Raw genomic sequence first — 55,672 nt, 5'->3', positions numbered from 1 at the left:
GCCGTACTCGAGCATCAGATCCCAGCCGATGATCCACGCGACGAGCTCGCCGAGCGTCGCGTACGAATACGTGTAGATCGAGCCGGCGACGGGGATCGTCGAGGCGAACTCCGCGTACGACAGCGCGGCGAGGCCGCACGCGATCGCGGCGATCACGAACGACAGCATCAGCGCCGGGCCGGCCTGGACGGCGCCGGTGCCGGTCAGCACGAAGATGCCGGTGCCGATGATCGCGCCGATGCCGAGGAAGGTGAGGTCGATCGCGCCGAGCGCTTTCTTGAGCCCGGCGGCTTGCGCGCCGGCGATCATGCGATCGACGTTTTTCTTGCGGAAGAGGGACATTGCGGATGAATCGCCGGCACGCGCGGGCACGGCGCGCCAACTAAGTGAAAACCCATAATTTTAGCCGATTTGGCGTGCCAGCCCCGCGGCGGCGCAGCGGCGCGCGGCGCAATCGTCCGATAAAACAAGCGTTTGTGCGCGAAACGGGCGCGGCTGGGTGCGGCGCGGCGTGCGCTGCTACGCCGGATCGGACGAATTCGGGTTGGCTGGGGATCAGGCGCCGGCCGCGGGCGCCATGTCGACGAGCCGGTTGCTCATCACGTAGAACGTGAGTTCCGCGTTGTTCGACAGCCGCATCTTCTCGAGCAGCCGCGACCGGTACACGCTCACCGTCTTCACCGACAGCGACAGCGTGTTCGCGATATCGGTGAGCCGCTTGCCCGACGCGAGCATGCAGAGCGTCTGGTATTCGCGGTCCGACAGCTTCTCGTGCGGCAGCGGTTCGTTCTCGAACGACACGTATTCGGCGAGCGCCTCGGCCATCGCGGGGCTCACGTACTTGCGGCCGGCCGCGACCTGCTGGATCGCGCCGATCATCTGCGCGGCGTTGACCGTCTTCGACAGGTAGCCGGCCGCGCCGGCCTTCAGCGCGCGCACCGCGTACTGGTCCTCGCGGTACATCGAGAACATCAGCACGGGCGCGCGCGTCGGCTTGCGCTTGAGGCGCTTGAGCACCTCGATGCCGTTCGTGTCGGGCAGCGAGATGTCGAGCAGGATCACGTCGAATTCCTGCTTGTCGACGGCGGCCATCGCGTCGCCGCCGCACTCGGCCTCGGTCACGTCGCGCGCGACGCCGCGGTCGATCAGCAACTGGCGGATCCCTTGCCGGACGATCGCATGATCGTCCACGAGCAGGATGTTCAGGCTCATCGCGACCTCACGAAAGCGACGTGCGGCGTGCCGCGCCGGGCACCGCGAGCAGCGAAGCCCATGCGAAGCGCGCGGTGACGCGCGTGCCGCGGCCGGTTGCCGGCGTGGCCGTCTCGAAGCTGCCGCCGAACGCCTCGCAGCGGGCGCGCATGCCGGCCAGGCCGTAGCCGCTGCGGCGGCGCCGGGCGAAACCGGTCCCATCGTCGGCGACACTCAGCGACAGATATGTGCCGTCGGTGATGATCCGGACGTCGACCGACGTCGCGCGCGCATGTTTCGCGACGTTCGACAGCGCTTCCTGCGCGACGCGGAACACAGCGAGCGCGCTGGTGCCGGCGAGCTGGGTCAGGCGGGCGTCGGCCGCGCACACGAAGCTCGTGCGCAGGCCCGTGCGCGCCGCATGGGTGTCGATCCACGACGACAGCGCGCCGACCATGCCGCCATCGAGTGCCGGCGTGTCGCGCTCGTCGATGAGCCGGCGATTCGCGTCGGTCGCGGCGTCGAGCGCCTGCTGCGCCAGCGTCAGCGCGCGCAGGCAGGCTTCCGGCGCATCGGCCGGCAGCCACGTTTGAACGTTTGCGAGTGCGAAGCGGGCGGCGGTCAATTCGGCGCCGAGCCCGTCGTGCAGCTCGCCGGCCAAATGGCGGCGGGCCGCTTCGTCGGCGGCGAGAAGCTGGGCGGAAAGTGCCGCGATCCGGGCGGCGGACGCGTCGCGCTTCGACGCTTCGTCGGCCATGGGCGGAGTAGCAGCGCGGCCGGGCATGCGCTGCCGTGACGGGAACGGGGCGTGGGCGCCCAAGGGCGCGTTAAGCGACGTATCCATGACTCTCCCTGCTGTCAGAAAGCGGTTCAGACACCGGCTGGCTGCGTGGGCTGGCTGCCGTTTCGATGACGGTCGCCGCCAGAGAATCGTTCCATGCCGAAGTAACAAAAGTTACGTCTTGTAACACTTGCATCCGACCCTTCCATACTCATCGGAACGACGACCACGCGGGCCGAATAATATCTCAAAATTTCCGAAAAGGTCATGTCGGGCGGTCATTTAAGGGTAACTGTGAATAATCGGAATGAAGGTGTTGTAGGAAAAACACTGACACCCGAACACCCGGCGATGACGTATCAAAATGTAACTATTTGAGATGGAATGGTCCCAGTTTGTTACGAATTCGCCAAGTAGGGACGAAAAAAAACCGGAGCTTTTGCTCCGGTTCTTGATGATGCGCAAATTGGGGGATCGATCAGTCCACGAATGCGCGCTCGATCACGTAGTGGCCCGGCGCGCTGTTCTTGCCTTCGACGAGGCCGGCCTGCTTCAGCAGCTCGGTCGTGTCCTTCAGCATCGCGGTGCTGCCGCACAGCATCACGCGGTCGTTTTCCGGCGAGAACGCCGGCACGCCGAGATCCGTGAACAGCTTGCCCGTCGCGATCAGGTCGGTGATCCGGCCTTCGTTGTCGAACGCTTCGCGCGTGACCGTCGGGTAGTAGACGAGCTTTTCCTTGATGATGTCGCCCAGGTACTCGTGGCCCGGCAGGTCGTGCTTGATGTAGTCCATGTACGCGAGCTCGCCCTTCAGGCGGCACGTGTGGGTCAGGATCACCTTGTCGAAGCGGTCGTAGATGTCCGGATCGCGGATGATCGACATGAACGGCGCGAGGCCCGTGCCCGTCGACAGCATCCACAGCGTCTTGCCCGGCAGCAGGTTGTCGGCCACCAGCGTGCCCGTCGGCTTCTTGCCGATCAGCACCGTGTCGCCCACCTTCAGGTGTTGCAGGCGCGACGTCAGCGGGCCGTTCTGCACCTTGATGCTGAAGAATTCGAGATGCTCTTCGTAGTTCGGGCTGACGATCGAATAGGCACGCGCGAGCGGCTTGCCGTCGACTTCGAGGCCGACCATCGTGAATTCGCCGTTGTTGAAGCGCAGGCTCGCCTCACGGGTGCAGGTGAAGCTGAAAAGCGTGTCGGTCCAGTGATGGACGGATTGAACGGTGGCGGTGTCGTATTTGCTCATGGCTTTGAAAACGGACGCGCGTGGCGAACGCGTGTAACGGGCCCAAAAACGGGCAAAAAAACCGAGTGCGACGGCCCGATCGCGGATCGGCCGGCCGGCGCGTCGGACACGCGCCTTCTCGATGACAGACGTTTGAGGAACTCGTTATTTTACCCTGTTGACGCGGATCGCGGGCTTGACCCCCGCGGCTGCGCGGATTTGGCGCAACATATCCTTGCAACGGGCTTTCGGCGATGGGCCGCCCGTTTCGCGCCGAGGCCCGGACGCTCCGACGGCGCCGTGACTGAGAGGGCGCGGCCGTCCGGCGGGTTACTGCGGATCGAGGCGCAGGCGCGCGATGTACGGCAGGTGGTCCGACAGCCACGCGGCTTCGCCGGACGGCGCGCGCCATTCGAGCGGCGTCAGGCCGCGCACGAACATCTTGTCGAGCGCGAGCGCCGGCGAGAACGCGGGGAACGTGCGGCCCGATTCGCCGAGCAGCGTCGCGACCTCGGACAGCCCGATCTCGCCGAACAGCGCGACCGAATCGTTGCGCCAGTCGTTGAAGTCGCCGGCGAGCATCAGCGGGCCGTCGCCCGCGTTGCGCTCGATCCAGTGCGCGATCCAGTGCATCTGGCGCAGCCGCGCGGCGCGCGTGAGCGCGAGGTGCGCGCACAGCAGCGTGACCGGGCGTGCGCCCGCCAGCGTCGCGCGCGCGACCAGCAGCCCGCGGCGCTCGAAGCGGTGCGCGGAGATGTCCCAGCGGCCGCCGAGGTCGAGCGGATGCGGCGACAGGATCGCGTTGCCGTGCCGCCACGACGGCTTGAACACGTTCGGCCCGAGCGCGATCTGCCAGTCGAGCGCCTGCGCGATCTCGGTGGCCTGGCAATGCCACACGTCGTCGACCGTGTCGTCCATCGGCGCGCCGAAACCCGGTGCGAGCATCGGGCGCGGCATGCGGCGCGCCATCGCTTCCTGCAGGAAATACACGTCGGCGTGCATCGACTGCATCCAGTTGCGCATCGCGTTCCACGCGGTGAAGCCGAGCGGCGAGCGGCCCTTGTGCAGGTTCCAGCTGACGGCGGTGATTTCGTCGGGCGCGGCGTGCGGTTCGGCGAACGGCAGGGAGAGGGCATCGGCGGACATGAGGTTCAGTCCTTCGAGACGTGCGCGCGCACGCGGTAGACGAGATGCGGATGCTGCTCGACGAGCGTCCAGTCGGTCCAGGCGTCGCCGCCGACCGACAGGCCGGGGTGGCTCGCGACGATTTGCCGCGGCGACGCGGGCAAGCACGGATCGCCGCGCGTCGCGTTTTCGTCGTCGAGCGTTTCCTGCACGTCGAGCCCGAGCGACACGGTGTTCGCGTTGGCGTCGACGGCGAGCGGGGCGACCGTCACCGAGCGTGAGCGCTCGGTCGGCACGACGCGCGCGGCATTGCCGCAGCCCACCGGCACGGCGGCCGGATAGCGATGGGTATCGGTGCGGGACTGGCCCACGGTGGTGTTTTGCTGGAACGTGTCGATCGTCTGACCGTCGCGCACCACCTGGATTTCCCATGCGACGACGGCCGGCGCGGGGCTCTGCGCATGGGCGGCGAGCACGACGCTCGCAAGCAGGACGGCCAGGCCGTGTTTCAGCATGAAACGTCTCCGGAAACGCGGGATAGCGGGGAACGGACGCACATCTTACGCCCGATCGATTTCGGTCGTGATGTGACGGGACGTGCCGCGACAGGTTCGCAGCACGATGCGGTCCTGCTCGGCAGGTAAGGCCGCGTCATGCGTTTTCAAGCGAAAAAGCGCGTGAACTCGGCGACCCTCGCGCGCTCGGTGACGAGACGGTTCTCGATCGCGTCGGGGTCGGCATGGCCGAGCGCCATCCCGCAGACGAACTGTTCGTTCGGCGGAATGCCGAGGTGTTCGGCGACGATCCGGTGAAACGGCACGAACGCGGCCTGCGGGCAGGTATCGAGGCCGCGGGCGCGCGCGGCCGTCATCACGCCTTGCAGGAACATCCCGCAATCGAGCCACGCGCCACGTGTCATGACCCGGTCCAGCGTGAAGAACAGCGCGACCGGCGCATCGAAGAAACGGAAATTGCGCCTGTGCTGCGCGTGCATGCGCGCCTTCTCGTCGCGGCGGATGTTCAACAGGCCGTACAGATCCCAGCCGACCTTGCGGCGCCGGTCGATATACGGCGACACCCATTCGCGCGGGTAGTAGTCGTATTCGGCGACGTATTTCTCGTCGCGCGCCGGATCGTCGTAGGCCGCGGTGAGCGCGGCGGCGAGTGCGTCGCGCGTGGCGCCCGTCGCGACGTACACGCGCCATGGCTGGATGTTGGTGCCCGACGGCGCACGGCTCGCGGCTTCGAGGATCGCCTCGATCGTGTCGCGCGGCACGGGCGTCGGCAGGAACGCCCGGACCGAACGACGCGACTTGAGCGCGGCGTCGACGGCATCGACGGAACGGATCGCGTCGGAGTCGACGCGCGGAGAAGCAGCGGGGACGGACATCGGCAACCCTTCGGGCGAGGCGTCAGGCGAGGTGCGCGGCCGCATGCGCGCGGCGCGCGGGCGCCATCGGCGAGCCCGGCGCGAGCCTTGTGAACTTTCGATCATACGCCGCGACGCACGAGCGTGCAGCGGGCGCGCGCTGTTAGCAGCAGACGCGCCTGGCTGCTTGCTTGCATGGCGATGCGGGATCGCTACACTGAATTCGTAAGGGTCTGATGAGTGTGTGACGGCAAGTGCAGCGAGGCAGGTATGACGACGGCGATGGTGAAACAGGAACTGGCGGTGGCGTCCTTCAGCACGGTGTACGACCTCGAGCAGGTCGAGACGGCGCTGAGCGACCTGAACGAGAGCGCGAGCGACGCCCTGCGCTCGACCTACGAGAGGATGCTCAAGACGGGGAATCTGCGCTTCTGCGTGAAGCCGAACCGGATGCCGTCGTTCGACGCGCTCGGCGAAGCGTTGCCGAATTTCGGCGAGCCGCTCGATGACGTACGCAAGCAGATCGCGCTGTGTCTCGAAACGGACGACCGGCTCGAACTGATGCCGATCCTGCTGCTCGGGCCGCCCGGGATCGGCAAGACGCATTTCGCGAAGGCGCTCGCGCACCTGCTCGGCACCGCGTACCACTACGTGCCGATGAGTTCGCTGACGGCCGGCTGGATCCTGTCGGGCGCGTCGTCGCAATGGAAGAACGCGAAGCCCGGCAAGGTGTTCGACGCGCTCGTGAACGGCAGCTATGCGAACCCGGTGATCGCGGTCGACGAGATCGACAAGGCCGGCAGCGATGCGCAATACGATCCGCTCGGTGCGCTGTATGCGTTGCTCGAGCACGACACGGCGCGCGCCTTCGTCGACGAATTCGCGGAAGTGCCGATCAACGCGGGCAACGTGATCTGGATCGCGACCGCGAACGATGCGCACGCGATTCCCGAGCCGCTGCTCAACCGGATGAACGTGTACGAGATCGCGCCGCCCGATGCGGCCGGCGCGCGCCGGATCGCGCAGACGATCTACGACGAGATCCGCACGTCGCATGCGTGGGGGCGGCGCTTTCCCGATACGCTCGGCGACGATGCGCTCGACGTGCTGGCCGCGACGCCGCCGCGCACGATGCGCCGCGCGCTGCTGCACGCGTTCGGCGCCGCGCGGCTCGACGGCCGCGACGCGATCGCGCCGGCCGACATCCGCGCCGACGAAGGCGCGGCGAAGCGCCGGCCGATCGGCTTCTGACGCGGCCACGCGCGCACGGCAGCGCGTGCGCGCGTGGCGTTCGTTGCGCGGTGGGCCGTATCGCACGCGACGCGATGCGCATGCGTTCGGCAAGCGGGCGAACCGGGACGTACAATTCTTCTCTCCCCCTTCGACGCGCGAGCAGCGCGAAAAGCCATGGAGCAGACGGATTGTGTCGTGATCGGCGCGGGTGTCGTCGGTCTGGCGATTGCGCGCGAGCTCGCCGCGCGCGGGCGTGAAACGATCGTGCTCGAGGCGGCCGACGCGATCGGCACGGGCACGAGTTCGCGCAACAGCGAGGTGATTCACGCGGGGCTCTACTATCCGCGCGGGTCGCTGAAGGCGGTGTCGTGCGTGCGCGGGCGCGACCTGCTGTACGAATTCTGCGACACGCATCACGTGCCGCACCGGCGCACGGGCAAGCTGCTCGTCGCGACGAGCGCCGCGCAGGTGAAGCAGTTGAAGGCGATCGCCGCGCGCGCGGCCGAAAACGGCGTGCTCGACCTGCTGCCGCTCACGCGTGCGGAAGCGCAGACGCTCGAGCCCGCGCTCGAATGCGTGGAGGCGCTGTTCTCGCCGTCGACGGGCATCGTCGACAGCCACCAGTTGATGCTCGCGCTGCTCGGCGATGCGGAACGCGACGGCGCCGTGTGCGCGCTGCAATCCCCGGTCGAAGCGATCGACGTACTGCGCGGCGGGCGCTTCATCGTGCGCACCGGCGGCGCCGCGCCGGCCGAGATCGACGCCACCTGCGTGATCAACAGCGCGGGCCTCGGTGCGCAGGCGCTCGCGCGCCGCACGCGCGGCCTCGATCCACGCTGGGTGCCGCCGCTCTATCTCGCGCGCGGCAATTATTTCAGCCTGTCGCGCCGTGCGCCCTTCTCGCACCTGATCTATCCGATGCCCGATCGAGCGGGGCTCGGCGTACACCTGACGCTCGATCTCGGCGGGCAGGCGCGCTTCGGCCCGGACGTCGAATGGTGCAATTCGCTACGCTACGAAGTCGATCCGGCGCGCGCGGCCGCGTTCTACGCGTCGATCCGCGCATTCTGGCCGGGCCTGCCCGACGATGCGCTGCAGCCGGCGTACGCGGGCATCCGGCCGAAGGTCGCGGGGCCCGGCGAGCCGCCGGCCGACTTCATCGTGCAGGGCGCCGCGCAGCACGGCGTGCGCGGGCTCGTGAACCTGTTCGGCATCGAGTCGCCGGGGCTCACCGCCGCACTTGCGCTCGCGCAGCGCGTCGGCGACATGGTGTCGCGCGCGTGACGCACGGGCCGGCGCCGTGCGGGCCGGCCGAAACCCGTGTGAAATCCCTTATCTCCGGCATTTCGGCGCGCACATTTGTCCGCTTGGGCGTTATTCTGTCGAACGCCGTCGCGAGAACGGCTTTCAAACCGATAACGTTGGAGCGAGTCCCCCATGAAAACATCCCGTCGGAGTTTCCTGATCACGAGCATTGGTGCCGTGTCCGCGCTGGCGCTGTCGCGCGAAGCGCTGGCCGATGCGCCGATGCTGTCGGAAACCGATCCGACCGCGGCGGCACTCGGCTACAAGGCCGATGCCACAAAGGTCGACAAGACGAAGTATCCGAAATACGCAGCGGGCCAGGATTGTGCGGCCTGCATGCTGTACCAGGGCAAGAAGGGCTCGGCTTCGGGCCCGTGCGGCGCGTTCCCCGGCAAGCAGGTGTCGGCGAAGGGCTGGTGCAGCGCTTTCTCGAAGATGGGTTGAGGCCCGTGCGGCGTCGTGCGATGCCGCATTGTGGCGAAAACCGCAACACGCTCGCTGTCGTTCGATGGCGGGCGTTTTTTATTGCTTGAAAACGGTTCCGTCGCTTTCTACACTCGCTGCACACCAGCGCGCCGCGGCACCCCGCGCGCCGAACTGCCCGACACGGCGAATCCACGAGGACGAGGCACGCATGGCGACGATTGCGAATTCAACGAAAACGGCCCGGCCCGAGCGTGCGCTGAACCGGCGCGCGGTGGTGGCCGCCGTGATCGGCAATGCGCTCGAGTGGTACGACTTCACGGTGTTCGGCTTCATGACGGTCGTGATCGCCGAGCTGTTCTTTCCCACCTCCAGCGAATACTCGTCGCTGCTGCTCACCACCGCGACGTTCGGCGTCGCGTTCTTCATGCGCCCGATCGGCGGCATCGTGTTCGGGCTGTACGCGGACCGCGCGGGCCGCAAGGCCGCGCTGTCGCTCGTCATCCTGCTGATGACGGCCGGCATCTTCCTGCTCGCGATCGCGCCGCCCTACGCGGCGATCGGCATCGGCGGCCCGATCCTGATCGTGCTCGGCCGGCTGCTGCAGGGCTTCTCCGCGGGCGGCGAATTCGGCAGCGCGACGGCGCTGCTGATCGAAGCGGCGCCGTTCTCGAAACGCGGCTTCTACGGCAGCTGGCAAATGGCGAGCCAGGCGGGCGCGCTGCTGATCGGCGCGCTGGTCGGCGCGGCCGTCACGCGCGGGCTGTCGCCCGATGCGCTGCGCAGCTGGGGCTGGCGCGTGCCGTTCATCCTCGGGCTCGTGATCGGTCCGATCGGTTTCTACATCCGCCGCAATCTCGACGATTCCGAAGCGTTCCTGCATGCGCAGCAGAGCGCGCGCCGAGCGACCCTCGGCGAAGTGTTCACGCGCCACCCGCGCGAGGTGCTGTGCGGGTTCGGCTCGGTGATCGCACTGACCGTGACGATCTACGCGCTGATCATCTATCTGCCGACCTTCGCGGTGAAGCAGCTGCATCTGCCGTACGCCGAATCGTTCTACGCGGGAATCGTCGGCAATCTGCTGCTCGTGGTGCTGTCGCCGGTCGCGGGCGCGTGGTCGGACCGCATCGGCCGCAAGGGGCTGTCGTTGTGGTCGCTCGTGCTGACGCTCGCGCTGATGTATCCGCTGTTCGCGTGGCTCGACGCGGCGCCGAGCATCGGGCGGCTGATCGCGGTACAGGCCGTGCTGTCGGTGACGCTCGCGGGCTACTACGGGCCGTTCGGCGCGATGATCGCCGAGCTGTTCCCGGCCAACGTGCGCTCGACCGGGCTGTCGATCGCGTACAACGTCGCGGTGATGCTGTTCGGCGGCTTCGGCCAGTTCATCGTCACGTGGCTGATCAAGGTCACGGGCACGCCGCTCGCGCCGACCTATTACGTGATGGCGGGGCTCGCGTTGTCGATCGTCGCGGTCGCGTTCGTGCCCGCGCGCAGCGCCGATCTCGACGCGCCGGCGTGAGCGCATGACGGCTCGAATGCCGTCATCGCATCGTTTCGCGAAATGCAACGATGGCCGGCCAACGATGAAAATCGCATGCCGAACCTTCGTGTTCGCGTCTGAATTGTTTAGTCGTCGAACGAAACATGCGCGAGATGAGCGGAACGGACGCTCGCGCGCGTCTTCGCATCTTTCATTCGCGGCAGACATCGGCAAAAACCCGTGCGCACGCGTCTAGAAGAGTTTTTTCTCCAGCTTGTTGCAAAATCGCTAGCTCAAGTAATATCCGCGTACGCCGGCTCCCTGGCGGGGCCGGTTCCGATCTGGAGACCTGGAGGAAACATGGAATACAACCGTCTGTTGCACACCCTGCGTGTTACCGCCATTGCAGGCGTGGCAGCGGCATCGCTCGGCGTCGCGGGCTCTGCATTCGCACAGATCCCGAACAAAACGCTCGTCTACTGCTCAGAAGGCAGCCCGGCGGGTTTCGATTCCGCGCAATTTACGACCGGCGTCGATTTCACCGCCGCCACGTTCACCGTCTACAACCGCCTCGTCGAATTCGAGCGCGGCGGCACGAAGGTCGAACCCGGCCTCGCCGAGAAGTGGGACGTGTCGTCCGACGGCAAGGTGTACACGTTCCACCTGCGCCACGGCGTGAAGTTCCACACGACCGACTTCTTCAAGCCGACGCGCGAGTTCAATGCGGACGACGTCGTGTTCTCGTTCGAGCGCATGCTCGATCCGAACAACGCGTTTCGCAAGGCGTACCCGGTGTCGTTCCCGTACTTCACCGACATGGGTCTCGACAAGCTGATCACGAAGATCGAGAAGGTCGATCCGTACACCGTGAAGTTCACGCTGGCCGAGCCGAACGCGCCGTTCATCCAGAACATGGCGATGGAATTCGCGTCGATCCTGTCGGCCGAATACGGCGACCAGCTGATGAAGGCCGGCAAGGCCGCCGACATCAACCAGAAGCCGATCGGCACGGGCCCGTTCATCTTCCGCAGCTACACGAAGGACGCGACGATCCGCTTCGACGGCAATCCTGATTACTGGAAGAAGGGTGCGGTGAAGCTGTCGAAGCTGATCTTCTCGATCACGCCGGATCCGGGCGTGCGCGTGCAGAAGATCAAGCGCAACGAATGCCAGGTGATGAGCTATCCGCGCCCGGCCGACATCGCGACGCTGAAGGCCGATTCGAACGTCGACATGCCGTCGCAGGCCGGCTTCAACCTCGGCTATCTCGCGTACAACGTCGAGCACAAGCCGGTCGACAAGCTCGAAGTGCGTCAGGCGCTCGACATGGCGATCAACAAGAAGGCGATCCTCGAGTCCGTCTACCAGGGCGCCGGCCAGGCCGCGACCGCGCCGATGCCGCCGACCCAATGGTCGTACGACAAGAACCTGAAGATGGCTGCCTACGACACCGCGAAGGCGAAGGCGCTGCTCGCGAAGGCAGGCTTCCCGAACGGTTTCGAGATCACGCTGTGGGCGATGCCCGTGCAGCGCGCGTACAACCCGAACGCCCGCCTGATGGCCGAGATGATCCAGGCCGACTGGGCGAAGATCGGCGTGAAGGCGAAGATCGTCACGTACGAGTGGGGCGAGTACATCAAGCGCGCGCACGCGGGCGAGCAGGACACGATGCTGATCGGCTGGACGGGCGACAACGGCGATCCGGACAACTGGCTCGGCACGCTGCTCGGCTGCGACGCGATCAAGGGCAACAACTTCTCGCACTGGTGCTACAAGCCGTTCGACGAGCTGGTCCAGAAGGGCCGCACGACGACGGGCCAGGACGCGCGCACGAAGCTCTACACGCAGGCGCAGCAGATCTTCGCGCAACAGCTGCCGTTCTCGCCGATCGCGAACTCGACGGTCTATCAACCGGTGCGCAAGAACGTGGTCGACATGCGTATCGAACCGCTCGGCTATGCCCGCTTCGACGGGGTTAGCGTGAAGTAACACGCCTGTCGTAAGCTGTCGCGAAGACCGGCTAACTCATCCGGCGGCGGGAGGCCAAAAGCTTCCCGTCGCCGGTCGCACATTTCCCACAAGAAAATACGAGACGCATCATGTTCACATTCGTGTTGCGCCGCGTGGGGATGGTGATCCCGACCTTCATCGGCATCACCATCCTGGCGTTTGCGCTGATTCACCTGATACCGGGCGACCCCATCGAAGTGATGATGGGCGAGCGCGGCGTCGATCCCGCGATGCACGCGGAGGCGATGAAACGCCTCGGGCTCGACGAGCCGCTGCCGCTGCAGTATCTCCACTACATCGGCCGGGCGCTGCACGGCGACCTCGGCACGTCGATCATCACCAACACGAGCGTCGCGGGCGAATTCTTCGCGCGCTTCCCGGCGACCGTCGAGCTGTCGCTGTGCGCGCTCGTGTTCGCGCTCGCGGTCGGGCTGCCGGCCGGCGTGATCGCCGCGCTGCGGCGCGGCTCGGTCGTCGATCACGGCGTGATGGGCACCGCGCTCACCGGCTACTCGATGCCGATCTTCTGGTGGGGGCTGATCCTCATCATGGTGTTCTCGTCGTACCTCGGCTGGACGCCCGTGTCGGGGCGCATCGCGGTCGAATACGACTTCCCGCATCCGACCGGCTTCATGCTGATCGACGCGCTGCTCGCGCCCGACGAAGGCTCGTTCAAGTCGGCGGTGAGCCACCTGATCCTGCCCGCGATCGTGCTCGGCACGATCCCGCTCGCGGTGATCGCGCGGATGACGCGCTCGTCGATGCTCGAGGTGCTGCGCGAGGACTACATCCGCACCGCCCGCGCGAAAGGGCTGTCGCCCGTGCGCGTGGTCGTCGTGCATGCGCTGCGCAATGCGCTGATCCCGGTCGTCACCGTGATCGGCCTGCAGATCGGCACGCTGCTTGCTGGCGCCGTGCTGACCGAGACGCTCTTTTCGTGGCCCGGCGTCGGCAAGTGGCTGATCGATGCGATCGGCCGCCGCGACTATCCGGTCGTCCAGGGCGGCATCCTGCTGATCGCGACGCTCGTGATCGTCGTGAACCTGGTCGTCGACCTGCTGTACGGCGTGCTGAATCCGCGCATCCGCCACACGAGGTAATCCCATGAGCAATCTGCAAAATACCCTGCCGAGCGAATCCGCGCCGGCCGGCGGCCGTGCGCTCGCGCTGCGCGAGTTCTGGGCCAACTTCTCGCGCAACCGCGGCGCCGTCGGCGCGGGCATCGTCGTGATCGTGCTGATCGTCGTCGCGCTGCTCGCGCCGCTGATCGCGCCGCACAGCCCGGTCGAGCAATACCGCGACTACGTGAAGATTCCGCCCGCGTGGCTCGCCGGCGGCAACTGGCAATTCGTCCTCGGCACCGACGAAGCGGGCCGCGACATTCTTTCGCGGCTGATGTTCGGCGCGCGGATGTCGTTCTGGATCGGCTTCGTGTCGGTCGTGCTCGCGCTGATTCCCGGCATCGTGCTCGGGCTCGTCGCCGCGTTCTTCCAGAAGTGGGCCGACACGCCGGTGATGCGCATCATGGACGTGCTGCTCGCGCTGCCGTCGCTGCTGCTCGCGGTCGCGGTCGTCGCGATCATCGGCCCCGGCCTCACCAACACGATGTTCGCGATCGCGATCGTCGCGCTGCCGGCCTACGTGCGCCTCACGCGCGCGTCGGCGCTCGGCGAGCTGCAGAAGGAATACGTGACCGCGTCGCGCGTGGCCGGCGCCGGCACGCTGCGCCTGATGTTCTCGCAGGTGCTGCCGAACTGCACGGCGCCGCTGATCGTGCAGGCGACGCTCGGCTTCTCGTCGGCGATCCTCGACGCGGCCGCGCTCGGCTTCCTCGGCCTCGGCGTGCAACCGCCGACCGCCGAGTGGGGCGCGATGCTCGCGTCCGCGCGCGACTACATCGACAACGCATGGTGGATCGTGACGATGCCCGGCCTGTCGATCCTGATTTCGGTGCTCGCGATCAACCTGCTCGGCGACGGGCTGCGCGACGCGCTCGATCCCAAACTGAAGCGGATGGCGTGATATGAAACGACCCCCACACTCTCTTCGTTCGTTGCCCCCCAAGGGGGCGGTCATCCTCCTTGGAGCGGCCCGGCGGAGGATGACATGAGCCAAGATCTACTGACTATCCGCAATCTCGCGGTGAACTTCAACGGCCTGCCCGCGGTCGACCGGATCCATCTGTCGGTCGCGCCGGGCGAGGTCGTGGGCGTCGTCGGCGAATCGGGCTCGGGCAAGAGCGTGACGATGATGGCGCTGATGGGCCTGATCGACGCGCCCGGCAAGGTGACGGCCGACGAGGTGACGTTCAACGGCGTCGATCTGCTGAAGGCGTCGCCGAAGGCGCGCCGCAAGATCGTCGGCAAGGACATCGCGATGGTGTTCCAGGACGCGCTGACGAGCCTGAACCCGAGCTACACGGTCGGCTACCAGATCAAGGAGGTGCTGAAGCTGCACGAAGGCCTGCGCGGCGACGCGCTGCACCGGCGCGCGCTCGAACTGCTCGACCAGGTCGGCATTCCCGATGCGAAGAACCGCATCGCGTCGTTCCCGCACCAGATGTCGGGCGGGATGAACCAGCGCGTGATGATCGCGATGGCGGTGGCGTGCAACCCGAAGCTCCTGATCGCCGACGAGCCGACCACCGCGCTCGACGTGACGATCCAGGCGCAGATCATGGATCTGCTCGTGAAGCTGCAGAAGGAACGCGGGATGGCGCTCGTGCTGATCTCGCACGATCTGGCCGTGGTGTCCGAGGTCGCGCATCGCGTCGCGGTGATGTACGCGGGCGAGATCATCGAGACCAACCGCGTGCCCGACATCTTCCGCGCGCCGCATCATCCGTACACCGAAGCGCTGCTCGCGGCGATTCCCGAGCACAATCAGGGGGCGCGTCGCCTTGCCGCATTGCCCGGCATGGTGCCGGGCCGCGATGATCGCCCGTCCGGGTGCCTGTTCGCGCCGCGCTGCAAGTACGTCGTCGACGATTGCCGCAAGGCGCGGCCGGCGCTCGACACGCTGGTGTCGGGCAACGATGCGATGCGTGCGCGCTGCATCAAGCCGCTCAATGTTTCCAATCTCGACCTGACGCGAGGCGCACGATGAATGCTGTCAATGAAACGCCTCGCGCATCGCACGACGAGGAAGCTGTGCTGGTGGCCGATGGCCTCGCGAAACACTATTCGGTGAAGCGCGGGATGTTCGGCCAGGGCACGGTCAAGGCGCTGAACGGCGTGTCGTTCTCGCTGAAGCGCGGCAAGACGCTCGCCGTCGTCGGCGAATCGGGCTGCGGGAAGTCGACGCTCGCGCGCCAGCTCACGATGATCGAGACGCCCACGGCGGGCAGCCTGACGATCGACGGCAAGAACGTGGCCGGCGCGAGCCGCGACACGGTCGCCGACCTGCGCCGCCGCGTGCAGATGGTGTTCCAGAACCCGTTCGCGTCGCTGAACCCGCGCAAGACCGTCGAGCAGACGCTCTCCGAGCCGCTCGAGATCAACGCGAACCTGACGGCCGCCGAGCGCGCCGCGCGCATCGCGCAGATCATGCGCACGGTCGGCCTGCGGCCCGAGCACGCGAAGCGCTATCCGCACATGTTCTCGGGCGGCCAGCGCCAGCGGGTCGCGATCGCGCGCGCGATGATCCTCGATCCGCGTATCGTCGTCGCCGACGAGCCGGTGTCCGCGCTCGACGTGTCGATCCAGGCGCAGATCCTGAACCTGTTCATGGATCTGCAGGAGCAGTTCAAGACGAGCTACGTGTTCATCTCGCACAACCTGTCGGTGGTCGAGCACGTCGCGGACGACGTGATGGTGATGTACTTCGGCAGCGTCGCCGAGCTCGGCGACAAGGCGACGATCTACGCACGGCCGCGCCATCCGTACACGCGGGCGCTGATGTCGGCGACGCCGGCGATCTTCGAGGAAGACCGCCGCGTGCAGATCAAGCTGCAGGGCGAGCTGCCGTCGCCGCTCAATCCGCCGTCGGGCTGCGCGTTCCACCAGCGCTGCCCGTACGCGGTCGAGCGGTGCCGCGTCGAGGAGCCGCAATTGCGCGAAGTGGACGGCCGGCGCGTGGCCTGCCATCGCGCCGAGGAGGTCGGGGAGGCGAATGCCTGAAGCGTTGGCGGCGCGCGTGTCCGGTGTGCGCCGTGCGGGAACAGGCGGCGCGCGCGCGATGCGCGCGTACCGCTACGCGCGGCGCTGGAGCGTGCGTACCGTCACGGGCGCGGCGCTGGCCGGCGCGTGCGTGGCGGCCAGCGTCGTGGTGCCCGTCGAACCGGCGCGCGCCGAAGGGCGTGCGCCGGCGACTTCGCCGATTCATCCGGCGCAGGTTCCGCCGCCGGGCATGAGCCTGCCGGGCTTCCATGCGCCGTCCGTGTCGGACGGCACGGTGTCGAGCGGCGCCGTGCGCGTGCAGCCGGCGCGCATGCCGTTCTACGTCGCGACCAAGGGCAAGGTCACGCTCTACGTGCTCGGCACGCTGCATACGGGCGACCCGTCCGATTATCCGAGCATGCAGCCGTTCCGGCCGCGGATCCTCGCGGCGCTCGCCGCGTCGCCGACGCTCGCGCTCGAGCTGTCGCCCGACGATCTGCTCGAATCGCAGGACGACGTGTCGAAGTACGGCGTGTGCCGCTACCCGTGCCTGCAGCGCCTGCTGCCCGAGCCGCTGTGGCAGCGGCTCGCGGCGCGCCTGCGCGGCAACCCGGCCGCGCTCGCCGAGATCCGCAAGATGCGGCCGTGGCTCGCGGCGCTCGTCGTCGAGACCTACGATTCGCTGTCGGCGGGCCTGCAGACCGAATACGGCACCGAGGCGCAACTGCAGAACGTGTTCCTGAAGAAGAAGGGCGGCCGCGTGATCGGGCTCGAGACGCTCGCCGAACAGATGCGCGCGTTCACCGGGCTGACGCTCGCCGAGCAGCGCGAGATGCTCGCGCAGGACATGGTGCAGACGCCCGCGCAGAACGCCGACGACATCAAGGCGCTGCACCGACTGTGGCGAATTGGCGACGCCGATGCGATCTCCGCATGGGCCGTCGCGAAGAGCGAGCGGCTCGCGCGTTCGAAGGCGTTGTCGGCGTCGCTCGACAACAAGATCGTGTACGAGCGCAACCGGCGCTTCGTTGCACGGATGACGGCAATCGCGGCGCCGAACCGGCCGCTGTTCGTCGCGATCGGCGCGCTGCATCTGGGCGGCCCGCGCGGCGTGCTCGAATTGTTGCGCCAGCAAGGATACCGGGTCGACGCGAACTGATCGCGCGCGGCTCCGATGCACCGATCTCCCCCTGTTTGATCGACGCCGTGCGCACGCGGCGAGGCGCCTGCATGGCGGCGGCAATCGATAAGGAAAACCCTTGAATCGTCGGAAAATAGCGTTTAAAACGATTGACATCCCGTTCGGCCAATATCTATTCTTCACCCCACAAGTTGAAAAAATGAAAAGAATAGATAAGTTCTACGGGGTAGCAGAAATAAAGCGCGGGGTGAGCGTCGCCGGCACGTGAAGCGCGTGCCGGCCGCGGAGAGTCTGCATGCACGGCGGGGCCAATCATCGTCGAACAACACATGCATGCAGGCCGACTTGCACATAAGCGACGTTCCGTCGTCTGACCGGGGAAGGCAGTGATCGGGCGGCGGCGGACGTTTTTTAATCCGGAATATTTTTCCGGTCACCGTCGAAAGACGGTTTCGGGGGGTGAATCGACAGACGGCGAAGCCGCAGCGATTGCGCCAACGGAAAAGCGCCACGAGGGCGCTTTTTTCTTTGGTGCGACGAAAACGTGCAACGCGCGGGCGACGCACCGAATGCTTCGTTACGCGCCTTCGTCCGCCTGCAATGCCCCCGGCGCCACCACATCGACACCCGCGGCCTCGAGCGCCGCGCGGATCCGCTTCGCGAACGCCAGCGCGTGCGGCCCGTCGCCATGCAGGCAGACGGTCTGCGCATTGAGCGGCACCCATTCGCCGCTCAGCGCGCGCACCTGCCGGTTGCGCACCATGTCGAGCGTGCGCGCGAGCACCGCGTCTTCATCGTCGATCAGCGCGCCGGGCAGGCTGCGCGGCACGAGCGAGCCGTCCGCGCGGTAGCCGCGATCGGCGAACACTTCCTCCACCGCCGAGAGCCCCGCATGCCGCGCTGCCGCGACGAACACGCTGTTCGCGAGCCCGAACACCGCGAGTGACGGATCGAAGTCGTGGATCGCGGACACCACCGCGTCGGCGATCATCGGATCGCGCGCGGCCTGGTTGTACAGCGCGCCGTGCGGTTTCACGTGCGCGATGCGGCCGCCCTCGGCCTGCGCGATCGCCGACAGCGCGCCGAGCTGGTACAGCACGCCCGCATAGATGTCGCCGGCCGGCAGCTGCATTTCCTTGCGGCCGAAATTCTCCGGATCGTGAAAACTCGGATGCGCGCCGATCGACACGCCTTTCTGCACGGCCCAGCGCACGCAGTCGCGCATCGCATTCGCGCCGCCTGCATGCCATCCGCATGCGATGTTCGCCGACGTGACGAGGTCGAGCAGCGCCTCGTCCGATCCGCATCCTTCGCCGAGATCGGCATTCAGATCGATTTCCATGATGTTCCTCGTCCACTGATTGCGTGGCGCGTCCTCCGTGCTGCTTCCATCATTGTCACGCCGCGCGCGATTGGGCACGGCGGCGCGCTTCCTCGCGCATCTCGATCGCGACGTCGATCTGCCGCAGGTACGCCCGTTCCGCGACGAGGGCGGCGCGCGCGGCGTCGAGGGTCGTGCGTACGAAGCGGATCGGCAGGTTGAGCCGCGCCTGCGCGAGCTTCCACAGGTCGGCGCGGATCACCGTGCCGATCTTCGGGTAGCCGCCGGTGGTCTGCGCGTCGTGCATCAGCACGATCGGCTGGCCATTCGGCGGCACCTGGATCGTGCCGGGCAACACCGCGTGCGACAACAGCTCGACCGGCCGCTCGCGCACGAGCTCGGCGCCGGCGAGCCGATAGCCCATCCGGTTGCTGTTCGCGGTGACGAGCCATTCCTCGTCCCACAACGCCTGCTGCGAATCGGCCGCGAACGACGCGTAGTCGGGGCCCGGCAGCACGCGCACGGGCATCGCCCACGGCGCATGCGCGGGGCGGTGACGGCGCGGCGGTTCGTCGACGCGCACGAACGCGCACCAGGCCGGCGCCTTCACGCCGAATTCGGGCGCATCGGCCGCGAGGCAGCTCGCGCCGGCCGGCGGCACGCCGACCGGGAGGCGGTCGCCGTCGCGCAGCGTGCGGCCGCCGAGGCCGCCGAAGCGCGACGCGAGATCGGTGCTGCGCGAGCCGAGCATCGGCAGCACGTCGATGCCGCCCGCGATGCACAGGTAGCCGCGCATCCCGCGTTTCGCGGCCGGCAGCACGAGCGTCTGCCCGGCGTCGACCGGCAGGCTCCACCACGAATGCACGCGCCGGCCGTCGAGCGTCGCGCCGAACTCGGTACCGGTGATCGCGATGCGCGTGGCGCGCGTGAAGCGGAACGTGGCGGGGCCGATCGTGATTTCGACGGCCGCCGCGTCGGGGCGGTTGCCGACGAGCCGGTTGCCGACTTCGAGCGCGAGGCCGTCGAGCGCGCCGCCCTGCGCGACGCCGAGATGGCGCGTGCCGCGGCGCCCGAGATCCTGCACGGTCGACAGCGGGCCGGCCCGCACGACCTCGATGGTGCCCGGTGCGTTGCTCTGGGTCATCGTGCGTCGACTCCCGCAATGGTGAAGCGTACGCGGTCGCCGGGCAGCAGCAGCGTCGGCTGCGGCCGCGCCGGGTCGAACAGCAGCTGCGACGTGCGACCGATCAGTTGCCAGCCGCCGGGCGACGTGGCCGGGTAGATGCCCGTCTGCGCGCCGCCGATGCCGACCGAGCCGGCCGGCACCTCGAGGCGCGGCGCCGCGCGGCGCGGCGTGTGCAGTGACGCGTCGAGGCCGCCGAGATACGCGAAGCCCGGCTGAAATCCGACGAAGAACACGACGTAGGCGCCGGCCGCGTGGCGCGCGACGACCTCGTCGGCCGACAGCCCCGTGTGGGCGGCGACGGCCGCCAGGTCGGGGCCGGCGGCACCGCCGTACTCGACCGGGATCTCGACCTCGCGGCCGTCCGCGTGCTCGACGTCGGCCGTCTCCCACGCGTCGCGCAGCGCGGGCGTGAGCGAGTCGGCCGTCGCGGCGAGCGAGTCGAACACGATGGTCAGGTTGTTCATGCCGGGGACGACGTCGATCACGTCGGGCCACGCGCGCGCGGCCGCGGCCACGGCCCAGACGCGGCGCTGACAATCGAGCGTGGCGGGCGGCGGCGCCTCGCAGACGAGGGCGGCATCGCCGAGCGGATAAATGCGGGGTTGCGTCATCGGACTGGCACGGTTCGGACGGCAATGTTAGCGCACATTGTCGATAAAATATCGACAACTTCTCAATAAGCGTTTTCGCCTAGCTCGTATGTCGGGGCTTCTGGCGTACACTCGGGCACATCCTGTCATCCGGCTTGCGCCGCCTTTCCATGAAGCGTCCTGCGACCAAGATCGTGTCATCCGAACACCTCGTTTCCGATTCGAGCGCGGAGCTGTCGGAGCTCGAATACGGGCTCATCATGGCCGGCAACGCGTTCAACCGCTGGATGGTGCGCTGCATGTCGGCGGCGGGCGCGAAGGACATGACGGCGGTCGAGGTCTCGCTGCTGCATCACGTCAGCCATCGCGAACGCAAGAAGAAGCTCGCCGACATCTGCTTCGTGCTCAATATCGAGGATACGCACGTCGCGACCTATGCGCTGAAAAAACTGATCGCCCGTGGCTATGTGAAGAGCGAGAAGAGCGGCAAGGAAGTGTTCTTCTTCGCGACCGACGCGGGCCGCGACCTGTGCCTGAAGTACCGCGAGGTGCGCGAGCACTGCCTGATCGAGACGCTGAAGGACAGCGGCCTCACCAACGAGCAGATCGGCGACGCGGCGCAGTTGCTGCGCCACGCATCGGGCCTCTACGACACGGCCGCGCGCGCGGCGGCATCGCTGTAAACGACGGCGGAAACGGTCGGGCGCGGCGACGCGCTCGCGGGCCGGCGGCGCCGATCGCGGCGCCGCGCGCGGCATCATCCGGCGGCCGGGTAAAGCGCACCGTCGGTGACGATCCAGCGCAGTGCGAGGTCGTGCGCTTCGGCCGGCAGCGCATCGACGCGGCACGCTTCGTATGCGATGCCGACCGTCACGGGCAGCGCGTCGCCCGGCCACGCGGCGAGCGTGCGGTCGTAGTAGCCGCCGCCGTAGCCGAGCCGGTAGCGCTGCGGATCGAATCCCACGCAGGGAATCAGCAAAAGATCGGGCACGACGACGATTCCCGACGCCGGTTCGGGAATCCGGTGATGACCTTCGCGCATCGGCGTGTGCGCGTCCCACGCATGGAACGCGAGCGGCGTGTGACGCTCGCCGATCACCGGCAACGCGGCGCACCGGCCGGCACCCGCCGCGCACCACGCGAGCACCGCGTCGCGCGCATCGAATTCGCCGGGCAGCGGCCAGTAGAACCCGACCGTGCGCGGCGCCAGGCGCTCGAGCAGCGTGCGCAGCCGCGCGTCGAGCGCGGCGTTCGCGGCGGGCTGCGACGCGGCGTCGCGACGGGCGCCGGACAGCATTTTGCGCAGCGCAACCTTCGGGTTCGGCACAGGGTTGCGTGCTATGCTTTCGCTCACTTCGTGCTCCATTCAAAACGATGTCGAACAGCCTTTTCCGAGTATATCGCGCGGTCGCGCTCGCACTTTCCGCCGCCGCGCTCGTCGCGGGCACGGCCGCGTGCGCCGCACCGAACGACGACACGCTCCCCGGGGATGACCAGATCTTCGTGCAGCTTCGCGAAGCCGCACGCCGCAACGACGCCGCGAAGGCCGCGCAGCTCGCGTCGATGATCCCGAACTATCCGGTTCCGTCCTACGTCGAGTATTTCCAGATCAAGCCGCAGTTGTTCGATTCGACGGGCCGCGCGCGCGTCGATGCGCCGGACGCGCCCGTGCAGTCGTTCCTGCAGCGCTACGATGGCCAGGCGATCGCCGATCGCCTGCGCAACGACTACCTGCTCGTACTCGGCGCGCGCCACGACTGGCGCAATTTCGACGACCAGTACAAGCGCTTCGTGCTCGACGACGACACGCAGGTCAAGTGCTATGCGCTCGAATCGCGCGCGGCGCGCAACGAGAACGTCGCCGAGGCGGCGCGCGCGCTGCTGGTCGAGCCGAAGAACTACGGCGATGCGTGCGTCGACCTGATCACCGCGCTCGCCGTCAACCAGCAGTTCACGAGCGACGACGTGTGGCAGCAGGCGCGCCTCGCGTACGAGCAGAACTACACGACGCTCGGCGGCAAGATCGTCGATGCGCTCGGCCCGCGCCCGGCCGGTTTCGACCAGGCGACGAGCGCGCCGCCGCTGTACCTCGCGCGCGGCGTCGGCCCCGATGCCGCGTCGCATCAGCTCGCGCTGATCGCGCTCAGCCGGATGGCGCGCAACGATCCGGACGCCGCCGCCGGGATGCTGACGACGGTCGCGCCTTCGCTCACCAAGCAGGAACAGGCGATCGCGTGGGGCGCGATCGGCTACCAGGGTGCGATCAAGCGCTCGCCGATGGCATCGGTCTGGTACGCGAAATCGGCGAACGCGCCGCTGTCGAACGCGGGCTATGAGTGGCGCACGCGCGCCGCGCTGCTCGCCGGCAACTGGCCGATGGTGCGCTGGTCGATCGATCAGATGCCGCCGTCGCTGCGTAACGATCCGGCGTGGATCTACTGGCATGCGCGCGCGCTCAAGCAGAGCGGCGACACGCTGCAGGCGAACCAGGAATTCGAGCAGGTCGCCGGCCAGTTCAACTTCTACGGGCAGTTGGCCGGCGAGGAGCTCGGCCAGCGCACGACGATCCCGCCGCGCACGAAGGTGAGCGACGCCGAGATCGATGCGATGGGCAAGATCCCGGGCTTCGCGCTCGCGCAGCGTTTTTACGCGCTGAATCTGCGCCTCGAAGGCAATCGCGAATGGAACTGGCCGCTGCGCGGGATGACCGATCGCCAGCTGCTCGCGGCCGCCGAATACGGCAAGCGCGTCGAGCTGCTCGACCGCACGGTCAACACGGCCGACCGCACGAAGGCCGAGCACGACTTCACGCTGCGCTACCCGTCGCCGTACCGCACCACCGTCGAGCGCTATGCGCAGTCGACGGGCCTCGACATCGAGTGGGCGTACGGGCTGATCCGCCAGGAATCGCGCTTCATCATCAGCGCGCGTTCGTCGGTCGGCGCGGGCGGCCTGATGCAACTGATGCCGGCGACGGCGCAGATGGTCGCGAAGAAGCTCGGCATGGGGTCGATCTCGCGTGCGCAGATGCACGACATCGACACCAACATCCAGCTCGGTACCTGGTATCTGGCGGACATCTACAACAACTTCGACAGCTCGCCGGTGCTCGCCACCGCCGGTTACAACGCGGGCCCGGGCCGGCCGCGCCAGTGGCGCCAGGTGTTGACGCAGCCGGTCGAAGGCGCGATCTTCGCGGAGACGATTCCGTTCAACGAGACGCGCGACTACGTGAAGAACGTGCTGTCGAACACCGTCTACTACGCGGCGCTCTTCGAGGGCAAACCGCAGTCGTTGAAGAAACGTCTAGGCATGATCTCGCCCTGATATACGAACTGCCGCGCGAGACGCGGCAGTGTTTAAGGGGCTGTTCACGCTAATAACGGGCCAGCCCCATTCATGATTTTTCCAAGTCAGGGGAACGAGCCTGGCCGGCCGCATCGCGGCGTCGCGCGTCGCTTGTTTGGCTCGGCCAAACGGCGCTCCTTGCTTCTTGCACTGCAACCGGCCAGGCTCGTTCGCAAGCCCGTTATTAGCGTGAACAGCCCCTCGGAGGCTCCGAACATGGATCGCCAGACCGTCGCGCTGCTGGGCGGCACCGGCTTCATCGGCACCCGGCTCGTCAATGCGCTGATCGACGCGGGCAAGCAGGTGCGGATCGGCACGCGCCGGCGCGACCACGCGCGCCACCTGCAGATGCTGCCGGTCGACATCGTCGAACTCGACGCGCTCGATACGCGCACGCTCGCGCGCTTCGTCGCCGGCGCGCAGGCGGCGATCAACCTGATCGGCGTGCTGCACGGCGGCCGCGGCACGCCGTACGGGCCGGGCTTCGCGCGCGCGCACGTCGCGCTGCCGGCCGCGCTGGCCGCCGCGTGCGTGGAGGCCGGCGTGCGGCGCGTACTGCACATGAGCGCGCTCGGCGCCGATTCGCACGGCGCGAGCATGTACCAGCGCTCGAAGGGTGACGGCGAAGCCGCGCTGCATGCGGTCGCGGCCACCGATTCGCTCGCGCTGACGATCTTCCGTCCGTCGGTCGTGTTCGGCCCGGGCGATGCATTCCTCAACACGTTCGCGAACCTGCAGCGCACGGTGCCCGTGCTCCCGCTCGCGATGCCCGATGCGCGCTTCCAGCCGGTGTTCGTCGGCGATGTCGTGCGCGCGTTCGTCAACACGCTCGATCTCGCGGCCGCGCACGGCAAGACCTACGAAATCGGCGGCCCGACCGTCTACACGCTCGAGCAACTGGTGCGCTATTGCGGCACGCTGGTCGGCCGGCAGGCACGCATCGTGCGGCTGCCCGACGCGCTTGCGCGGCTGCAGGCGAGCGTGTTCGAATGCCTGCCCGGCGAGCCGATGCTCACGCGCGACAATCTCGCGACGATGTCGGTGCCCAACGTGCTGTCGGGGCCGCTCGCGCCGGAACTCGGGATCTCGCCCGCGAGTCTCGAAAGCATTGCGCCCGCGTATCTCGGCGAAGCGACCGGGCGCTCGCGGTTCGACTGGTTCCGCTCGCGTCGCTAGCGCCCGCGTGGGGCGCCGCGGGTCGGCCCTTTTCTTTTCCTTTTTCGCGTTTTCCGGAACCCCGTCATGAAACTCGTCATTGGAGACAAGAACTACTCGTCGTGGTCGATGCGCCCGTGGGTGCTGCTCACGCATTTCGGCATCCCGTTCGACGAGATCGCGATCGAACTGCGCCGCGACGACACGGCCGCGCGCATCCTCGCGTATTCGCCGTCCGGCAAGGTGCCATGCCTGGTCGACGATCACGGCTTGGCGATCTGGGATTCGCTCGCGATCGCCGAGACGCTCGCCGAGCGCTATCCGCACTTGCCGATGTGGCCGGCCGACCCGCTCGCGCGTGCGCATGCGCGCTGCGTATCCGCCGAGATGCATTCGGGCTTCGCGGCGCTGCGCACGCAGATGGGCATGAACATCCGTCAGTCGATGCCGGGGCGCGGCGCGACGCCCGATGCGCTCGCCGATGTCGCGCGCATCGACGCGCTGTGGAGCGAATGCATCGAGGCATCGGGCGGGCCGTTCCTGTTCGGCGAATTCGGGATCGCCGATGCGATGTATGCGCCCGTCGTGATGCGCTTCAACACGTATGCGCCGGCGCTGTCGTCGGAGGCGGCCGGCTATGCGGCGCGCGTGACGGCGCTGCCGGCGGTGCAGCGGTGGATCGATGCCGCGCGCCGTGAAACCAACGTGATCGCCGAATACGAACCTCAGCCATGAACATCTACGCAGTAGGCGGAGCGATCCGCGACGAATTGCTCGGCGTGCCGGTGCAGGACCGCGATTACGTGGTGGTCGGCGCGACGCCCGAGCAGATGACCGCGCAGGGCTTCCGGCCGGTCGGCAAGGATTTCCCGGTGTTCCTGCATCCGCAGACGCAGGAGGAATACGCGCTGGCGCGTACCGAGCGCAAGACGGCGGCCGGCTATCACGGCTTCCAGTTCCATTACGCGCCGGACGTGACGCTCGACGAGGATCTCGCGCGGCGCGACCTGACGATCAACGCGATGGCGCGCGAGGTGAGCCCGGAGGGCGCGCTGGTCGGTCCGGTGATCGATCCGTTCGACGGGCAGGCCGACCTGCGCGCGCGTGTGTTCCGGCACGTGAGCGACGCGTTCGTCGAGGATCCGGTGCGGATCCTGCGCATCGCGCGCTTCGCCGCGCGGTTCGCGGATTTCACGGTCGCCGACGAAACGCTCGCGCTGATGCGGCGGATGGTCGACGCGGGCGAGGTCGACGCGCTCGTGCCCGAACGCGTGTGGCAGGAAATCGCGCGCGGGCTGATGGAGGCGAAGCCGTCGCGGATGTTCGCGGTGCTGCGCGAATGCGGCGCGCTCGCGCGCATCCTGCCCGAGGTGAACGCGTTGTGGGGCGTGCCGCAGCGCGCCGACTACCACCCGGAAGTCGATACCGGCGTGCACGTGATGATGGTCGTCGACTACGCGGCGAAGCAGGGCTATTCGCTGGCGGTGCGCTTCGCGGCGCTCACGCACGATCTCGGCAAGGGGACGACGCCCGCGGACGTGCTGCCGCGCCACGTCGGCCACGAAAGCCGCAGCGTCGAGCTGCTCAAGCCGTTGTGCGAACGGCTGCGCGTGCCGAACGAATGCCGCGATCTCGCGCTGGTGGTCGCGCGCGAGCATGGCAACCTGCATCGCGTGATGGAGATGGGCGCGGCCGCGCTGGTGCGGCTCTTCGAGCGCAGCGACGCGCTGCGCAAGCCGGCGCGCTTCGCCGAATTGCTGCAGGCGTGCGAATCGGATGCGCGCGGCCGGCTCGGGCTCGATGCGCAGCCGTATCCGCAGGCCGAGCGGCTGCGCGTCGCGCTCGTGGCGGCGCGCAGCGTCGATGCCGGCGCGATCGCGCGCGGCATCGGCACCGACACGGAGAAGATCAAGGACGCCGTGCATCGCGCGCGGATCCAGGCCGTCGCGCAGGCGCTCGCGATCGGCGAGTAGGCGCGGAATGGCGCGCACGGCGTGCGCGCCCGCCAACCGTCACGGTTTCTTCGTGCGCTTCGACGTGGCGGCCGCCGGGCGTTTGCCGGCGGCGGCGCGCGGCTTCGCCGACACCTTCTTTTCGGCCGCGCCAAGCGTGGACGGCCGCGCCGCGGCGGCGTCGCGGTCATCCCGTTCGGGCGCCGGCGCGCGGCGGCTCGCGCGCGGCTCGCCGGGCTTCGACTGCCCGATTGCCGTCGTCGTCGACACGAATTCCGCACAACTGTCGTCGAACAGCGGCAGCGTGCTGACTGCGATCAGCTCGGCCGGCCCGTCGCCGACGTTGGCCACGCGATGCCGCTTGCGCGCGTCGAAGTGCAGCGAGTCGCCGGGCGTCAGCGGGTAATCCTTCTTGCCGACCGTGTAGCAGATGCGGCCGGTCAGCACGTACACGAATTCGTCGCCGCCGTGCGCGACCCATTCCGACCGGTAGCCTTCCATCATCTGCACCTTGAGCGCGTTGATCTGGCTGCCGTCGAACGTGGTGGACAGCCGCTCGTACCACTGCGACGCGGCGTCGAGCGCATACGGCTTGCGGCTGCCCTCGTGCGAATCGGGCTGCGCCTGGCGCGGCTGGTCGATCAGCGCGCCGAGCGGCACGCCCAGCGCCTTCGCGACGTTGACGAGCGACGACAGCGAGATGCCCGTCAGATGGCGTTCGACCTGCGACAGGAATCCGACCGACAGCTTCGCCTCGGTCGCGACTTCCAGCAGCGTCTTCTTCGCTTCCCGGCGCAGGCGGCGAATGCGCTGGCCGATACGCATGAGGTCTGAATCCATGAATCTCTTTCGTGGCAACGAGCCGGGGCGCGGGCGCAGCGGCGGTGCGGTCGCCGGGGCGGCGAGGCCGGCGCATTGTACCGCGCGGTGTCGCCGCGCGAATTGGCGCTGTGCCGGGATCCGCAGGCAGCACGCCGATTTTAGTCCTACGAAAATTTTGGCTTGACCTCAATTTCCCCGTGCTCTAGATTCTGTCGCGCATCAAACAAAGTTAAGTGAGACGAAAATTCCCCCCGAGGGCTGCCGCCGGAACGGCGTCGCGCCATGCGCGACCGGCGCCGCGGCGACCTGTCGTGTCAGGCAGGCACGACGCCGCGACACGCCGCCGGCCGCCGCCGACAATGAATAACGGGCATCCGATGATCGATCGACTGAAATACAGCTTCTCCGGCCTTCCCCCGTACGACGCGTCCGTCGCCGACACGCAGGCGGCCCTGTCGCGCCTGCTCGATGCCGCGCGACTCGACGCGGTGCTGATCACGTCGCAGGACGAATACGTGACCGAGTATCTGCCGCGCAGCAACAACCCGCGCTATGCGGTGTCCGGCTTCGACGGCTCGGCCGGCTGCGGGATCTTCCTGAGCGCGGCGACCGCGCAGGCGCTCGGCGTGCCGCCGTTCGTGCTGTTCGTCGACGGCCGCTATCACTTCCAGGCCGACGAGCAGTGCGATCCGGCGCGGGTGCGCATCGAGAAGCTCGGCATGAACGTGACGATCTGGCAGGCGATGGCCGAGTGGCTGGTCGCGCACGCGAGCCGGCTCGCGCGGGTCGGCTACGACGCGCGGCGGATCAGCGTTGCCCAGCGCGACCGGCTGTTCGAGCAGACGCAGGCCGCGTCGCTCGACTGGTCGAGCCTCGCCGACCGCGAGATCGACCGCGCGATCGCGCTGCCGGGCTGGAACGTCGAGCGACCGATCTTCGAGATCCCGGCCGCGATGACCGGCCTGAGCGTCGCGCAAAACCTCGACGCGCTGAACCGCCGGCTCGCCGCGCATACCGGCGCGGCCGACGGCAGGACGGCGTTCTTCACCTGCGCATCGGACGATCTCGCATATCTGCTGAACAGCCGCGGCTATCACATCCCGAACGCGTCGTCGCACCTCGGCTTCCTGTTCGCGATCGGCGGCCAGGTGGCGCTGTTTTTACCGGAAGGCTGCGACGGCTGCGAGGTCGCGCTCGATTCGTATCCGGCGCTGCACGTGATCCGCCGCGACGTCGCGGCGCTCGAGCGCTTTCTCGCGCCGTTCGCGGTCGAGCACGTGTGCTACGGCTTCGAATCGGTGAACTGCGCGCTCGTCGACACGGTGAAGCGCGTGTGGCCGCACGCGCGGCATGCCGATTTCAACCCGGTCGAGGCGATGCGGGCGAGCAAGACGCCGGCGGTGCTCGAGCGCTTTCGCGACGCGTTCGCGCGCAGCTCCGCGGCCATCGCCGAGACGATGCGCTGGGCGAAGACCGGCGAGCCGGGCGTGCGCCACACCGAGTACGACCTCGCACGCACGATCAACGACGCGTACGGCGCGCGCTCGGCGCTCGCGCTGTCGTTTCCGTCGATCGCGGCGAACGGCGCGAACAGCGCCTTCGCGCATTACACGGCGGCGAGCGCCGAGGTCGAACTGACCGAAGGCGAACTCGTGCTGCTCGACAGCGGCGCGTACTACGAAGCCGGCTTCGCGACGGACTGCACGCGCGTCGTGCTGCGCCGCACGCGGGCGGACACGGTCGCGCAGCCGTGGCAGCGCGAGATTTACACGGTCGCGCTGAAGGCCTGCATCAAGGGGCTCGTCACGCGCTTTCCGGCCACCGCGAAAGGCGGCGACGTCGATGCGCTGGTGCGGCAGGTGTGTCGCGATCACGGCTACGATTTCGGCCACGGCACGGGGCACGGCGTCGGGATTCACGTACACGAGGGCGGCGTGCGGTTCGCGCCGGGCGCGCGGTACGGGCTGGTGCCGAATGCGGTGATTTCGGTCGAGCCGGGCATCTACCTGCCGGGCAAGGGCGGCGTGCGGATCGAGAACATCGTGATCGTGCGGCCGGACGATGTGCAGCCCGACACCGTGACGTTCGAGAACATCGTGACGGTGGGCTACGACTGGGATCTGATCGATCTCGACCTGCTGGACGACGCCGAGCGCGCGTATCTGCGCGACTACGAGCGGCTGTGCGTGGAACGCGGCACGCAGGTCACCGCGTGTCCGCTGTTGTAACGACGGGGAAGGCAGGGGCGCGGCCGCCGGGCGGCCGCGCGGCGCGACGTCAGCGCGTCAGCGCCGAGACGCGTCCGTCCGGGCCGTAGACGCCGGCCGGCGCGGGCGCCGAGCGCAGCACCGCGAGCGCGCGCTCGTTGTAGTCCATCCGGATGCGGATCAGCATCCCGTTGTTCGCGTTGGCCTGGCGCGCGCGTTCGGCGGCCTGTTGCAGCAGTTGCCAGCGGCCCGCGAGGCGCGCATCGCGCTCGGCGGCCTGGTCCATGCCTTTCTTGCCGGCCGGAAAGCCGAGCGCGCAAAGCTGCGTGTCGCGCGTGCGTTCGAGCTGCGCGAGCCGGTCGATCAGTTCGCTCTTCTTCTCGACGATCCCGGGCAGCATCTCGAGCGGCTCGGCCGTCGTCAGCGCCTTTTCCTCGTAGACGAGCAGGGACGCGAACGCTTCGACCGTCGCGTGTTCGTCGTTGACCGTGGCCAGCAGCTCTTCTCTCATCGCGTCATGCTCGTCACGCCGGTGCGCACAGTGCTGTGCGCGCCGGCAAACCGGGTGACCCGGCCACGAGGCCGGGATTAGCTGCCCTGCGGGCGCTGCTGCTGCAGCAGTTCGCGGGCGGTGTTCAATACGCCGTCGGCAATCTTGTTCGCGTCGATTGTCAGCGTGCCGTTGTTCAGCGCGTCCTTGATCGACTGGACCAGGCCCGTGTCGATATCGGCGTCGCCCGACGCGGATACCGAACGCAGCTGGCCCGACAGACCCGACAGGTTCACGGTCGTGTCGCCGCCGGTCGATCCTGCGTCGGCTGCCTGCCCGGACGACTGGGCCGTGCCGGACTGCGCACGGGCCGCGCCGGTGCCGGTCGGCGCGAGGGGGCTCGGTTTCGGAGTGGAATCGATCTTCACGATGGGTTTCCTGTACGGTTTGACCCAGATAACGGCCGGGTCGGCCCGAACTTTAGCATCGCGAGCCCGAATGGCTCCGAATAAACAATTCTTTACATTCTTGCGGCGGATCCGTCCCTACAGCGGAATTTCGACGGTGCCGGCGTCCTTGACGATCGCCGTGACGATCTGCCCGGCCGCCATCCGCACCCGCACCGACTGGCCCGGCGCCGCATTCGCGAGCACGCTGCCCTCGGCCGAGATCGTGAAGCCGGGGCCGGCCGCGACGACCCGCACCGTCTGGCCGGCCGACACCGACGCCGCGCTCTTCAGCATGTCCTGCCGCAGCGGCAGCCCGGCCGAGATGCGCGCGAGCGCGGTCGCGCCGATCGCCTGCGCCGGATCGGTGATCACCGCGAGCGGCAGCACCGTCAGATCGCCGTCGCGCGCGACCAGGTCGGCCGCGGAGAGCGGCTCGCCGGGCGCGATCTGGCGCGCGGCGACGTAATAGGTGGCCTGCACGGCGACCTTCGCCTGCAGGTAGACCGTCCATGGCCGTTCGCCCGCGCAGCGCACGCCGACCGTCGTGCGGCCCCAGAGCCGCGCGCCGGTCGGCAAGAACGGTTCGAGCGTCGTGCACGTGGCGAGCCCGCGCGGAAAGGCGGTCGTGACGGTCGCGGTGGTCTTGCCGGGCAGGCCGGCGATCTGCTGCTGCAGGAACGCGAGCGCCGCGCGCCGGATCGTTTCGGGGTCTTGCTGGCCGGGCGGCGTCGCGGGCTGGGCGGCGGCGGCGGCCGGGGCCGGGTTGGCCGAAGCCGCCGAAGCCGCAGCAGCAGCCGTGCGCGGCGCCGCCGCGACCGACGCGGTGCGGGCCGCCGCCAGCCGGGCGGCCATTGCCTGCTGCGGCGTCGGCCGCGCGGACATCGATGCAGGTTCGGCCGTGCCGGCGACGACCGTCGCGATGGCGGCGGGGTCCGCCGCGCGCGGCGACGCGCCGTAACCGGCGTTCGCGCGGGCGGCTGCGTGGATCGGGGCCGGCGCGGGGACCGGTGCGGTGGCCGGCGGCGGGACGCTCGTCACGACCATCGGGCCGGGTGGTTGCGCCGCGTAGCCGGCGCCGGCCGCCCACTGCGCGCCCGAAGCCGAAGCGACACCCGCATTCCCGCCGAACTGCCCGCCGCTCGCCGCATTGGCGTGGGCGAGCGCGGTTTCGGCCGTCTCGCCGCGCCCGGGAATCACGATCATCCCGTCGTCGGCGTGCACGGTAGGCGCGGCGATCCACAGCGCCGCGGCGAGCGCGAACGCACGCCGGACGTGCATGAGCCGCCCGCTCCTGTCGCGAAGTGCGCCGCCAGTCATCGCCGTGTCCTCGATCCGTTGATCCGCTTCGCATTCTAGGGAGCGGGGGCGTCGCGCAAACGATGAATAGAGGGGGGCTTTGCCGCGTTATTCGTCCGATTGCCGGTTGCGTCCCGCGCCTACCATCGCTGTCATGGAAAAAAGCCTCTCGGGTCGCCATCCGGTGCGAGGGGCGTGCAGCGCTTCATACGGAGAGACGCACACATGCTGGACAAACTCGATGCGGAATTCGCGTTCGGCCGACAGGCGCTCGACGTGCGCGCCTACCGGCAGGAACTGCTGTCGTCGAACATCGCGAACGCCGACACGCCCGGCTACCAGGCCCGCGACGTCGATTTCGCGTCGACGCTCGCGCGCTCGCTGAAGCAGACGAGCGGCGGCCTTGCGCCGAGCAACGCGGCGCAACTGCCGATGGCGCAGCCGGCCGGCGTGACGAGCGGCATGTCGATGGTGTCGACGGCGCCGGGCCACATGGCCGGCACCGCGAAGCTGATCCCGACGGGCGGCCCGTCGGACGACTACGGCCGCGCGCAATACCGGATGCCGCTGCAGCCGTCGCTCGACGGCAACACGGTCGATCTCGACGTCGAGCGCGTGCAGTTCGCGAACAACGCGTTGCACTACGAAACCGGGATGACCGTGATGACCCAGCAGATCAAGGCGATGATCGCCGCGATCACGACCAACTCGTAAGCGCCGCTTCCGAATCCGGACCCCAGCACAAGGAGCCTCCATGCCCTCGTTGATGAACATCTTCGGCGTCGCCGGTTCGGCGCTGTCCGCGCAATCGCAGCGCCTGAACGTCACCGCGTCGAACCTCGCGAACGCCGACAGCGCGACCGGCCCCGACGGCAAGCCGTACAAGGCCAAGCAGGTCGTGTTCGCGACCGACCCGCTCGGCGGCGCGCGCAGCGCGTCCGGCCAGGGCGTGGGCGGCGTGCGCGTGACCAAGGTGATGGACGACCCGTCGCCGATGAAATCGACCTACGACCCGGCGAACCCGGCCGCCGACGCGAACGGCTACGTGCAGATGCCGAACGTCGATCCGGTGCAGGAGATGGTGAACATGATCTCGGCGTCGCGCTCGTACCAGGCCAACGTCGAGACGCTGAACACCGCGAAGACGCTGATGCTCAAGACGCTGACGATCGGCTCGTAAGCCGCCGTCGCCCGACCTTACCGACCCGACAGTTCCGACAGAAGGCCACCCAGGATGACATCCTCCAACACGACGATCGGCGGCAACGGCACCAGCGTGTCGACGCTGCCGACCGACACGATGAACACCAACAACGTGTCGTCGACCAACGGCACGTCGGCGAGCGACCTGCAGGCGACGTTCCTGAAGCTGCTCGTCACGCAGCTGCAGAACCAGGATCCGACCAGCCCGGTGGACAGCTCGCAGATGACGTCGCAGCTCGCGCAGATCAACACGGTGAGCGGCATCGCGCAACTGAACACGTCGCTCACGTCGCTGTCGACGCAGCTCGCGGCCGGCCAGCAGACGCAGGCCGCGCTGCTGATCGGCACGAACGTGCTCGCGCCGGGCAATAGCGTCGCGGTGAAGAGCGGCGCGGCGTCGCCGTTCGGGGTGTCGCTCGCGAGTTCGGTGTCGAACCTGACGATCACCGTGAAGAACTCGGCGGGCGCCGTCGTGAACACGATCAACGCGGGCGCGCAGTCGGCCGGCACCGTGCCGTTCAACTGGACGCCGACCGACGCGGCCGGCAACGCGCTGCCGGACGGCAAGTACACGGTCAGCGCGTCGTACACCAACAGTGCCGGCACGCCGCAGGCGGCCACGACGCTCGCGGCCTCGCAGGTGCAGAGCGTGATCAAGCAGGCGGACGGCACCGCGGGGCTCGTGCTGTCGAACGGCACGACGGTGGGGCTCACCCAGGTTGCGTCGATCTTCCCGAACACCAAGTCGTCCTCGTCCGGCGACACCACCACCAACTGATCGAGCTTTCTCGTAACGGAGACCGAAATGGGTTATCAACAGGGACTGAGCGGCCTCGCCGGCGCATCGAACGCGCTCGACGTGATCGGCAACAACATCGCGAACGCGAACACGGTCGGCTTCAAGTCGAGCACCGCGCAGTTCGCCGACATGTACGCGAACTCGGTCGCGACGTCGGTCAACACGCAGATCGGCATCGGCACGTCGCTGAACGCGGTGCAGCAGAACTTCGGGCAGGGCACGATCAATACGACGAATTCCTCGCTCGACGTCGCGATCAACGGCAACGGCTTCTTCCAGATGTCGAACAACGGCGTGACGACGTACTCGCGCGACGGCACGTTCCAGCGCGACAAGAACGGCTTCATCGTCGACGCGCAGGGCCGTAACCTGATGGGCTACGCGGCCAACGCGGGCGGCGTGATCAACACTGCGCAGACCGTGCCGCTGCAGGCGCCGACCAGCAACATCGCGCCGACCGCGACGACCAAGATCACCGGCCAGTTCAACCTGAACTCGCAGGACACGGTGCCGACCAAGACGCCGTTCAGCGCGACCGACAACACGACGTACAACTACTCGACCGCGATCCAGGTGTACGACTCGCTCGGCGGCTCGCAGGCCGTCAACATGTACTTCGTGAAGTCGGCGGCCGGCACGTGGGAAGCGTACGCGGGCGTGCAGGGCGGCGCGACGACCGATCTCGGCACGATCACGTTCGATACGTCGGGCGTGATCAAGAGCACGACGACCGGCACGCCGGCCGCGCCGACCGCGTCGCTTGGCCAGTTCCAGTTCACCGTGCCGAACACCGACGGCTCGGCGACGCCGCAGGCACTGACGCTCGACCTGACCGGCACGACGCAGTACGGCGGCAAGGACGGCGTGAACAACCTCGCGCAGGACGGCTACGCGAGCGGCACGCTGACGACCTACTCGATCGGCACCGACGGCAAGCTGACCGGCAACTACTCGAACGGCCAGACCGCCGTGCTCGGCCAGATCGCGCTCGCGAACTTCAACAACCCGAACGGGCTGGTGAACCTCGGCGGCAACCAGTACGCGGAATCCGCCGCGTCGGGCGTGCCGCAGGTCTCTGCGCCGGGCAGCACGAACCACGGCACGCTGCAGGGCAGCGCGCTCGAGAACTCGAACGTCGACCTCACGTCGCAGCTCGTCAACCTGATCACCGCGCAGCGCAACTACCAGGCGAACGCGCAGACGATCAAGACGCAGCAGACCGTCGACCAGACGCTCATCAACCTGTAAGCGCGGATAACCGGCAGCCATGGACCGACTGATCTATACGGCGATGACGGGCGCGTCGCAGTCGCTCGACCAGCAGGCGATCGTCGCGAACAACCTCGCGAACGCATCGACGACGGGTTTTCGCGCGCAGCTCGCGACGTATCGCGCGGTGCCGATGAATTTCGGCGACGGCAGCAACATCGATCCGACGACGACGCGTACCTACGTGCTGTCGTCCACGCCCGGCGCCGATTACGCGCCGGGTCCGATCACGCGCACCGGCAATCCGCTCGACGTCGCCGTGCAGGGCGCCGGCTGGCTGTCGGTGCAGACGGCCGACGGCAGCGAGGCGTACACGCGCGCCGGCAATCTGCACGTCGACGAAAACGGCCAGCTCGTCAACGCGAGCAACCTGCCGGTGGTCGGCAACGGCGGCCCGATCTCGGTGCCGCCGAACGCGGAAGTGACGATCGGCAAGGACGGCACGGTGTCCGCGCTGATGCCGGGCGACCCGCCGACGGCGGTCGCGATCGTCGACCAGATGAAGCTCGTCAATCCCGATCCGGCCACGCTCACGCGCGGCAACGACGGGTTGTTCCGCACCGCCGACGGCAATCCGGCCGATACCGACCCGAACGTGGTCGTCACGCCGAATTCGCTCGAAGGCAGCAACGTCAACCCGGTGACCGCGATGGTCGCGATGATCGACAACGCACGCGCGTTCCAGCTGCAGTCGAAGCTGATCCAGACGGCCGACCAGAACGAGCAGACGGCGAACCAGCTGCTCAATTTCAGCTGAGCGCCCGCGCCACCCTACGCAGGAGACCTGACAAATGAATCGTTCGCTCTACATCGCCGCCACCGGCATGAATGCGCAGCAGGCGCAGATGGACGTGATTTCGAACAACCTCGCGAACACCAGCACGAACGGCTTCAAGGCGTCGCGCGCGGTGTTCGAGGATCTGCTGTACCAGACCATCCGCCAGCCCGGTGCGAATTCGACGCAGCAGACCGAGCTGCCGTCGGGCCTGCAGCTCGGCACCGGCGTGCAGCAGGTCGCGACCGAGCGCCTGTACACGCAGGGCGGCCTCACGCAGACCGGCAACTCGAAGGACGTCGCGATCAACGGCGCGGGCTTCTTCCAGGTGCTGATGCCGGACGGCACCAACGCGTACACGCGCGACGGTTCGTTCCAGACCAACGCGCAGGGCCAGCTCGTCACGTCGAGCGGCTACCAGGTCCTGCCGGCGATCACCGTGCCGCAGAACGCGCAGTCGCTGACGATCGGCAAGGACGGCGTCGTGTCGGTCACGCAGCCGGGCTCGGGCAACGCGGTCCAGATCGGCTCGCTGCAGATCGCGACCTTCATCAACCCGACCGGCCTCGAGGCGAAGGGCGAGAACCTGTTCGCGGAAACGACGTCGTCGGGCGCGCCGAACGTGTCGCAGCCGGGGCTGAACGGCGCGGGCGTGCTCAACCAGGGCTACGTCGAGGCGTCGAACGTGAACGTCGTGCAGGAACTCGTCAACATGATCCAGACGCAGCGTGCCTACGAGATCAACAGCAAGGCCGTGACGACGTCCGACCAGATGCTGCAGACCGTCACGCAGATGAAGACCTAACCGGAACGTCCCGTCGTCGCCATGAAGCAGGTTCGCCTCCCCTCGTCAGCCACCGTCCGCGCCGCCTGCGCGGTCGCGGTGGCGGCGCTCGCCGGTTGCGCGCAGATTCCGCGCGATCCGATCATCCAGCAGCCGATGACGGCGCAGCCGCCGATGCCGATGTCGATGCAGGCGCCCGGCTCGATCTACAACCCCGGCTACGCCGGGCGACCGCTGTTCGAGGATCAGCGGCCGCGCAACATCGGCGACATCCTGACGATCATGATCGCGGAGAACATCAACGCGACCAAATCGTCGGGCGCGAACACGAACCGGCAGGGCAATACCGACTTCAACGTGCCGACGGTCGGCTTCCTCGGCGGGCTGTTCGCGAAGGCGAACCTGTCGGCGACCGGCGCGAACAAGTTCGCGGCCACCGGCGGCGCGAGCGCGGCGAACACGTTCAACGGCACGATCACGGTGACCGTCACCAACGTGCTGCCGAACGGCAACCTCGTGGTGAGCGGCGAGAAGCAGATGCTGATCAACCAGGGCAACGAATTCGTGCGCTTCTCGGGCGTCGTCAACCCGAACACGATCTCGGGCGCGAACTCGGTCTATTCGACCCAGGTCGCCGACGCGAAGATCGAATACTCGTCGAAGGGCTACATCAACGAAGCCGAGACGATGGGCTGGCTGCAGCGCTTCTTCCTCAACATCGCGCCGTGGTGATGACGATGCAGACGACCCTGTTCAGCCGCCTGTCGGCCCGCGCGCATGCCGCCGCGCGGCTCGCCGTCGCGTTCGCGGCCGTGGCCGCCTGCGTGCTCGGCGCCACGCCCGCGCACGCGGAGCGCCTGAAGGATCTCGCGCAGATCCAGGGCGTGCGCGACAACCCGCTGATCGGCTATGGCCTCGTCGTCGGCCTCGACGGCACGGGCGACCAGACGATGCAGACGCCGTTTACGACGCAGACGCTCGCGAACATGCTCGCGAACCTCGGCATCTCGATCAACAACGGTTCGGCCAACGGCGGCCCGTCGTCGCTGAACAACATGCAGTTGAAGAACGTCGCGGCCGTGATGGTGACGGCCACGCTGCCGCCGTTCGCACGGCCGGGCGAGGCGCTCGACGTGACCGTGTCGTCGCTCGGCAATGCGAAGAGCCTGCGCGGCGGCACGCTGCTGCTCACGCCGCTGAAGGGCGCGGACGGCCAGGTGTATGCGCTTGCGCAGGGCAACATGGCGGTCGGCGGCGCGGGCGCCAGCGCGAACGGCAGCCGCGTGCAGGTGAACCAGCTCGCGGCCGGCCGGATCGTCGGCGGCGCGATCGTCGAGCGCGCAGTGCCCAACGCGATCGCGCAGATGAACGGCGTGCTGCAACTGCAACTGAACGACATGGATTACGGCACCGCGCAGCGGATCGTGTCCGCGGTCAACTCGAGCTTCGGCCCGGGCACCGCGACGGCGCTCGACGGCCGCACGATCCAGCTCGCGGCGCCGGCCGACTCCGCGCAGCAGGTCGCGTTCATGGCGCGGCTGCAGAACCTCGACGTGAGCCCGGACAAGGCCGCCGCCAAGGTGATCCTGAACGCGCGCACCGGCTCGATCGTGATGAACCAGATGGTCACGCTGCAAAGCTGCGCGGTCGCGCACGGCAACCTGTCGGTGGTTGTCAACACGCAGCCGGTGGTGTCGCAGCCGGGGCCGTTCTCGAACGGGCAGACGGTGGTGGCGCAGCAGTCGCAGATCCAGCTCAAGCAGGACAACGGCGCGCTGAAGATGGTGACGGCCGGCGCGAATCTCGCCGACGTCGTGAAGGCGCTGAACACGCTCGGCGCGACGCCCGCGGACCTGATGTCGATCCTGCAGGCGATGAAGGCGGCCGGCGCGCTGCGCGCCGACCTGGAGGTGATCTAAATGGCGGCGAATCTCCCCAACGCGAATGACCTCACGCAGCGCTTCGCGCTCGACGTGCAGGGTTTCGATGCGCTGCGCGCGCAGGCGAAGCAGTCGCCGCAGGCCGGCGCGAAGGCGGTGGCCGGCCAGTTCGACGCGATGTTCACGCAGATGATGCTCAAGAGCATGCGCGACGCGTCGCCCGACGGCGGGCTGTTCGATTCGCATACGTCGAAGATGTACACGTCGATGCTCGATCAGCAGCTCGCGCAGCAGATGTCGAAGCACGGGATCGGCGTCGCCGACGCGCTGATGAAGCAGTTGCTGCGCAATGCGGGCGTCGGCGCGGGCAGCGACACGGCGGCCGACGTCGGTGCAAGCGGCATGGGCGGCATGGGCGCCGGCGGCCCCGGCACGGCCGGCAACGAAGGCAGCCTCGCCGCGATGAACGCGATGGCGAAGGCCTATGCGAACGCGGCGAACAACGGCGGGCTTGCCGGCGCGCGCGGCTATTCGGCCGGCAGCGCGCTGACGCCGCCGCTGAAGGGCGCGAGCGGCGTGCAGAACGCGGACGCGTTCGTCGACCGGCTCGCGGCCCCCGCGCAGGCGGCCAGTGCGACGACCGGCATCCCGGCGCGTTTCATCGTCGGCCAGGCCGCGCTCGAATCGGGCTGGGGCAAGCGCGAGATCCGTGCGGCGGACGGCTCGACCAGCTACAACGTGTTCGGCATCAAGGCGAACAAGAGCTGGACCGGCCGCACCGTGTCGGCGCTGACCACCGAATACGTGAACGGCACGCCGCGCCGCGTGGTCGCGAAGTTCCGCGCGTACGACTCGTACGAGCACGCGATGACCGATTACGCGAACCTGCTGAAGAACAATCCGCGCTACGCGGGCGTGCTGAGCGCGAGCCGCAGCGTCGAAGGCTTCGCGCACGGCATGCAGAAAGCCGGCTACGCAACCGACCCGAATTACGCGAAGAAGCTGATCTCGATCATGCAGCAGATCGGCTGACGGGCCCGCCCGGCGCCGCTGTGGCATCCCTTCGGACCGCGCCCGGCATCCCGCCGCGCGCGGTTTCAACGTTTGCGCGAAATAAATCACCGTTTCGATCTAAACTTTCGGTCAGCACTGCCGCTAAGTGTGAGAGACCTGCGGCCGGGCCGGTGTTCTGGCCCGGTTTTACTGCGCACCGGTTGTCCGGGCGCCCATGACAAGACAAGAAAGACCGGCTAGCCATGAATATCGAAACGTCGATGGACCCCAGCCTGGATTCAGGCCACTCCGGGCCCGACTATGCCCGCCGCAACCCGCTGGAAATCGGCGTGCAGCTGCGCAACCTCGTGAACCGGGGCGATTTCCTGACCGTCCAGTACCCGGGCGGCCAGCTCGTCACGCGCCTGCTCGAGGTCGACGTCGGCGAACGGACGTTCACGTTCGACTGGGGCGCGCTGTCCGAGCAGAACGCCGGCATCCTCGGCGCGTCGCACTGCACGTTCGCGGCCGCGCCGGAGGGCGTGCGCGTCGAATTCACCACGGGCACGCCGCGCGAGACGCGCTACGAGGGGCTGCCCGCGTTCGTCGCCGATTTTCCCGACGTGCTGGTCTGCATCCAGCGCCGCGAATATTTCCGCGTCGACGCGCCGATCGTCGATCCGTTCCTCTGCCGCGGCAAGCTGCCGGACGGTGAAAGCTTCCTGTTCGAGGTGCACAACCTGTCGCTCGGCGGCGTGGGGCTGCGCACGGCCGACGAGCGCGTCGAGGCGCTCGAGGTCGGCACGCTGCTGCCGGACGTCGAGCTCGAGCTGACCGGCCACGGCAAGCTGTCGCTCGACCTGCAACTGGTGTCGCAGCGTTCGACGCAGCTGCCGAACGGCTCGCGGCGCTACCAGCTCGGCTTCCGCTACATGTCGCTGCCGGGCAGCGCGGAGAACACGCTGCAGCGGCTGATCACGCAGCTCGAAATGAAGCGCCGCTCGCTCGCGCGGGCCTGACGCGCACCCGGCGGCCGGCCCCGCACGGGCCGCCCGCACAGCCCCGCCGGCACGCCCGCCGGCCGCTTCGACCGGCGACGCACGCCCGTGCGCCGCGCACGCATTTTTTCCTCAATTTTTTCGATCCGCGGCCGTTATACCGGGAGTCACGCAACCCGGCGGCCGCAGCGCGGCCGGCTCATCAGGATCGCGCATGTCCAACTCACTCATGAACCTCGGCGTCAGCGGCCTGAATGCCGCGCTCTGGGGCCTCACGACGACCGGCCAGAACATCAGCAACGCCGCGACGCCCGGCTATTCGGTCGAGCGGCCCGTCTATGCCGAGGCGAGCGGCCAGTACACCAGCAGCGGCTACATGCCCCAGGGCGTGAACACCGTCACCGTGCAGCGGCAGTACAGCCAGTACCTGAGCGACCAGCTGAACGGCGCGCAGACGCAGGGCGGCGCGCTGTCGACGTGGTATTCGCTCGTCGCGCAGCTGAACAACTACGTCGGCAGCCCGACGGCCGGCATCTCGACCGCGATCACGAGCTACTTCACCGGGCTGCAGAACGTCGCGAACAATGCGTCCGATCCGTCGGTGCGGCAGACCGCGATCAGCAACGCGCAGATTCTCGGCGACCAGCTGAAGGCGGCGGGCCAGCAATACGACGCGTTGCGCCAGAGCGTGAACACGCAGCTCACCAGCACCGTGTCGCAGATCAACACGTACACCGCGCAGATCGCGCAGCTGAACCAGCAGATCTCGGCGGCGAGCAGCCAGGGGCAGCCGCCGAACCAGCTGATGGACCAGCGCGACCTCGCGGTGTCGAACCTGTCGAGCCTCGCCGGCGTGCAGGTCGTGCGCAACGACAGCGGCTACAGCGTATTCCTCGCGGGCGGCCAGCCGCTCGTCGTCGCCGACAAGAGCTACCAGCTTGCGACCGTCACGTCGTCGTCCGATCCGAGCGAGCTGACTGTCGTGTCGCAGGGCATCGCCGGCGCGAATCCGCAGGGGCCGAACCAGGCGCTGCCGGATGCGTCGCTGTCGGGCGGCACGCTCGGCGGCCTGCTCGCGTTCCGCCGTCAGACGCTCGACCCGGCGCAGGCGCAACTCGGCGCGCTCGCGACCAGCTTCGCCGCGCAGGTCAACGCGCAGAACGCGCTCGGCGTCGATCTGGCGGGCAAGCCGGGCGGCAACCTGTTCACGGTGACGAACCCGACCGTCTATTCGAATCAGGGCAACACCGGCAACGCGTCGCTGTCCGTGTCGTTCGCCAATGCGTCGCAGCCGACGACGAGCGACTACACGCTGTCGTACGACGGCACGAACTACACGCTGACCGACCGCGCGAGCGGGTCGGTGGTCGACCAGAAGGCGGGTCCGATGCCGGTCTCGCTCGGCGGGCTGAACTTCTCGTTCTCGTCCGGCGCGATGAATGCCGGCGACCAGTTCACCGTGCTGCCGACGCGCGGCGCGCTGACCGGCTTCGGCCTCGCGACCACGAGCGGCTCGGCGATCGCGGCCGCGTCGCCGGTGGTCGCTGCGGCATCGAAAACCAACATCGGCACGGCAAAGATCACGCAGGGCGCGGTGAGCGCCGGCTATCAGGTGCCGACGACGCCGACCAAGCTGACCTACGACGCGGCGTCGCAGTCGCTGTCGGGCTTCCCGGCCGGCACCACGGTGACGATCGCGGGCACCCCGCCGACCTCGGTGACGATCACGAGCCCGACCGACAGCGTGCCGTACAACGCGACGGCCGGCGCGAAGCTGACGATCAACAGCACCACGCAGCCGGCTCCGGCGGGCGTGATGAACGGCGTGACCGTCACGCTGTCCGGCGCGCCGTCGGATGGCGACACGTTCACGATCGGACCGTACGCGGGCGGCACGAGCGACGGCTCCAACGCACAAGCGCTGTCGCAGCTCGTCACCGCGAAGGCGCTCGGCGGCGGCACGACGACGCTGACCGGCGCGTATGCGAACTACGTGAACGCGATCGGCAACACGGCGAGCCAGCTGAAGTCGTCGAGCGCCGCGCAGACCTCGCTCGTCGGCCAGATCACGACCGCGCAGCAGTCGGTGTCGGGCGTGAACCAGAACGAGGAAGCGGCGAACCTGATGCAGTACCAGCAGCTTTACCAGGCGAACGCGAAAGTGATCCAGACGGCGGCGACGCTGTTCCAGACCGTGCTCGGCCTGTTCAACTGACCGGATTCGAGGGATAGAAGCGATGCGAATTTCCAGCGCCCAGTTCTTCCAGCTGAACGTTTCACAGATGAACGATCAGCAGGCGCAGCTCGCGCAGCTGTACCAGCAGATTTCGAGCGGCACGAGCCTGCAGACGCCGGCCGACAACCCGGTCGGCGCGGCGCAGGCCGTGCAGCTGTCGATGACGTCGGCGACGCTGTCGCAGTATGCGACCAACCAGACCACCGCGCTCGCGTCGCTGCAGGCCGAGGACCAGGCGCTGCAGAGCGTGAGCAGCGTGCTGACCGGCGTGCAGACGCTGATCGTGCGTGCCGGCGACGGCTCGCTGGCCGACAGCGACCGCTCGGCGCTCGCGACGCAGCTGCAAGGCTATCGCGACCAGCTGGTGACGCTCGCGAACTCGAACGACGGTGCCGGCAATTACCTGTTCGCCGGCCTGAACAATTCGACGGCGCCGTTCACGGCCAGCCCGAACGGCAGCATCAGCTACGTCGGCGACTCGGGCACGCGCCAGGTGCAGATCGCCGATTCGAGCAGCGTGTCGCAGGGCGACACCGGTTCGGCGGTGTTCATGTCCGTGCCGTCGCTCGGCAGCGCGCAGGTTCCGTCGGCCGGCGCCGGCAACGTCGGCACCGGCGCGATCGGCGCGGTGACGGTGACGGACCCGTCCGCCGCGACCAACGATCACCATTTCGCGATCACGTTCGGCGGCACGCCCGCCGCGCCGACCTACACGGTGACCGACAGCTCGGCCAAGCCGCCGACCACGACGCCCGCGCAGGCCTACACGTCGGGTGCGTCGATCGCGCTCGGCAGCGGGATGACGGTGGCCGTATCGGGCACGCCGAGCAGCGGCGATACGTTCGCCGTGACGCCCGGCCCGCAGGCGAGCGGCGGCGCCGACATCTTCTCGACGCTCGACTCGATGATCGCGGCGCTGAAGACGCCGGTGACCGGCAACCCTGTCGCGGCCGTGTCGCTGAAGAACGCGCTGATGACCGGGTCGATCAAGGTCGGCAACACGATGCGCAACGTGACGACGATCCAGGCATCCGTCGGCGGCCGCGAGCAGGAAGTGAAGGCGATGCAGGCCGTCACCCAGACCGCGTCGCTGCAGACGACCAGCAACCTGACGGACCTGACCAGCACCAACATGGTCACGACGATCAGCCAGTACCTGCAGGTGCAGAACGCGCTGACCGGCGCGCAGAAGGCGTACGTGCAACTGCAGAACCTGTCGCTGTTCCAGTACATCAACCCGTGAGGAACGCGGCGCCGGCTTCGATGTGAGCGCATGCTTACTTCGCGGCCGACGCTTGCCGCCGCCAGCCGCGCATCATGCGCGGACGGGCGCTTCGCCGGGCCGCGCGGTCGCGCACCGGTTCTCTCGCGCGGCCTGCCGCGTTCTCGTCTGGCCGGCCCTGCCTACCGGGTCGCTTGCCAGCCCCCATTCCGCTCCGTAAACTCGCGCCAGATTCCAGACCGGCGCATCCTTCGCAGCCGGCGACCGACGACCGACAGGAGCGCTTTCCCCATGTCCGATTCCTACTTCCCGCGCTGGCGGGTCCAACCGACCGGCGCGGCCTCGCGCGTGGTCGGCCCCGACGAGCGCCTCGCGTGGCCGCAGATGATCGCGATGGGCGTGCAGCACGTCGTCGCGATGTTCGGTTCGACCGTGCTCGCGCCGCTGCTGATGGGCTTCGACCCGAACCTGTGCATCTTCATGTCGGGCATCGGCACGCTGCTGTTCTTCGTGCTGGTCGGCGGGCGCGTGCCGAGCTATCTCGGCTCGAGCTTCGCGTTCATCGGCTTGGTGATCGCGGTGACGGGCTACGGCGGCAGCGGGCCCAACCCGAACATTCCGGTCGCGCTCGGCGGGATCGTCGCGTGCGGCGTCGTGTACGTCGCGCTCGGCGCGCTGGTGCAGGCGATCGGCACGCGCTGGATCGAGACGCTGATGCCGCCGGTCGTGACCGGCGCGGTGGTCGCGGTGATCGGGCTGAACCTCGCGCCGATCGCGGTCAAGGGCGTGTCGGCCTCGACCTTCGAATCGGTGATGGCGCTCGTCACGGTGCTGTGCGTCGGCGGCGTCGCGGTGTTCGCGCGCGGGATGATGCAGCGCCTGTTGATCCTCGTCGGGCTCGTGATCGCCTACGTGATCTACGCGATCGCGACCAACGGGATGGGTCTCGGCAAGCCGATCGATTTCGCGATCGTCGCGCATGCCGCGTGGTTCGGCGTGCCGAGCTTCCGCGCGCCGGTGTTCGATCCGCACGCGATGCTGATGCTCGCGCCGATCGCGGTGATCCTGGTCGCGGAGAACCTCGGCCACATCAAGGCCGTCAGCGCGATGACGGGCACCAGCCTCGACCGCTACGTCGGCCGCGCGTTCATCGGCGACGGGCTCGCGACGATCGTCTCGGGCAGCGTCGGCGGCACGGGCGTGACCACCTACGCGGAGAACATCGGCGTGATGGCCGTCACGCGGATCTACTCGACGCTCGTGTTCGCGCTCGCCGCGCTGATCGCGATCGGGCTCGGCTTCTCGCCGAAGTTCGGCGCGGTGATCCAGACGATCCCGGGCCCCGTGCTCGGCGGCGTGTCGATCGTCGTGTTCGGGCTGATCGCGGTGACGGGCGCGCGGATCTGGGTCGTCAACAAGGTCGACTTCTCCGACAACCGCAACCTGATCGTCGCGGCCGTCACGCTGGTGCTCGGCGCCGGCGACTTCTCGCTGAAGATCGGCGGCTTCGGGCTCGGCGGGATCGGCACCGCGACCTTCGGCGCGATCATCCTGTACGCGATCCTGCGCAAGGAAAAGGAACCGGGCCCGGTGGTGTGAGCCGCGGCGCCGATCACGACTGCCGGCCTCGCCCTCGGCCCCGGCGATCGTCGGACGTCACGGGTTGGGCTGCACCGAGAACGTAACCGGCCAGGCGAAGGTCCCGTCCTTCGCCTTCGGCGCGAACACGAAACGATAGGTCACCGTGAAGGTCGTGTTGAGCGCCGTATACGGCACGGCGATCTTGCCGCCCGTCGCCGGCAGCACGACCTTGCCGCCGATGCCGCCGATCTCGATCGAGCTGAACTGCGACTGGCTGGCGGCGGCGATCTGCACCAGCACCGTGTACCCGGCCCGGTCGTTGGTCTGGACCGCAAGCGTCGTCCCGGCGGGGTTGTTGACGTTCGGCACGCTCAGGGAGCCGACGCTCGTGTCCTTGTTCGCGATCACGAGCTGGACCGGACTGGTCGCCTTGAGCCGCGCGTACGGCTGGACCGTCGCGCCGACCTGCACCGACCGGGTGGCCTGCTTCGCATCGGCCGGGCCCGGCCCGGCGCCGAACGACACGATCGATAGCGCGGCCATCGCGGCCAGCATCCGTTTCGCGTGGCGAGCGGCCCGTATCGGCGCGGATTGGGATGCGCCGCGCCGTCCGCACTGCCTGCGCCGCGATGCGGCGGCACGCGCTGTCTCGATTCGATTCATGATCTGCACCCGTTGTCTGAGTCCATGGTGGCGATCGACGCGGCGGCGGGATCGTGCGCGCGCCGCCGCTTCGCCTAGTAGTTGAACATGATCGTGATGTTCTGGTCCGCGTAGCCGCCCGGCACGACGTTCTGGCCGCCGCGGATCAAGCCGTACACGGTCGAGCTGAAGTTGGCGGCGCCGTTGGTCTTGCCCCACGAAATCGTGGACGTGCCGCTCGTGCCGTCGCCCCAGATCGTCGTGTGCGCGCTGTCGAGATACATGTTGTAGCCCAACGTCTGCGCGCCGCCGGTCCGGGTCATCAGGCGATTCGCGTAGGTGCCGCCGCCCATGCTTGCCGACACCGTCGGCGTGGCGGTACCGCTGCCGGTGCAGTTGACCGAGATCGTGACCGCGGAGGTGGCGGCATTGATCGTGTCGTACGTGCCGAACACCATCGACGACGGCGCGTTCATCGTGCAGGTCGTCGCCGCGAGCGCGGGCAGTGCGTGCAGCACGGCCGCGCCGGCCGCGAGCGCCGCCGCGGCGGCGCGAACGCGCGTCAGCCGGTCGCGCCGCCCGGCATGCTTGCGATGTCTCATGGTGTGACTCCCTTGCAAAGATGGGTGCCCAGGTCCGGCAGCGGATCGTCGCCGGCGGGAAAGCGGACGGTCAGGTCGCACTGCTGGTCGCGCCACGTCGCGCGCAGGCGGTTCTGCTCCGACAGTCCGGTGAGATAGACGACGCCGTCGTGGCCGACCGGGAAGGCTTCCTTCTGCCCCGCGACCGTGACGACCGCGCCTGCCGGCAAGTGCGCGCCGTTCTCGAGATCGAGCGTGAGCACCGCGCCGCGCGAACGCGAGATCGGAAACTCGAGCGCCATGCCGCTGCGGAAATAGGGCACCGCGTCGAGCTTCAGCGTGCCGATCTTCGCGTCGAACGGCAGGTCGGCCTGCTCGATCGAGATCGGATTGCTTTCATAGGCGCGCAGCCGCGGCAGCAGCGCGACGCCGTTGGCGTCGGTGTGAGCGACGAGCTGGTTGTCCGCGAGGATGCCGACGTTGGCGAAGCCCGGCACCTTGACGAGCGCGAAGCTGTCGGTGATCTGGCGCGACAGGCGCGCCGTGCCGTCGACGAACGCGACGCCGCCCGATGCGTTGGCCCTGACGCCGGCCCGGCCGCGATAGGACGCGGCCTCGACGCTGTAGGTGCCGGTGCGCGTCTGCAGCGTCGCGCTCGCATCCTGCGTGTTGTTGCCCGCCTGAACCGAGTAGCCGAATCCTTCGCCGACCGGCAGGCTGCGCTGCACTTGCGCGAGCATGTCGGTCGCGCCCTGCTGGTGCGTCGTCACGAAGGACGCGCTCGTGCGGTTGTCGATCGGTATCGTCCACGCGACGCCGACGCTGGTCGCGCCCGATCCGCCCAGCGGCTTGCTGACGCTGACGTTCGCGAAGCCGAAACGGCCGAGCTGAACGCTGTAGCTGAGCGACAGCAGCTGAACCTTGTAGCCGCCGCGATCGTCGACGAACACGTGCGCGAGCCCGAGCGAGCCGAAGCGGCCCATCCCGACGCCGATGTTGAAGCTCGTCAGCAGCTTCGGCGCGGGCGTGCCCGGCTCGAGCCCGATCTGCGCGAAATGCGGCGTGGCCCATTGCGCGTGCGCGCCGATGTCGACGAGGCCCGACTGGCTCTCCACGCCGATCACCGCAAGTGCGCCGGGGCCGTCGGCGCTGCGGCTCGCCGCCGCGGCCGCATTGACGACGCCGAGCGGGCCGGCCAGCAACACGCCGCCGACGCCGAGGTTCTGCCGGGATGCTTCGGCTTCGGCGTGGATCTCGCCGGTGAACCGGTCGGTCACGCCGATCCGGTGCGTCGCGCTGGCGAACCATCGTCCGTAGTCGTTGCTTGCCAGGCCGAAATCCCGCCGCTCCTTGCCGACCTCGTACGAGAAGTCCTGCATGCCTTGCTTGAGGAGATTCGCGCTCGCGTAGAACGACTGGGTGATCACCTGTTCGCGGCCCATGACGTCGCGCACCACGACCCGCACGTCGCCCTGGCCGGTCACCACGGGCACGTTGTTGATCGCGAACGGGCCGGGCGCGACGTCGCGCGTCGACGTGAGCGCGTTGTTGACGTAGACGTCGACGGTCGAAGGCAGCACGGCCTGCCCGCTCACGCCCTGGAGCGGAATCGTGACGAGCCCGGGCTGCGTCGCGAAATTGGTCGCGTACTGAATGCCGCCGAAGCGGATCGCGCGGCCCCACATGCCGGGGCGGCTGATCGCGTCGCCGATGCGCAGGCTGGCGAGCTTGCCGGGGCGATCGGTCGTCCACGTGGTTTCGAGGCGCGTCAGCCGGCGGGTGGGGCCCGACTCGTCCGCGAGGAACGTGCCGACGCCGACGCCGAAACGATTGAAGAAGCCGAGCTCGAACAGGCCCGAGCCATGCGTGCGGCCCGCGGCCTGCTCGGCGAGCAGGTCGTAATTGAAGAAGCCGCCGATGCCCGGTTCGACCGCGGGCCGGCGATTCCGCTCCGTCTCGTCGAACGACGCGCCGACGAACGCATCGGCAGGCACGCTGATCGACATCGTCAGATTTTTCTCGTCGACCGTGCAGGCGAGCCCCGCGATCGACTTCAGCGGGTAGAACGGCGCGTCGGCGCCGGCCAGCGGCCGGACGTCCGGCAACTTGAGCCGCCAGCGCTTCAGGTCGTCGGCCGACACGTAGAATTCGCCGTCGGCCGCCTTGATCAGCAACGCGGTTTCGTCGAGCCCCTGCCGGTTGATGTCGACCTGATACAGCAGCTCGGCGGCGCCGCCCGCCGCGGCGTGCGCCGCCGGTGCCGCCGGTGCCGCGACCGGACGTTCTTCCGCGAATGTCATCCGTGTGCTCATGATGATCGCGATCAGGATCGCCGCCTTAGCGGTCGTTCGGCGCGATCGTGGAGTCGATGTTGCCCGCATCGGAGTAGCCGACCAAATGCAATCCGGAAGCAACGGCCGGTACGGCGCCGGAGCCGGGTTTGAACATCAGCTGCCGCGACTGGCCCGGCAGAATGTAGGCGAACTCCGCATGCGTGGCGACCGGCCGGTCGCTGCCCGGCGCGAGCAGCTCGAGGTTCGCCACCTGCGCATGCGCGGTGCCTTCGTTGGTCACGCGCAGCGCGAGCATGCCGGCGCCGCTCGGACGCGGGGCCGCTGCCCAGCGCAGGCGAGGGGCGGTGTCGGTCTTCGGCCTCACGAAGATCGGCAGGCTCATTTCGAGCGCGATCTGCACGCCGGCGAATCCCGGCTTCGGCGTGGGCGGCACTTCGCGCAGATACAGCCGGTAGCCGATTTCCTGATCCGCGCTCGGCGCGTGTCGCAGGCCGACCCGCACGACCTGCGAACCGCCGGGCGGGATCGTGAAAATGGGCGGAGCGGCAATCAGGTCGCCGGTGGACGCATAGACGTCGTCGCCCGCGTTTTGCGACCACGCGGCGGTACCCAGCTGGACGATCACGGGTTCGTCGGCCGACTCGTTCCTGACCGTGAGCGCGACGCTCGTGTGCGCCGCGGACAGTTCGACGCGAACGGGCGACACCGTGAAATTCGTTGCATGACTGTCGACGCATGCCGCGGCAAGCGTTGCGGCCGCGATCCACTTCGCGAGTTGGCACGTGTTCGGTTTCATCGCAGATCTACCCCTGTGAGATTCGCTTCGCCATGCGCGGCGCTGCGCGCGACGGGCGCGGTGGCGGCCGGTGGGGAGGGCGCGCGCATGCGGGATGCGACGGGCCCTCCCGCGCCGCGCTAAAACGTCACGGTGACGGTCACCGTGTCGGCGTAGTTGCCCGGCACGGCGTTGGGCTGGTCCGGCACCTTGCCGTAGACGGTCTTGGTGATTGCCTGGGCCATCGCCATGCCGGCGCCCGTGCCGTTGACGGTGTCGGTCGGCGGCGTGTTGCCCCAGACGACCGTGCGGTTCGAATCCTGGTACAGCGTGTAATTGAGCTGATTCGAACCGCTCGTCATGATGCGGCTCGCGACCGTGGCGCCCGACGTGGTGCCCGCATTCAGGCCGATGTTGAAATTCGTCCCGTTCGTGCAGCGGACCGTGATCGCCGACTGGGCCGTCTGATCGCCGGTGCCCGGCGTGTAGGCGGGGAAGGTCAGCGCGCTCGCCGAGTCGATCAGGCAGGTTGCGTTGACGGTGGCGGACACGCCGAACGTCGAGCTGGCCTGGCCGGCCGATGCCGCGACGGCCACGCAAGCGAGCGATGCGGCCAGCGCCGCCTTGGTCAGTACGGATTGCGTCATGATGGGTTTCTCCCTTGAAAGCTGGAACGTGCGGCCGGTGCGACGAGAGGGTCGTTCGGGACGGGATCTCGATCGTCCGGATGCGCAATGGGTCTTCTGGTTGGGTCGGAATGGGTCGTTTGCTGGGTGGGCGCCTCCTTCGTGTCGGTATGCGCCGGCCGGACAGGCGCGGCGCTTGGGGCTCGGGAGGCCCGGCCTCGGCGCTGCGGGGCGTACGACATCTCGCGGCCGTCGCCGCCGGCGCGCTTGCTTCGCGCGCGGAGCGGTCGTCGGCGGCAATGCCCGCGCGAACGGCGCGGATCGTCGTCGTGGCGCATGCGCCCGGCTGGGACTTCCCGGGGCTTGCCTATCGAATCGAGGCGTCGTGACGTCGGGTGACGATGCGGACCGTGTCGGCGTATCGGATGTCGGCGGCGCGAAGTCGCGCCGCCGGCATCAGGCGATGCCAGGCAGGAGCAGTGACAGGAGCAGTGATGCGAGACAGCAGCCGTGTGACGGCCGATATGATTTTCGACATGATTTCCCCGACCTGCTTGATGATTGTTTGTCGTCTGCATCGAACCGTCCGGCCGTGCAGTCGTCGTTGTCTGCACGGCTGTATCAGCAAGCAGTGGGCCAGCGCGCGGAAAGCCGCGCGGACAGGGGCTGAGCGGTCGGCGTTTGCCGCCGTGCGCCGTTTCGGAGGGGGCGATGTTTCAGGCGTGAAACCTGCTGCGGCGGCGCGGGCCGGCGGCGCGCCAGACCCGGTGCGGAAAGGCCGGAATGACGGGGGATCGCATGTGCGGCGCGACCGCGAATCCGCAGGGGAAACGGACGCGACGCGTGCGAATGGTTTCAGTCTTGCAACGTGTGTGGGGCGGGCGGCAGCGCGGCGCCTGCGTGGCGATCAGGTGTCGGGTGCGTAGCGCGTCATGCGTTTGCGTTCGCCTGCGCGTCGAGCCACGCGCAGAACTGCGCGACGAGCGGATCGTCGGCCGGTGCGCCCGGCGCGATCCACCAGTAGCTGCGCGTGGCGATGCGTGGGCCGTCGAGCGGCATCACCAGGCGCCCGCTCGCGAGTTCGTCGTCGATCAGCGGCAACGGGCCGAGCGCGACACCGAGCCCGTCGACGGCCGCCTGCAGCGCCAGGTAGAAGTGGTCGAACGACTGCCGCTTGCGCCCCTTCATCGCGACGCCGGCCGCCGCGAACCAGTCGCGCCAGCCTTCCGGCCGCGTATCCGAATGCAGCAGCACGTGCCGCGCGAGATCGTCCGCGCGGGCGATCGGCGCGCGCTTGAGCAGTGCCGGGCTGCACACCGGAATCACGCTTTCGTCGAGGAAGTGGCCGCTCGTGCAGTTCGGCCAGTGGCCGGGGCCGCGGCGGATCGCGACGTCGAAGCCGTTCAGCGCGTCGAGCGGCGCATTCGACGTCGACAGCTTCAGCTCGACGTTCGGCACGTCGCGCTGGAACCGCGACAGCCGCGGCAGCAGCCATTTCATCGCGAAGGTCGGCAGCGCGTTGATGCGCAGGACGCGCGCCGCGCCGGTATTGCGCAACTGCTCGGTCGCGTGCGCGATGCTGTCGAACGCCGCGCGCACGGTGTCCAGGTAGCGGCGGCCTTCGTCGGTGAGCTTCACGCGCTTGCCGTAGCGGTGGAACACCGGCTTGCCGAGCCACGCCTCGAACCCGGCAATCTGCCGGCTGATGGCACCGTGAGTCACATGCAGCTCGTCGCCGGCGGCGCTGAAGCTTTCATGTCGTGCCGCGGCTTCAAAGGCCCGAAGCGCGGAAAAGGGCGGGAGATCGCGTGCCATGCTTGTGATTCTAGATCACAAGGACTCGCCGATAAAATCGTTTTGCCGGAATCCTGAACGGCGGTAATCTCGATTCACCGTTTGATGAGGAGCCCCATGCAATCCGCTTTGCCGCCCGCCTCCCCGCCGCCTGCCGCGTCCCGCCGCGGCGTCGGCCTCACCGAGCTGTTCACCGGTTTCCTGTCGCTCGGCCTGATGTCGTTCGGCGGCGCATTGCCGTTCGCGCGGCGCACGATCGTCGACGAGCGCAAATGGCTCTCCGCCGACGAATTCACCGATCTGCTCGGCCTGTGCCAGTTCCTGCCGGGCGGCAACGTGATCAACCTGTCGGTCGCCGTCGGCATGCGCTTTCGCGGCGTCGCCGGCGCGTTCGCCGGCATTCTCGGGCTGATCGCGGGCCCGACGCTCGTCGTCGTCGCGCTCGGCGTGCTGTACGCGAAGACCCAGAGCGATCCGCGCGTGCAGCACCTGTTCGCGGGGCTCGCCGCGGCGGCGGCCGGCCTGCTCGTCGCGATGGCCGTGAAGGTGGCGAAGCCGCTGCTCCGGGCGCCGCGCACGGCGGCTGCGATCGCGGTGTGCGCGCTCGTCGCGATCGCGGTGCTGCGCATGCCGCTGCTGACCACGATGCTCGTGCTGACGCCCGTCAGCATCTGGCTCGCGTCGCGCCGCCGCGACGCGGGCACGTCGGCGCCGGCCGCCGCGTCCGGCACGCCCGACTCGCAACGGGAGGGGCGGCCATGAGCGACACGCTGATCGCCATCGCGACGATCTTCAGCCAACTGTCGCTGCTCGCGTTCGGCGGCGGCAACACGATCCTGCCGGAGATGCAGCGGCAGGTCGTGGACGTGCATCACTGGATGAGCGCGCACGAGTTCACCGCGCTGTTCGCGCTGGCCCAGGCGGCGCCCGGGCCGAACATGATGATCGTGTCGCTGGTCGGCTGGCACGTGGCCGGCTGGGCCGGGCTGCTCGTCGCGTCGCTCGCGAAGTTCGGGCCGTCGTCGATCGTCACCGTGCTCGCGCTGCATGCGTGGGAGCGCTTTCGCGACCGGCCGTGGCGCCGCTACGTGCAGCAGGGGATGATGCCGGTGACGGCCGGGCTCGTCGCGGCGAGCGCGGTGCTGATTTCCGAGGCGTCGAACCGCACCGCGATCCAGTGGGGCATCACGGCCGCATGCGCGGTGCTGGCGTGGCGCACGCGCATCCATCCGCTGTGGCTGCTCGGGGGCGGCGCGCTGATCGGGCTCACGGGCATCGGGCAGTGAGCGGCGTATCGTGCCGTTCGCCGTTCGCCGTTCGCCGTTCGCCGCTCGCCGCTCGCCGCTGCTCACTGCTCACTGCTGCTCACTGCTCACTGCTCACTGCTCACTGCCCGCTGCCCGCTGCCCGCTGCCCGCTACCCGCTGCCCACTGCCCACTGCCCACTGCCCGCGGCGGCCGCAGGCTACCGCGATGACGGCAGGTCGCCGTTCACGAGGCCGAGCAGCCGGCCGCGCTCGCCGCGGACGTCGTCCGTCGGGGCCGGCCAATCAACCACGAACCCCGCGTCGAGCGCGTCGCGCATGATCGTGCCGTAATCGGCCTTCGCAAGCCTGCCGCCGCGCAACGCGTCGGCCACCTCGTGCTTCAGCTTCGGCGTGAACGACGGATACGCGGCCACCAGCGCCGCGTACTGGCGCGCATCGATCTCGCCCGATTCGCGGTTGAATGCCCAGACGGCCACCAGCACGATCGCGGCGAACGGGATGACCGTGTAGCGCAGGAAGAACTTCGCAAGTGTCATTCGAAGGCCCGGTGAAGCGGGGCGGCGCGCGTGGCCACGGCCGGCGCGGCCGGCCCGTTATACTCGGCCGGACTTGCGGCGGTGAAAATCGCGTAGTCGACACGCTTCGGCCGGCTGCGATGTGCGGCGCCCGCGCGTTCCCCGACGGCAAACATTATATTGACGCGCGGCCCGAGGCGAAGCCCGGCCGCGCAGTGCCGGTGGCGCGCCTGCCGGCACGACCGACATTCGCATCGCCCGCCGCGCGCGGCCGGGCGGCGCGCACCACGGAGGATCGATGGATCTCGACGGCGCCAGCCGCAATCTCACTGTCGCCGCATTGCTGACGCTGTCCGGCGGCTATCTCGACGCGTACACGTACGTCGGCCACGGCCACGTGTTCGCGAACACGATGACCGGCAACGTCGCGCTCCTCGGCATCAACCTGTCGGCCGGCGAATGGGCCGCCGCGCTGCATCACGTGCCGCCGCTCGGCGGCTTCGTGATCGCGGTGTTCGTCGCGCACCTGCTCGGCCTCGCCGCGCGGCGCGGCTGGATGCGGCATACGGCGTTCGTGAGCCTGATCGTCGAAATCGCGTTTCTCGGCGTCGCCGCGAGCGGCCTCGTCGGCGCGTCGAGCGCATGGCTGATTCCGGGCATCTCGTTCGTCGCGACGCTGCAGACGCTGTCGTTCACCCATCTCGAGGAACTGTCGTACACGTCGGTGATGACGACCGGCAACCTGCGGCGCGCCGCGCAGAAGCTGTTCGTCGGGCTGATTCCGCGCTACGACGCGGGGGCGCTGCACGATTCGGCGCTGCTCGCGACGATCAGCTTCTGTTTCCTGGCCGGCGCGGTGGTCGGCGGCCTCGTGACGCGGCTCGTGCCGGACATCGCGCTGTGGGGCGCCGTGCTGCTGCTCGTCGGTGCATTCGCGGAGATCGTGCGGCGTGCATGGCGCCGCGCAGGGAACGGCGGGGCGGGCGACGCGGGCGGCAACGGCGACGCGGGTGATGGCAGCGGCGCGGCGACGCAAACGGCCTGACGGCAAACGGCCTGACGGCAAACGGCCTGACGGCAAACGGCAAACGGCAAACGGCAAACGGCAAACGGCAAACGGCAAACGGCAAACGGCAAACGGCAAACGGCAGGCCGCCGCACCGACTGCACCGACTGCACCGACTGCACCGACTGCACCGACTGCACCGACTGCACCGACTGCACCGACCCCACCGACC

The 55,672-nt window shown here is 68.5% G+C and carries 54 protein-coding genes (1 of these 54 cut by a window edge); 32 read left to right on the top strand and 22 right to left on the bottom strand.

The window, feature by feature from the left end:
• The 7 genes from C4B30_RS31020 to C4B30_RS30990 all read right to left on the bottom strand — a co-directional run.
• On the bottom strand, window positions 1-342 hold the start of the coding sequence (locus C4B30_RS31020) for an amino acid permease (RefSeq protein WP_027785704.1). Its footprint begins 1,065 nt before the window's first position; only the first 342 of its 1,407 coding nucleotides appear in the window; it begins with the start codon at window positions 340-342; its stop codon lies beyond the left edge, outside the window.
• A 213-nt stretch (window positions 343-555) separates the two neighbouring features.
• Entirely contained in the window at window positions 556-1,212 is a 657-nt protein-coding gene (gene rqpR / locus C4B30_RS31015) for a response regulator transcription factor RqpR (RefSeq protein WP_027785703.1), read from the bottom strand.
• Window positions 1,213-1,219: 7 nt separating this feature from the next.
• The gene (rqpS, locus tag C4B30_RS31010; RefSeq protein WP_027785702.1) at window positions 1,220-2,035 is read right to left on the bottom strand and encodes a quorum system sensor histidine kinase RqpS; all 816 of its coding nucleotides are present in this window, start codon (window positions 2,033-2,035) and stop codon (window positions 1,220-1,222) included.
• Window positions 2,036-2,450: 415 nt separating this feature from the next.
• Window positions 2,451-3,221 (bottom strand): ferredoxin--NADP reductase, encoded by a 771-nt coding sequence (locus C4B30_RS31005; RefSeq protein WP_027785701.1) that lies wholly within the window; start codon window positions 3,219-3,221, stop codon window positions 2,451-2,453.
• Window positions 3,222-3,530: 309 nt separating this feature from the next.
• Window positions 3,531-4,346 (bottom strand): endonuclease/exonuclease/phosphatase family protein, encoded by an 816-nt coding sequence (locus C4B30_RS31000; protein ID WP_027785700.1) that lies wholly within the window; start codon window positions 4,344-4,346, stop codon window positions 3,531-3,533.
• A gap of 5 nt (window positions 4,347-4,351) precedes the next feature.
• Window positions 4,352-4,840: a hypothetical protein gene (locus tag C4B30_RS30995; protein WP_027785699.1), complete on the bottom strand. Its 489-nt coding sequence runs from the start codon at window positions 4,838-4,840 to the stop codon at window positions 4,352-4,354.
• Between the two features lie 146 nt (window positions 4,841-4,986).
• Window positions 4,987-5,715, bottom strand: a complete 729-nt coding sequence (locus C4B30_RS30990) for a nitroreductase (RefSeq protein WP_027785698.1) — start codon at window positions 5,713-5,715, stop codon at window positions 4,987-4,989.
• 249 nt (window positions 5,716-5,964) lie between these two features.
• Between C4B30_RS30990 and C4B30_RS30985 the strand changes: the two genes are divergently transcribed.
• From C4B30_RS30985 to C4B30_RS30940, 10 genes are all read left to right on the top strand, one after another.
• Window positions 5,965-6,945, top strand: coding sequence for an AAA family ATPase (locus tag C4B30_RS30985; RefSeq protein WP_027785697.1), 981 nt, complete (start codon window positions 5,965-5,967; stop codon window positions 6,943-6,945).
• Window positions 6,946-7,101: 156 nt separating this feature from the next.
• Window positions 7,102-8,211 carry an NAD(P)/FAD-dependent oxidoreductase gene (locus C4B30_RS30980; protein ID WP_027785696.1) on the top strand — a complete coding sequence of 370 codons (1,110 nt, stop codon included), beginning with the start codon at window positions 7,102-7,104 and terminating at the stop codon, window positions 8,209-8,211.
• Between the two features lie 153 nt (window positions 8,212-8,364).
• A complete protein-coding gene (locus C4B30_RS30975; protein WP_027785695.1) occupies window positions 8,365-8,676 on the top strand; it encodes a high-potential iron-sulfur protein in 312 nt (103 codons plus the stop codon).
• 190 nt (window positions 8,677-8,866) lie between these two features.
• Window positions 8,867-10,174 (top strand): MFS transporter, encoded by a 1,308-nt coding sequence (locus tag C4B30_RS30970; protein ID WP_027785694.1) that lies wholly within the window; start codon window positions 8,867-8,869, stop codon window positions 10,172-10,174.
• 321 nt (window positions 10,175-10,495) lie between these two features.
• Window positions 10,496-12,124 (top strand): ABC transporter substrate-binding protein, encoded by a 1,629-nt coding sequence (locus C4B30_RS30965; protein WP_027785693.1) that lies wholly within the window; start codon window positions 10,496-10,498, stop codon window positions 12,122-12,124.
• Between the two features lie 110 nt (window positions 12,125-12,234).
• Complete coding sequence (locus tag C4B30_RS30960) at window positions 12,235-13,245, top strand: ABC transporter permease subunit (RefSeq protein ID WP_027785692.1); 1,011 nt, start codon at window positions 12,235-12,237, stop codon at window positions 13,243-13,245.
• Between the two features lie 4 nt (window positions 13,246-13,249).
• The gene (locus C4B30_RS30955; protein WP_027785691.1) at window positions 13,250-14,167 is read left to right on the top strand and encodes an ABC transporter permease subunit; all 918 of its coding nucleotides are present in this window, start codon (window positions 13,250-13,252) and stop codon (window positions 14,165-14,167) included.
• A gap of 84 nt (window positions 14,168-14,251) precedes the next feature.
• Window positions 14,252-15,250 carry an ABC transporter ATP-binding protein gene (locus tag C4B30_RS30950; RefSeq protein WP_027785690.1) on the top strand — a complete coding sequence of 333 codons (999 nt, stop codon included), beginning with the start codon at window positions 14,252-14,254 and terminating at the stop codon, window positions 15,248-15,250.
• Complete coding sequence (locus C4B30_RS30945) at window positions 15,247-16,263, top strand: peptide ABC transporter ATP-binding protein (RefSeq protein WP_027785689.1); 1,017 nt, start codon at window positions 15,247-15,249, stop codon at window positions 16,261-16,263. The genes C4B30_RS30950 and C4B30_RS30945 overlap by 4 nt, the downstream gene beginning before the upstream one ends.
• Window positions 16,256-17,401: a TraB/GumN family protein gene (locus tag C4B30_RS30940; RefSeq protein WP_027785688.1), complete on the top strand. Its 1,146-nt coding sequence runs from the start codon at window positions 16,256-16,258 to the stop codon at window positions 17,399-17,401. The genes C4B30_RS30945 and C4B30_RS30940 overlap by 8 nt, the downstream gene beginning before the upstream one ends.
• Before the next feature lie 559 nt (window positions 17,402-17,960).
• Here the strand turns inward: C4B30_RS30940 and pxpA are convergent.
• Genes pxpA through pxpB form a run of 3 tightly spaced genes read right to left on the bottom strand, consistent with a single transcriptional unit; the run spans window position 17,961 to window position 20,501 of the window.
• Entirely contained in the window at window positions 17,961-18,725 is a 765-nt protein-coding gene (pxpA, locus tag C4B30_RS30935) for a 5-oxoprolinase subunit PxpA (RefSeq protein ID WP_027785687.1), read from the bottom strand.
• A 55-nt stretch (window positions 18,726-18,780) separates the two neighbouring features.
• Entirely contained in the window at window positions 18,781-19,848 is a 1,068-nt protein-coding gene (locus tag C4B30_RS30930; RefSeq protein WP_027785686.1) for a biotin-dependent carboxyltransferase family protein, read from the bottom strand.
• Complete coding sequence (pxpB, locus tag C4B30_RS30925; RefSeq protein ID WP_027785685.1) at window positions 19,845-20,501, bottom strand: 5-oxoprolinase subunit PxpB; 657 nt, start codon at window positions 20,499-20,501, stop codon at window positions 19,845-19,847. The genes C4B30_RS30930 and pxpB overlap by 4 nt, the downstream gene beginning before the upstream one ends.
• Before the next feature lie 149 nt (window positions 20,502-20,650).
• Here pxpB and C4B30_RS30920 point away from each other — a divergent pair, with 149 nt between their 5' ends.
• Window positions 20,651-21,163 (top strand): winged helix DNA-binding protein, encoded by a 513-nt coding sequence (locus C4B30_RS30920; RefSeq protein WP_011546427.1) that lies wholly within the window; start codon window positions 20,651-20,653, stop codon window positions 21,161-21,163.
• Window positions 21,164-21,237: 74 nt separating this feature from the next.
• Here C4B30_RS30920 and C4B30_RS30915 read toward each other — a convergent pair whose 3' ends face one another.
• A complete protein-coding gene (locus tag C4B30_RS30915) occupies window positions 21,238-21,846 on the bottom strand; it encodes a 5-formyltetrahydrofolate cyclo-ligase (protein WP_051421410.1) in 609 nt (202 codons plus the stop codon).
• Window positions 21,847-21,854: 8 nt separating this feature from the next.
• Between C4B30_RS30915 and C4B30_RS30910 the strand changes: the two genes are divergently transcribed.
• The 4 genes from C4B30_RS30910 (at window position 21,855) to C4B30_RS30895 (ending at window position 26,956) form a co-directional block, all read left to right on the top strand.
• Complete coding sequence (locus C4B30_RS30910; protein WP_027785683.1) at window positions 21,855-23,807, top strand: lytic transglycosylase domain-containing protein; 1,953 nt, start codon at window positions 21,855-21,857, stop codon at window positions 23,805-23,807.
• A gap of 237 nt (window positions 23,808-24,044) precedes the next feature.
• Window positions 24,045-25,004, top strand: a complete 960-nt coding sequence (locus C4B30_RS30905; RefSeq protein ID WP_027785682.1) for a complex I NDUFA9 subunit family protein — start codon at window positions 24,045-24,047, stop codon at window positions 25,002-25,004.
• 66 nt (window positions 25,005-25,070) lie between these two features.
• Window positions 25,071-25,718: a glutathione S-transferase family protein gene (locus tag C4B30_RS30900; RefSeq protein WP_027785681.1), complete on the top strand. Its 648-nt coding sequence runs from the start codon at window positions 25,071-25,073 to the stop codon at window positions 25,716-25,718.
• Window positions 25,715-26,956 (top strand): multifunctional CCA addition/repair protein, encoded by a 1,242-nt coding sequence (locus C4B30_RS30895; RefSeq protein WP_027785680.1) that lies wholly within the window; start codon window positions 25,715-25,717, stop codon window positions 26,954-26,956. The genes C4B30_RS30900 and C4B30_RS30895 overlap by 4 nt, the downstream gene beginning before the upstream one ends.
• Window positions 26,957-26,995: 39 nt before the next feature.
• On the opposite strand, the gene C4B30_RS30890 is transcribed toward C4B30_RS30895, so the two are convergent.
• On the bottom strand, window positions 26,996-27,775 hold the full coding sequence (locus tag C4B30_RS30890) for a helix-turn-helix domain-containing protein (RefSeq protein ID WP_027785679.1): 780 nt from the start codon (window positions 27,773-27,775) through the stop codon (window positions 26,996-26,998).
• A gap of 359 nt (window positions 27,776-28,134) precedes the next feature.
• Between C4B30_RS30890 and C4B30_RS30885 the strand changes: the two genes are divergently transcribed.
• Complete coding sequence (locus C4B30_RS30885; RefSeq protein WP_027785678.1) at window positions 28,135-29,985, top strand: M24 family metallopeptidase; 1,851 nt, start codon at window positions 28,135-28,137, stop codon at window positions 29,983-29,985.
• 49 nt (window positions 29,986-30,034) lie between these two features.
• Here C4B30_RS30885 and C4B30_RS30880 read toward each other — a convergent pair whose 3' ends face one another.
• The 3 genes from C4B30_RS30880 to flgA all read right to left on the bottom strand — a co-directional run bounded on the left by C4B30_RS30880 (window position 30,035) and on the right by flgA (window position 32,220).
• Window positions 30,035-30,475 carry a flagella synthesis protein FlgN gene (locus tag C4B30_RS30880; RefSeq protein WP_027785677.1) on the bottom strand — a complete coding sequence of 147 codons (441 nt, stop codon included), beginning with the start codon at window positions 30,473-30,475 and terminating at the stop codon, window positions 30,035-30,037.
• 77 nt (window positions 30,476-30,552) lie between these two features.
• Complete coding sequence (flgM, locus tag C4B30_RS30875; protein WP_027785676.1) at window positions 30,553-30,882, bottom strand: flagellar biosynthesis anti-sigma factor FlgM; 330 nt, start codon at window positions 30,880-30,882, stop codon at window positions 30,553-30,555.
• Between the two features lie 117 nt (window positions 30,883-30,999).
• On the bottom strand, window positions 31,000-32,220 hold the full coding sequence (flgA, locus tag C4B30_RS30870; protein ID WP_027785675.1) for a flagellar basal body P-ring formation chaperone FlgA: 1,221 nt from the start codon (window positions 32,218-32,220) through the stop codon (window positions 31,000-31,002).
• Window positions 32,221-32,424: 204 nt separating this feature from the next.
• On the opposite strand from flgA, the gene flgB reads away from it, so the two are divergent.
• The 13 genes from flgB to C4B30_RS30800 all read left to right on the top strand — a co-directional run bounded on the left by flgB (window position 32,425) and on the right by C4B30_RS30800 (window position 45,957).
• A complete protein-coding gene (gene flgB / locus C4B30_RS30865; protein WP_027785674.1) occupies window positions 32,425-32,913 on the top strand; it encodes a flagellar basal body rod protein FlgB in 489 nt (162 codons plus the stop codon).
• Window positions 32,914-32,953: 40 nt separating this feature from the next.
• On the top strand, window positions 32,954-33,379 hold the full coding sequence (gene flgC / locus C4B30_RS30860) for a flagellar basal body rod protein FlgC (RefSeq protein WP_027785673.1): 426 nt from the start codon (window positions 32,954-32,956) through the stop codon (window positions 33,377-33,379).
• A 54-nt stretch (window positions 33,380-33,433) separates the two neighbouring features.
• The gene (locus tag C4B30_RS30855; RefSeq protein WP_027785672.1) at window positions 33,434-34,180 is read left to right on the top strand and encodes a flagellar hook assembly protein FlgD; all 747 of its coding nucleotides are present in this window, start codon (window positions 33,434-33,436) and stop codon (window positions 34,178-34,180) included.
• Between the two features lie 27 nt (window positions 34,181-34,207).
• A complete protein-coding gene (flgE, locus tag C4B30_RS30850; RefSeq protein WP_027785671.1) occupies window positions 34,208-35,449 on the top strand; it encodes a flagellar hook protein FlgE in 1,242 nt (413 codons plus the stop codon).
• A gap of 19 nt (window positions 35,450-35,468) precedes the next feature.
• Window positions 35,469-36,227, top strand: a complete 759-nt coding sequence (gene flgF / locus C4B30_RS30845) for a flagellar basal-body rod protein FlgF (protein ID WP_027785670.1) — start codon at window positions 35,469-35,471, stop codon at window positions 36,225-36,227.
• A gap of 34 nt (window positions 36,228-36,261) precedes the next feature.
• A complete protein-coding gene (gene flgG / locus C4B30_RS30840) occupies window positions 36,262-37,050 on the top strand; it encodes a flagellar basal-body rod protein FlgG (protein WP_027785669.1) in 789 nt (262 codons plus the stop codon).
• Between the two features lie 21 nt (window positions 37,051-37,071).
• Entirely contained in the window at window positions 37,072-37,761 is a 690-nt protein-coding gene (flgH, locus tag C4B30_RS30835) for a flagellar basal body L-ring protein FlgH (RefSeq protein ID WP_027785668.1), read from the top strand.
• 5 nt (window positions 37,762-37,766) lie between these two features.
• A complete protein-coding gene (locus C4B30_RS30830; RefSeq protein WP_027785667.1) occupies window positions 37,767-38,948 on the top strand; it encodes a flagellar basal body P-ring protein FlgI in 1,182 nt (393 codons plus the stop codon).
• A complete protein-coding gene (gene flgJ, locus C4B30_RS30825) occupies window positions 38,949-39,941 on the top strand; it encodes a flagellar assembly peptidoglycan hydrolase FlgJ (protein WP_027785666.1) in 993 nt (330 codons plus the stop codon).
• Between the two features lie 224 nt (window positions 39,942-40,165).
• Entirely contained in the window at window positions 40,166-40,921 is a 756-nt protein-coding gene (locus C4B30_RS30815) for a flagellar brake protein (protein WP_027785665.1), read from the top strand.
• 193 nt (window positions 40,922-41,114) lie between these two features.
• Window positions 41,115-43,115, top strand: coding sequence for a flagellar hook-associated protein FlgK (gene flgK, locus C4B30_RS30810; protein WP_027785664.1), 2,001 nt, complete (start codon window positions 41,115-41,117; stop codon window positions 43,113-43,115).
• 22 nt (window positions 43,116-43,137) lie between these two features.
• A complete protein-coding gene (gene flgL / locus C4B30_RS30805) occupies window positions 43,138-44,379 on the top strand; it encodes a flagellar hook-associated protein FlgL (protein ID WP_027785663.1) in 1,242 nt (413 codons plus the stop codon).
• A 270-nt stretch (window positions 44,380-44,649) separates the two neighbouring features.
• Complete coding sequence (locus C4B30_RS30800; protein ID WP_027785662.1) at window positions 44,650-45,957, top strand: solute carrier family 23 protein; 1,308 nt, start codon at window positions 44,650-44,652, stop codon at window positions 45,955-45,957.
• Window positions 45,958-46,014: 57 nt separating this feature from the next.
• On the opposite strand, the gene C4B30_RS30795 is transcribed toward C4B30_RS30800, so the two are convergent.
• The 6 genes from C4B30_RS30795 to C4B30_RS30770 form a co-directional block, all read right to left on the bottom strand.
• Window positions 46,015-46,494 carry a hypothetical protein gene (locus C4B30_RS30795; protein WP_027785661.1) on the bottom strand — a complete coding sequence of 160 codons (480 nt, stop codon included), beginning with the start codon at window positions 46,492-46,494 and terminating at the stop codon, window positions 46,015-46,017.
• 182 nt (window positions 46,495-46,676) lie between these two features.
• On the bottom strand, window positions 46,677-47,183 hold the full coding sequence (locus tag C4B30_RS30790) for a Csu type fimbrial protein (protein ID WP_063831210.1): 507 nt from the start codon (window positions 47,181-47,183) through the stop codon (window positions 46,677-46,679).
• Window positions 47,180-49,462, bottom strand: a complete 2,283-nt coding sequence (locus C4B30_RS30785; RefSeq protein WP_027785659.1) for a fimbria/pilus outer membrane usher protein — start codon at window positions 49,460-49,462, stop codon at window positions 47,180-47,182. Before C4B30_RS30785 ends, C4B30_RS30790 begins: the two co-directional genes overlap by 4 nt.
• Before the next feature lie 37 nt (window positions 49,463-49,499).
• The gene (locus C4B30_RS30780; protein WP_027785658.1) at window positions 49,500-50,252 is read right to left on the bottom strand and encodes a fimbrial biogenesis chaperone; all 753 of its coding nucleotides are present in this window, start codon (window positions 50,250-50,252) and stop codon (window positions 49,500-49,502) included.
• A 119-nt stretch (window positions 50,253-50,371) separates the two neighbouring features.
• Complete coding sequence (locus C4B30_RS30775; protein ID WP_027785657.1) at window positions 50,372-50,878, bottom strand: Csu type fimbrial protein; 507 nt, start codon at window positions 50,876-50,878, stop codon at window positions 50,372-50,374.
• 909 nt (window positions 50,879-51,787) lie between these two features.
• Window positions 51,788-52,672 (bottom strand): transcriptional regulator GcvA, encoded by an 885-nt coding sequence (locus C4B30_RS30770; RefSeq protein ID WP_027785656.1) that lies wholly within the window; start codon window positions 52,670-52,672, stop codon window positions 51,788-51,790.
• Window positions 52,673-52,768: 96 nt separating this feature from the next.
• Here C4B30_RS30770 and C4B30_RS30765 point away from each other — a divergent pair, with 96 nt between their 5' ends.
• Entirely contained in the window at window positions 52,769-53,413 is a 645-nt protein-coding gene (locus C4B30_RS30765; RefSeq protein ID WP_034185448.1) for a chromate transporter, read from the top strand.
• Entirely contained in the window at window positions 53,410-53,937 is a 528-nt protein-coding gene (locus C4B30_RS30760) for a chromate transporter (protein WP_027785654.1), read from the top strand. The genes C4B30_RS30765 and C4B30_RS30760 overlap by 4 nt, the downstream gene beginning before the upstream one ends.
• Before the next feature lie 179 nt (window positions 53,938-54,116).
• Here C4B30_RS30760 and C4B30_RS30755 read toward each other — a convergent pair whose 3' ends face one another.
• Window positions 54,117-54,455, bottom strand: coding sequence for a hypothetical protein (locus tag C4B30_RS30755; RefSeq protein WP_027785653.1), 339 nt, complete (start codon window positions 54,453-54,455; stop codon window positions 54,117-54,119).
• Window positions 54,456-54,732: 277 nt separating this feature from the next.
• Here C4B30_RS30755 and C4B30_RS30750 point away from each other — a divergent pair, with 277 nt between their 5' ends.
• Window positions 54,733-55,479 carry a YoaK family protein gene (locus tag C4B30_RS30750; RefSeq protein ID WP_027785652.1) on the top strand — a complete coding sequence of 249 codons (747 nt, stop codon included), beginning with the start codon at window positions 54,733-54,735 and terminating at the stop codon, window positions 55,477-55,479.
• Window positions 55,480-55,672 lie beyond the last annotated feature (193 nt).

Origin of the sequence: Burkholderia sp. BE12 (genome assembly GCF_002959955.1) — a bacterium.
GTDB lineage: Bacteria > Pseudomonadota > Gammaproteobacteria > Burkholderiales > Burkholderiaceae > Burkholderia.
The sequence above is the reverse complement of the archived record's forward strand: the minus strand, read 5'-3'. Positions and strand labels throughout refer to the sequence as shown.

What these genes read in the sequence shown, in the direction of transcription:
- rqpR (WP_027785703.1), bottom strand. Translation starts at nt 1,212, where the DNA reads ATGAGCCTGAACATCCTGCTCGTGGACGATCATGCGATCGTCCGGCAA.
- rqpS (WP_027785702.1), bottom strand. Translation starts at nt 2,035, where the DNA reads ATGGATACGTCGCTTAACGCGCCCTTGGGCGCCCACGCCCCGTTCCCG.
- C4B30_RS31005 (WP_027785701.1), bottom strand. Translation starts at nt 3,221, where the DNA reads ATGAGCAAATACGACACCGCCACCGTTCAATCCGTCCATCACTGGACC.
- C4B30_RS31000 (WP_027785700.1), bottom strand. Translation starts at nt 4,346, where the DNA reads ATGTCCGCCGATGCCCTCTCCCTGCCGTTCGCCGAACCGCACGCCGCG.
- C4B30_RS30995 (WP_027785699.1), bottom strand. Translation starts at nt 4,840, where the DNA reads ATGCTGAAACACGGCCTGGCCGTCCTGCTTGCGAGCGTCGTGCTCGCC.
- C4B30_RS30990 (WP_027785698.1), bottom strand. Translation starts at nt 5,715, where the DNA reads ATGTCCGTCCCCGCTGCTTCTCCGCGCGTCGACTCCGACGCGATCCGT.
- C4B30_RS30985 (WP_027785697.1), top strand. Translation starts at nt 5,965, where the DNA reads ATGACGACGGCGATGGTGAAACAGGAACTGGCGGTGGCGTCCTTCAGC.
- C4B30_RS30980 (WP_027785696.1), top strand. Translation starts at nt 7,102, where the DNA reads ATGGAGCAGACGGATTGTGTCGTGATCGGCGCGGGTGTCGTCGGTCTG.
- C4B30_RS30975 (WP_027785695.1), top strand. Translation starts at nt 8,365, where the DNA reads ATGAAAACATCCCGTCGGAGTTTCCTGATCACGAGCATTGGTGCCGTG.
- C4B30_RS30970 (WP_027785694.1), top strand. Translation starts at nt 8,867, where the DNA reads ATGGCGACGATTGCGAATTCAACGAAAACGGCCCGGCCCGAGCGTGCG.
- C4B30_RS30965 (WP_027785693.1), top strand. Translation starts at nt 10,496, where the DNA reads ATGGAATACAACCGTCTGTTGCACACCCTGCGTGTTACCGCCATTGCA.
- C4B30_RS30960 (WP_027785692.1), top strand. Translation starts at nt 12,235, where the DNA reads ATGTTCACATTCGTGTTGCGCCGCGTGGGGATGGTGATCCCGACCTTC.
- C4B30_RS30955 (WP_027785691.1), top strand. Translation starts at nt 13,250, where the DNA reads ATGAGCAATCTGCAAAATACCCTGCCGAGCGAATCCGCGCCGGCCGGC.
- C4B30_RS30950 (WP_027785690.1), top strand. Translation starts at nt 14,252, where the DNA reads ATGAGCCAAGATCTACTGACTATCCGCAATCTCGCGGTGAACTTCAAC.
- C4B30_RS30945 (WP_027785689.1), top strand. Translation starts at nt 15,247, where the DNA reads ATGAATGCTGTCAATGAAACGCCTCGCGCATCGCACGACGAGGAAGCT.
- C4B30_RS30940 (WP_027785688.1), top strand. Translation starts at nt 16,256, where the DNA reads ATGCCTGAAGCGTTGGCGGCGCGCGTGTCCGGTGTGCGCCGTGCGGGA.
- pxpA (WP_027785687.1), bottom strand. Translation starts at nt 18,725, where the DNA reads ATGGAAATCGATCTGAATGCCGATCTCGGCGAAGGATGCGGATCGGAC.
- C4B30_RS30930 (WP_027785686.1), bottom strand. Translation starts at nt 19,848, where the DNA reads ATGACCCAGAGCAACGCACCGGGCACCATCGAGGTCGTGCGGGCCGGC.
- pxpB (WP_027785685.1), bottom strand. Translation starts at nt 20,501, where the DNA reads ATGACGCAACCCCGCATTTATCCGCTCGGCGATGCCGCCCTCGTCTGC.
- C4B30_RS30920 (WP_011546427.1), top strand. Translation starts at nt 20,651, where the DNA reads ATGAAGCGTCCTGCGACCAAGATCGTGTCATCCGAACACCTCGTTTCC.
- C4B30_RS30915 (WP_051421410.1), bottom strand. Translation starts at nt 21,846, where the DNA reads ATGGAGCACGAAGTGAGCGAAAGCATAGCACGCAACCCTGTGCCGAAC.
- C4B30_RS30910 (WP_027785683.1), top strand. Translation starts at nt 21,855, where the DNA reads ATGTCGAACAGCCTTTTCCGAGTATATCGCGCGGTCGCGCTCGCACTT.
- C4B30_RS30905 (WP_027785682.1), top strand. Translation starts at nt 24,045, where the DNA reads ATGGATCGCCAGACCGTCGCGCTGCTGGGCGGCACCGGCTTCATCGGC.
- C4B30_RS30900 (WP_027785681.1), top strand. Translation starts at nt 25,071, where the DNA reads ATGAAACTCGTCATTGGAGACAAGAACTACTCGTCGTGGTCGATGCGC.
- C4B30_RS30895 (WP_027785680.1), top strand. Translation starts at nt 25,715, where the DNA reads ATGAACATCTACGCAGTAGGCGGAGCGATCCGCGACGAATTGCTCGGC.
- C4B30_RS30890 (WP_027785679.1), bottom strand. Translation starts at nt 27,775, where the DNA reads ATGGATTCAGACCTCATGCGTATCGGCCAGCGCATTCGCCGCCTGCGC.
- C4B30_RS30885 (WP_027785678.1), top strand. Translation starts at nt 28,135, where the DNA reads ATGATCGATCGACTGAAATACAGCTTCTCCGGCCTTCCCCCGTACGAC.
- C4B30_RS30880 (WP_027785677.1), bottom strand. Translation starts at nt 30,475, where the DNA reads ATGAGAGAAGAGCTGCTGGCCACGGTCAACGACGAACACGCGACGGTC.
- flgA (WP_027785675.1), bottom strand. Translation starts at nt 32,220, where the DNA reads ATGACTGGCGGCGCACTTCGCGACAGGAGCGGGCGGCTCATGCACGTC.
- flgB (WP_027785674.1), top strand. Translation starts at nt 32,425, where the DNA reads ATGCTGGACAAACTCGATGCGGAATTCGCGTTCGGCCGACAGGCGCTC.
- flgC (WP_027785673.1), top strand. Translation starts at nt 32,954, where the DNA reads ATGCCCTCGTTGATGAACATCTTCGGCGTCGCCGGTTCGGCGCTGTCC.
- C4B30_RS30855 (WP_027785672.1), top strand. Translation starts at nt 33,434, where the DNA reads ATGACATCCTCCAACACGACGATCGGCGGCAACGGCACCAGCGTGTCG.
- flgE (WP_027785671.1), top strand. Translation starts at nt 34,208, where the DNA reads ATGGGTTATCAACAGGGACTGAGCGGCCTCGCCGGCGCATCGAACGCG.
- flgF (WP_027785670.1), top strand. Translation starts at nt 35,469, where the DNA reads ATGGACCGACTGATCTATACGGCGATGACGGGCGCGTCGCAGTCGCTC.
- flgG (WP_027785669.1), top strand. Translation starts at nt 36,262, where the DNA reads ATGAATCGTTCGCTCTACATCGCCGCCACCGGCATGAATGCGCAGCAG.
- flgH (WP_027785668.1), top strand. Translation starts at nt 37,072, where the DNA reads ATGAAGCAGGTTCGCCTCCCCTCGTCAGCCACCGTCCGCGCCGCCTGC.
- C4B30_RS30830 (WP_027785667.1), top strand. Translation starts at nt 37,767, where the DNA reads ATGCAGACGACCCTGTTCAGCCGCCTGTCGGCCCGCGCGCATGCCGCC.
- flgJ (WP_027785666.1), top strand. Translation starts at nt 38,949, where the DNA reads ATGGCGGCGAATCTCCCCAACGCGAATGACCTCACGCAGCGCTTCGCG.
- C4B30_RS30815 (WP_027785665.1), top strand. Translation starts at nt 40,166, where the DNA reads ATGAATATCGAAACGTCGATGGACCCCAGCCTGGATTCAGGCCACTCC.
- flgK (WP_027785664.1), top strand. Translation starts at nt 41,115, where the DNA reads ATGTCCAACTCACTCATGAACCTCGGCGTCAGCGGCCTGAATGCCGCG.
- flgL (WP_027785663.1), top strand. Translation starts at nt 43,138, where the DNA reads ATGCGAATTTCCAGCGCCCAGTTCTTCCAGCTGAACGTTTCACAGATG.
- C4B30_RS30800 (WP_027785662.1), top strand. Translation starts at nt 44,650, where the DNA reads ATGTCCGATTCCTACTTCCCGCGCTGGCGGGTCCAACCGACCGGCGCG.
- C4B30_RS30795 (WP_027785661.1), bottom strand. Translation starts at nt 46,494, where the DNA reads ATGCTGGCCGCGATGGCCGCGCTATCGATCGTGTCGTTCGGCGCCGGG.
- C4B30_RS30790 (WP_063831210.1), bottom strand. Translation starts at nt 47,183, where the DNA reads ATGAGACATCGCAAGCATGCCGGGCGGCGCGACCGGCTGACGCGCGTT.
- C4B30_RS30785 (WP_027785659.1), bottom strand. Translation starts at nt 49,462, where the DNA reads ATGACATTCGCGGAAGAACGTCCGGTCGCGGCACCGGCGGCACCGGCG.
- C4B30_RS30780 (WP_027785658.1), bottom strand. Translation starts at nt 50,252, where the DNA reads ATGAAACCGAACACGTGCCAACTCGCGAAGTGGATCGCGGCCGCAACG.
- C4B30_RS30775 (WP_027785657.1), bottom strand. Translation starts at nt 50,878, where the DNA reads ATGACGCAATCCGTACTGACCAAGGCGGCGCTGGCCGCATCGCTCGCT.
- C4B30_RS30770 (WP_027785656.1), bottom strand. Translation starts at nt 52,672, where the DNA reads ATGGCACGCGATCTCCCGCCCTTTTCCGCGCTTCGGGCCTTTGAAGCC.
- C4B30_RS30765 (WP_034185448.1), top strand. Translation starts at nt 52,769, where the DNA reads ATGCAATCCGCTTTGCCGCCCGCCTCCCCGCCGCCTGCCGCGTCCCGC.
- C4B30_RS30760 (WP_027785654.1), top strand. Translation starts at nt 53,410, where the DNA reads ATGAGCGACACGCTGATCGCCATCGCGACGATCTTCAGCCAACTGTCG.
- C4B30_RS30755 (WP_027785653.1), bottom strand. Translation starts at nt 54,455, where the DNA reads ATGACACTTGCGAAGTTCTTCCTGCGCTACACGGTCATCCCGTTCGCC.
- C4B30_RS30750 (WP_027785652.1), top strand. Translation starts at nt 54,733, where the DNA reads ATGGATCTCGACGGCGCCAGCCGCAATCTCACTGTCGCCGCATTGCTG.